We start from the raw sequence: 57,490 nt of genomic DNA, 5'->3' as shown, positions 1-57,490 counted from the left end.
CCACCTTGATGTGCAGGGACGACTTCCGGGCCAGGACGACGGCGACGACGGCCGCTGCGATGGCGGGAACCCCGCCTGCCACCAGGATGGCCAGGTGCGGGCCCAGATGCTCTGCGAGCCAACCCATCATGGGTCCGCCGATGGCCTGACCACCGATGAGTACCACCAGGTACAGGCTCATGACGCGTCCTCGGATGCTCATGTTTGAACTGGTCTGCACCATTTGGTTTGCCGCGGTGAGGAACATCAGGCACCAGAATCCTGCAAGGACCATGGTGGCGCTGAAGAGCACCATGGACGGCATGAGAGACGCCAGGCACAGCATCAGGCCGTACAACCCGGCCGAGAGCACCACCGCCCGCAACCGCAGCTGCCGCCGGCGGGTGGACGCAATGGCGCCGGTCAGTGCACCGAGCGCAACCATGGCGTTCAGCAGGCCGTAGCCTCCGGCACCGGCGTCGTACACGTGGTCCGCAAAAGCGGCCAGCAGCACCGGCAGGCTCATGGCGAAAACCGCCACGAAGCCAGCCATCAGCCAGGGCCAGTAGATGGTGGGCTTGCTGAGCGCGTAGTTGAGGCCTTCGCGCAGCATGCCTTTCTTCCGTGGCGTTGGTTGGCTGAGGTGCAGCTGGTCCTTGCGCAGCACCAGCAACATAGTCACGGTGGAGCAGCAGGCCACGGCGTTCGCGGCGAAAGCCCATCCGGCCCCCACCGCGGTGAGGAGCACACCCGCCAGTGCGGGCCCGATCAAGCCACCCAGTTGGAAGGTAGTGGAGTTCACGCTGATGGCGTTGCGCAGGTATCTGGGTCCGACGAGTTCATTGACAAACACCTGCCGGGCGGGCTGGTCCAGCACAGTCACGAAGCCAAGCACCAGCGCTATGACGTAGACGTGCCAGACCTCGACGCGGTGGCTCAAGGAAAGCACCGCCAGGAGCGCGGCGAGTACCGCTGCGGCCGACTGGCAGATGATGAGGATCTTGCGCTTGGGGAAGCGGTCGGCAATCATGCCGCCCCAGGGGCCAAGGAAAAGGGAGGGCATGAACTGCAGCGCCACGGTAATTCCGACGGCGGTGACCGAGCCGGAGAGCTGGAGCACCATCCAGTCCTGGGCGATGCGTTGCATCCAGATGGCGATGACCGCGATGAAGTGGCCGATCGCGAAGATCCTGAAGTTGGGGACCTTCAAGGAGATGAAGGTATGCCGCCAGGGCAGCTTTTCACTCACGACGGCGAGTGGCTGGGTGACGGTGTCCGGCTGGCTTGGACCAGCGGACAGGGAATCGATGACGGGCTGGCTGACGTTTGCCGCTGAAGGCGGTGGGGGTGCCAAAAGTAGTCCTCGGATGAGAGTGTCGGTGGGATGCGATTAACGCTATGGTTGCCAGCAGCAATTATGGAAGCGTATTGCGCCTATAACTAGCATTGCGGAATGCAATAGTCCCTCTCCATCGGCGCAGTACTCCGGCCCGGCGCTGACCTGCGCTTTAGGAGTTACGTGTTCGAACCTGTCCAGCTCCGCTCTTTCCTGGCCGTCGCGGAAACGCTGAGTTTTACCAAGGCCGCCGAACGCCTGGGGCTTGCCCAGCCGACGGTGAGCCAGCACGTCCGCAAGCTCGAAGCAGCCGCCAAAAGGGTCCTCGTGGCGCGCGACACCCGCGAGGTCAGGCTGACCGACAACGGCGACGCAATGGCCGGCTTTGCCCGCAGCATCCTGGCCGCCCACGATTCCGCCGCCCGGTATTTCTCCGGCTCTGCCATGCGCGGGCGCCTCCGTTTCGGCACTGCGGATGATCTCGCCATCACCGGCCTGCCGAGGATCCTCCGGGAATTCCGGCAGCTGTACCCCCAGATCAACCTCGAACTCACTGTCAGCCAGAGCGACCAGCTCTACAAACGGCTCAACGCGGGGCAGCTGGACCTTGTGTTCGTGAAGTGGGTGGCGGGAGCGAAGGAAGGAACCGTTGTCCGGCACGACAACTTCGCGTGGGTGGGGGTGGAGCAAACCGTCCTGGAGCCAGGCGCCCCGGTCCCCCTCATCGCCTACCCCGCGCCAAGCCTGAGCCGGAAGCTGGCCATCGACGCTTTGGAAGCCGAAGGCCGCACCTGGCGGATCACGTGCAGCACCAAGCAGATCAGCGGCGTGCTCGCCGCAGTCCGGGCGGGCATCGGCGTCGCGGTCATGCCGGCCTCGCTGGTACCCGAGGACCTGAAAGTGATCACCCAACGCTTCGGCCTCCCGCCGGTCGGGGACGTCGATTTCACCCTGATCCGCAACCCGCTGGCCAATGCCGAGGTCATTGACGCCCTGACACAGGCGATCATGGGCCGGACATTGAGTAAGTCGAACTAGCCGGCTTCAGCGTTCCGGCCGCTCGCGCGCCGCCTCTTCCACCACCGCACGGCGCGAAGGTCATCGAGGCTGAAGCGGCCGTCAGGCACCGCGGCACGGATGCGTTCGTCGTCGAAGGGGAGTGCGGGGCGGAGTTCTTCGGGAAGCCAGGGAGCAGCTGGCGAAGGCTCACTGACTCCCTCGTGGAGCATTTGGGCCTGGGCTCTCGCTAGGAGCGGCACCACCATGATCCACTCCGTCAGTTGCGCGAGCACCCGGATCGACCAGACGGGGGCACGAACGTAGAGTGGGTGGCCTCCTGCGACCCCGGCGATCCTGCGGACAGCCGCTCCGAGCTCCAGTTCTTCGGCTCCGACGACGGCGACGGTCGGGTCAGGCACGCGGCCTTCCAAGGCCGCGACGAGGGTATTGACTGCTTCCTCGACCGGGATGGGACGAACCGTACGTTCCCGAAAACCGACCATGGCAAACACGGGAAGTGTACGCACAGCCCGGGTTACATGGTCCACCATGTGATCTCCCGGGCCGTAAATCATGCCCGCCTTGAGGATGGTGTGCTCAATTCCGGAATGGCGCAGGAGCTCTTCGGCGGCCCATTTTGTCTCGTGATAGGCCGAACCACAGTCGGGGCGCGCCCGGAGGAAGCTCAGCATGACTATTCGCTGGACACCCGCTATCCGAGCAGCCTCAATGACGGCGCGGGTGCCGTCCACATGGACCCGCTGGAAGGTCTGCCCGCCGATTTCACGATTGATCCCCGCGCAATGCGCCACGACGTCGCAGCCCTTGAAGGCTGCTGCCAGAGCTTCGACGTCGTCTATGGCAGTGCCTGTCCGCCGCGAAATGATGACGGTATCCGGATCGCCAAGCCTTTCCGCGAGATGGCGCCCTACGAATCCGGTACCGCCCGTAATGGCTACACGCATGATCTTGCTCCTTCGCTTATTAGCAATGAAGCTAAACTGTATATAGCTATTGTGCTATATTGCAAACATGGCAGATGCAGCATCGGACATCTTCGCCGCCCTGGCCCATCCCACCAGGCGGCAGATCCTTCAGGACCTCAAGGACGGCGAGCTGGCGGCAGGCGAGATCGCCGCGCGCTTCAACGCCACAGGACCCACCATTTCCCGGCACTTGAGCGTGCTGCGCCAAGCCGGCTTGGTCACCGAGCGGCGGGATGCCAACCGCATTCTTTACTCCCTGGTGGGTGAACGGCTGGCGCTGTCGGTAGGCGACTTCCTTTCAACCGTCTGCCCGGAACAGATCGTGCTGCGAGAGGTCCGCAAGCTGGCTCCAGCACGCGGAACCCGCTCCACCCGGCCCGACCCCGCGGTATAGCGAACGGGTTCGTGACCTAAAAGCGCCTCCGCCTGTCCCGGTAAGCGCATTCCCGGTATCGTGGACCAAATGACCGATCACCCCATCCTGGCTGACCTGACCCCGGGCATTTGCTCCGTCACCCTGCGCTCCAGCGGGATTGACGAAGTTGTCCGCATCTCGGCTGAAGCAGGACTCGCCGGGATCGAGTGGGGAACCGACGTCCACATCGCCGATGCCGGTTCGGCTACGCACGCCAAGGACGCCACGGAAGCGGCCGGAATGACAGTCCTGTCGCTTGGCTCCTACTACCGTTGCGGCGCCTTCGGGGATTTCGGGGCCGTCCTTGATCTCGCCAGCACTGTGGGTGCTCCCAGGATCCGGGTCTGGGCGGGCGGGCTCGGCTCCGCTGAGGCCGGTCCGGACCATTGGGACTCCCTGGCGGAGGACACCCGGCGGATCGCGGACCTTGCAGCCGGCAGGGGGATGGCCATCGCTTTTGAGTACCACGGCAGCACCCTCACGGACTCCCCTGCCACCACACTCGAACTGCTGGAGCGCGTGAACCGTCCCAACGTCGGCACGTACTGGCAGCCCGCCGTCGGGCTTTCGGACGAACAGGCACTGCACTCCCTCCACGAAGTCCTGCACCACCTGGTGGGCGTGCACTGTTTTTCATGGGGAGCGGAGGCCGAGCGCTTTCCCCTCCGAAAGCGCTCGTCACTCTGGCGGAGCGTCGCAGATGTCCTGCGCGGCAACGGCAAGGAACTGGACATCATGCTCGAGTTCGTTGAGGACGACCTGCCGGACAACGTGCTCAGCGATGCCGCCTTCCTGCACACCATCACGCTGGGCGAGGACTAGGGCTGGATCGCAGGTCCCTTGCCGCATGCCCGAACGCGCACTTCACGCCCAGCAACCGGTGACGGCTTGGCAGGCCACCTGAATAGCTATAGCCTGCAGGGCAAAGTTGCAGTGAACGGACGGCACACTTCCCGACGGCGGATGGTTGATTCATGGCGGAACGGCTACAGGACGGCCGGAACTGGTGGAGCGTAGTCCATAACAAATTTGTGGTGGAAGAACGGTACGTCTCCAGCCGGGAACGGACTGCGCTGTACCGCGCGGCGGTAGTGCTGGTGGTGGTGGGGGTTGCGGTGTTCCTTGCGACCCTCATCGGCGTGCTGCACAGCGACGGAATTGCCAGCGCAGATCAGGCTGCGCAGCACTGGCTGATGGGCACGCACTCCGACACACTGACGGCGGTGATGAGGGCCGTGGCAGTCGGCTTCGGCCCGGTCGGGCTGCCCATCATCGTCCTGGTGGCCACCATCACGTGGGGCTTGCTGGCCAAGCATGCCTGGCGGCCCCTGCTGCTCGCGGCCGCCATGCTGACAGGTGTTGGGCTGGCCCAGATCATCGGCGCGTCCGTTCAACGGCCGCGGCCACCGGTGGACCAGATGCTGTTTGGGCCGGACCACACTTTCTCCTTCCCCTCCGGCCATGTCCTCGGCGCCTCGGATTTCCTCCTGGTGACCTGCTACTTGGTCTTCTCCCGCGTCCGGAAGCCCGCAGCTGCCCGCGTCGGCTTTGCTGTTGCCATCCTCCTGATTGTGCTGGCGGCAGCAAGCCGGCTCTACCTTGGCTACCACTGGGTCAGCGACACGGTAGCTTCCATTTCCCTGTCGCTGGTGGTTTTGGGCGCGGTCATGGCCCTGGATACTTGGCGTACGGTTCGCATTCCCTTGGAGCCGGTGACGGGGGTCGCGCCCGGAACCGGCTAAGGCTTGCCGGAGCCTGGTTGAACGGCTGCCGCCCAGCCCCTGCGCCGCAGCCAGGCCGCGCACAGGGCCGTCCACTGCTCGACGCCCGGCACCCCGCCTGCCAGGCCGAGACCATGAACACCGCTGGGGAAAACGTGAAGTTCCACCGGCACTCCTGCCGTGCTGAGCGCGCCCGCGTAGGCGAGGCTGTGGCTGACCGGGACGGCGTCATCGTCGCCGGTATGCCACAGGAAAGCTGGCGGCGTCCCCGGATTGACGTGCAGTTCCGCCGACAACTCCCGCAGGATCTCCGGGGAAGCACCCGCTCCGGCGAGATTGTCCACGGATCCCTGGTGTACGGAGCTCACAAAGGAGATCACCGGATAGCAGAGAATGCTGAGATCGGGCAGCGCCGCAGGAACATCCAAGGCAGGATCACCCGTCGCGACGCCCACCGACACAGTGGCGGCGAGATGCCCGCCGGCGGAAAAGCCAAGCACTCCCACGCGCGATGGATCAATGTTCAGGCCGTGGCTGCCGCTGCGAATCCACAGCATCGCCGTCTTGGCATCCAGCAGCGGCGCCGGGTGCCGATCCGGCGCTACCCGGTAACGCAGCACGAAAGCATGAATACCCAGCGACGGCGGGAATCACCGTCAGCGCGCGGGGCGCCGCTGCAGGGGAGGTTGTCACAGCTGGGAGTCCACAGGGGTTTCCGTGCTGCGGCGGAGCTTGACCGCGCCGCTCACGGGCGGGGTATCGGGATCACCGGCCGCGAGGCGCCCGATATCTTCCAGCGGCAAGTGCACCGTAGACAGAGCGGGCCTGAAGTCCCGCAGCGTTTCAATATCGTCGAAACCGGCCACTGTGGCATCACGCGGAATCCACACGCCCTCAGGGCGCAGGGCTGCGGTCACACCGATGGCCATGACGTCATTGACGGCAAAGATGCAGAGCCGCTCCTTGGACGTCTTGATGCGTTCGGCAAGCGCCTGACCGGCCTGGAACCCACCTGCACGGTTGAAACCGGTGCGGATGACTTCAGCGGCCGGACGCCCGGCGTCGGACAGGCCGCGCTGGAATCCGCGCACGCGGTCGTCCGAGGTGTACAGCCCCTCAGGTCCGGCGATGATCACGAAGCCGCCGTCGTGGTTGGCAGCAAGTTGCTCCGCCAGGTCCCTGGATAGTTCCTCGTTGGGGACCTCTACTACGTGATACCCCTCCGAAGCACTCGCCCCGACCACCGGGTGGCCTACAACTCCAACATGTCCACCGTTCCGGCAGTACCTGTCCAGCTCTGCGGCAAGTTCTGCGTTGCCCTGTTTGTCTTCTTCCCGCGCAGAACGCGATCCGGCAATCACGATCGAGTCCGCGCGGCGGGCGGCAAAGGCGGCTACCGCTTCCCTTTCATCTGCTGGAGTCCCGGAGGTGCTGGCCAGCAACACCATGCGGTTCTGCTGCCGCGCCGCTTCCTGGACGCCGCGTGCGATGGCCGAAAAATAGGGGTCTGCGATGTCGTGGACCACCAGGCCGATCAGCCCCGAGCTGGATTTCGCGAGCGCCTGGGCTTGGGCGTTGGGAACGTACCCGAGCTTGTCTGCAGCGTCCCGCACGCGCTCCGCGATGTCTTCCGCGGGCTTGCGTGAAGAACCGTTGAGCACCCGGGATGCAGTAGCCAGGGAGACCCCCGCTAGACGGGCAACTTCACTGAGTGTGCTGGCGGCCACGGAGGACTCCTCTTCTTCAAGCGTCGGTGCTGGCGCTAAGGAAATTATGGCAGTTCTTCGGAAGATCCGGGAAAGCGCTTGCCAACCCGGCGCGCCATAGTGCATGATCGTTGCAATGGGAATGCGCTTTCCCACATCTTTCTAGCAAGCACCGGCTTCCGCAAAGCGACCGGCACACAAGGCACTGGAGAAAACATGGGCTTCGAAACAAAGACGATCCGCATAGCCATGAACGGCATCACTGGACGCATGGGCTACCGGCAGCACTTGCTGCGGTCCATCCTCCCCATCCGCGACGCCGGCGGCTTCACCCTGGAAGACGGCACCAAAGTCCAGGTCGAACCGATCCTCGTCGGCCGCAACGAAGCCAAGATCCGCGAGCTTGCCGAACTCCACAAGGTCTCCGAATGGTCCACGGACCTGGATGCCGTCATCGCCGATCCCACGGTGGACATCGTGTTTGACGCCTCGATGACCAGCCTTCGCGCCGCCACGTTGAAGAAGGCCATGCGCGCCGGTAAGCACATCTTCACTGAAAAGCCCACGGCCGAGACCCTTGAGGAAGCCATTGAGCTGGCACAGATCGGCAAGGAATCCGGCGTTACTGCCGGTGTCGTGCACGACAAGCTGTACCTGCCCGGGCTGGTCAAGCTCCGCCGCCTGGTGGACGAAGGCTTCTTCGGCCGCATCCTCTCCATCCGCGGCGAATTCGGCTACTGGGTCTTCGAAGGCGATGTCCAGGCAGCCCAGCGTCCGTCATGGAACTACCGCAAGGAAGACGGCGGCGGAATGACGACGGACATGTTCTGCCACTGGAACTACGTCCTGGAAGGCATCATCGGCAAGGTCAAGAGCGTCAACGCCAAGACCGCCACGCATATCCCCGCACGCTGGGACGAGTCCGGCAAGGAATACAAGGCCACCGCCGACGACGCTTCGTACGGCATCTTCGAGCTCGAAACCCCGGGTGGCGACGACGTCATCGGCCAGATCAACTCCTCGTGGGCAGTTCGCGTCTACCGCGACGAACTGGTTGAGTTCCAGATCGACGGCACGCACGGTTCCGCCGTCGCGGGTTTGAACAAGTGCGTTGCGCAGCAGCGCGCCCACACTCCCAAGCCCGTCTGGAACCCGGACCTGCCCGTCACCGAATCCTTCCGCAGCCAGTGGCAGGAAGTTCCCGCCAACGCTGAGCTGGATAACGGCTTCAAGCTGCAGTGGGAAGAATTCCTCCGCGACGTCGTCGCCGGCCGCGAACACCGCTTCGGCCTGCTCTCCGCTGCCCGCGGCGTGCAGCTGGCCGAGCTTGGCCTGCAGTCCTCGGCCGAGCGCCGCACCATCGACATCCCGGAGATCACGCTCTGATGACGTCACTGATTCTTCCCACCGACGACGGCGGCACTCGCGAGTACCGCCCCCAGGGCGCCACGTCCTGGGCCAAGCCAACAGCGCCCCTGACGACACGCCGGGCTTACGCAGCCGCGCACGTCATCCCTGAGGTCGCCGCGGACAACACTCCCGGCGCCCCGGCCCAGCTCGACTGGGACGCTACCCTGGCATACCGGCATGAGCTCTGGTCCTACGGCTTGGGCGTCGCCGATGCCATGGACACGGCGCAGCGTGGCATGGGCCTGGACTGGGCGGCAACGCAGCAGCTCATCAAGCGCAGCGGCGCCGAGGCCGCATCCGTTGTGGCAACGGGCAACGCAGCCATCGCCGGCAAGTCCGTCCGCGACCTCGTTTCATGCGGTGCAGGCACCGACCAGCTGGACATCGCAGCCCTGCCCGACGGCTCGGCCGGGATCAAGGCCGTCATCGACGCCTACCGCGAGCAGATCGCCGTCGTGAGCGAAGCCGGCCCGAAGGTTATCCTCATGGCATCCCGTGCCCTGGCCAAGGTGGCCACCAGCGCGGACGACTACCTGCACGTCTACTCGACGCTGCTCCAGGAAGTGGACCAACCCGTCATCCTGCACTGGCTGGGAACGATGTTTGACCCCGCCCTGGCCGGCTACTGGGGCTCCGACGACGTCACCGTGGCCACCGAAACGTTCCTCAGCCTGATCCGTGAACACTCGGACAAGGTTGACGGCGTCAAGGTTTCGCTGCTGGACGCTTCGCACGAGGTAGCGCTCCGCGCGGCACTTCCGGAAGGCGTCCGCCTCTACACAGGCGACGACTTCAACTACCCGGAACTGATCGACGGCGACCAGGCGCACCACTCCGACGCCCTGCTGGGCATCTTCGCTGCCATCTACCCCGCCGCTTCGGTTGCGTTGCAGAAGTACGACGCCGGCCAGGGCGCCGAAGGACGCGCCATCCTGGACTCCACCCGTGAGCTCGGAAAGCACATCTTCAGCGCACCGACGTTCTACTACAAGACGGGCATCGCGTTCATGTCCTGGCTCAACGGCAAGCAGCCCGGCTTCCAGATGGTTGGCGGCCTGCACTCGGGCCGTTCGGTCCTGCACCTGGCCAAGACTTTCGAGCTTGCGGACAAGGCAGGATTGCTCAAGGATCCATCACTGGCTGCCTTCCGGATGTCCGACTACCTGCGAATCAACGGGGTGGGTGCATGAGCACGGACTTTTCACGCCTGTCTCTGAACAGTGCCACCACCAAGAAATGGACGCTTGCCGAGGTTGTTGACGGATGCGCACGCGCCGGTATCCCGGCCGTTGGCCCGTGGCGTGACCGCGTGGCCGAAGCAGGCCTCGACAAAGCAGCCAAGCTCATCAAGGACGCCGGACTCCGCGTTTCCTCGTTGTGCCGTGGTGGCTTCCTCACCGCAGCAGACCCTGAGGGGCAGGCTGCCGCACTGGCCGACAACTTCGAGGCCGTGCGCGAAGCCGTTGCCCTGGACACCCAGGAGCTGTTCCTGGTGGTCGGTGGACTCGCCCCCGGCGAGAAGGATGTGGTGGCTGCACGCCAGCGCGTAGCCGACCGCCTTGAGGAACTGGTGCCCTTCGCCTCCGAAAACGGCGTCCGGCTGGTGCTGGAACCCCTGCACCCGATGTACGCGGCGGACCGTGCGCTGATTTCCACCCTGGGCCAGGCCCTGGACCTTGCCGCGCCGTACGACGCAAAGGCGGTCGGCGTCGCCGTCGACACCTTCCACGTCTGGTGGGACCCGGAACTGAAGGCGCAGATTGAACGCGCCGGCCGTGAGAACCGCATCGCCTCCTACCAGGTGTGCGACTTCAACCTGCCGATTGCTGCGGACGCGCTGTTGTCGCGCGGCATGATGGGCGACGGCGTCATCGACTTCGCGACCATCGGCACCTGGGTCAGGGACGCCGGATACACGGGAGACATCGAAGTCGAGATCTTCAACCAGGAAATCTGGGACGCGGATGGCGACACCGTCCTGGAAACGATGAAGCAGCGCTACGCGGAGCTCGTCCTGCCGTACGCGTAACTACGTGGTCCTCCCGCGGATGCCCTAAGCTCCGCGGGAGGTCCGCTCCAAAGCCAGCGGGTCCCTGCCACGGTCACGGCAGGGACCCGCTTCGTCATGGGTCCGCCCCATCAGGATTTCGCGGCAAGCTCCACGCGGGCCTTCGGCAGTCCGATCAAGGTGACCGATCCGCCGTCGCGTCCTTGCAGTTCGAGCTTGATGTTCCGTGAATCAGTCTCGGGCTGCACGGAACTGACCCGGAAAACTTCACCGCTGATCTCTACTTTGTCGCCATTCTTGATGGCTTTGAGCTTGGTGTTCTTTCCGCCGGGCATGCCCACTCCTACTATTTGTCTTTTCCAGCGTTGTCGCGGTGGTTTTCGCGGAGTTCTTCGCCGCGACTGACCAATTCATCTTCCTTTTCCTGCTGCTTGTCGCTGCGCTTGGTGTCCCGCGGAGGCAGCTGGAGGCTCTCTTCAGCTTCAATGCCGCCCTGCAGCTGGCGGCCGCGTTCCATTTCGGCGTCGAACTCGGCACCGAACAGCAGGGACATGTTCAGGATCCACAGCCACAACAACATGATGATGACGCCTGCAAGTGCGCCATAGGTCTTGTTGTAGTTGCTGAAGTTGGCAACGTAGAAACCGAATCCCAGTGAGGCCAGGGCGAAGATGACCAGCGCAATCAGCGAGCCCATGCTCATCCAGCGGAACTTGGGCTGCTTGACGTTGGGTGTGAAGTAGTAGAGGACGGCGATGATGGCGATCACGATCACGATGAGGACCGGCCACTTTGCGATGTTCCACACGGTCACGAACGCTTCGGAGAGGCCAATGACCCCGCCGATGGTCTCTGCCACCGGCCCGCTGAGGACCAGCATGACGGCAACCAGTGCGGCCCCGACCACTGCCACGACGGTGACTGCGAGCATGGTTCCCCGCAGCTTCACGAAACCGCGGCCTTCGTCCACTTCGTAGACACGGTTCATGGCCCGGCTGAAGGCGGTGACGTATCCCGAGGCGGACCAGAGGGCCACCAGGATACCGAAGACCAAGGCGAAGCCTGCGGCGTTGGAGCGGGTCAGCTCCTCGATGGGCTGGCGCATGGCGTCGACGCCGGGGCCCGGCGCGAATTGCTGGACGATATCAAGGATGGCTGACGTGGTCTTGCCGGCGTCGCCGAAGAGCCCCAGGAGGGAAACCAGGGCCAGGAGCGCCGGAAACAGCGACAGGACGGCGTAGTACGTCAACCCGGCTGCTGCGTCCGGGCACTGGTCCTTGCTGAACTCGCGCAGCGTGCGCTTGGCAATGTAGCTCCACGTAGGCTTGACGAGGTCGTTGGGACTGTCCGGCTTACGCGAATCTTCGGGGGAAGGCGCAGTCTGCGCCTTGCGTGTACTGGTGTGGGCTGAGTCTTGTGTAGTCATGAGGCACTCGTCCGTGGGTAGTTTGCGCGAACAGCTGACCCACCAATAGTAAGCATACTGACGATTGCCGCGGAAGGACCCCGGCCCATTTACCCGCGATTCAGGCCAATTTGCTCGCCAAAAGAAACTCGAACGGCGACTCGATGACCGAGCGGATTACCTGCCCGGCGGCCCCAAGGAGCGTGCCGGAATGCTCCAAGCCTGAGACTGTCAGATTCTTCGGATCCAGCAATCCCGGCGCGTAGCGCTCCAAGCTCTCCAGCAACGACGGCTTGAGCCACTCCCCCAGGACGGCAAAGTGCCCACCAAGGACCACCGCTTCAATGTCCATCAACCGCGCAGCGGAGGCGAGCGCGACACCCAGGTAGCGACCGGCGTCGTAAACCGCCTGGGTAGCCTTCGGCTCCTGGGCCGCCAGCGCGGCGAGCAAGGCCTCGGTTCGCTCGCCCAGCGTTCCGCCAGCTATGCCCGCGGCTTCGAAAATGGCTTCCTGGCCCGCAAACGTCTCCAGGCATCCAGCCCCACCGCACGAGCATCGGGGCCCTTCCGGATGCACCACGATATGGCCGAGCTCCCCCGCCGATCCGCCCGGGCCGGTGTACAACTCCGACCCGATGATCACGCCACCACCGACGCCGACTTCACCCGAGACGTACAGGAAATCAGGCACTCCTGCGCCGTACCAAAGCTCGCCGAGGGCTGCGCTGTTGGCCTCGTTGGACAGTTTGACGCCAAGCGGCGCACCCTCAAGGAGGGACTGGGGATGCAGTTGCTCACCCTCCCAGTGGAGGTTCGGGGCAGACAGCACCACGTTGCTCTTCTCGTCGACGAGCCCAGGTACAGCCAGCCCGCCACCAAGGATGGCAATGCCCTCGGCCTCCGCCGCCGCTTTCGCTTCGGCTGCCAGGCCCGCGAGCTGTTCCATCACCTTGGCAGGGGGCATTCCGCGGTTCGGGGACTCGACAGCTGAGTGGAAGCGGAGGTTTCCGGCAAGATCCACCAACCCCACAGCCAGATAATCCACGTTGATCTCCATGCCCACCACGCCCCGGCGGGCGTTCAACTGCAGGCCTTGTCCCGGCCGCCCCCGCTCTCCGTCGCGGTAGAGGCCAACCTCGGAGACCAGGCCGGACTCCACAAGGTCCGCCACGAGACTGGAGACCGCGGCCTTGGTAAGCCCGGTACCGGCGGCGAGCTGGGCGCGGCTTGGCTTGGAATCCACGGTCTTGGCGATCGAGTCCAACACGAGGGAAAGGTTTCGACGGCGGACGTCGCCCACGCGTCCGGGCGCGGTTGGCTCATTCATCAGCAGGGACCTCCTCGCGGATTCAAAAATTCTTGCGGACTTCCATTGACCATGATCCATCATCCCCCATATAGTTCAGATTGAAAACTAATTGGAACGCAGTTTTTCCCCTCTTTCCCGTTGCCTTGCAAAGGAGCAATCATGACCCCGCAGCCCACCCCTGCAGACAAGTTCACTTTCGGCCTCTGGACGGTCGGCTGGACCGGTGCCGACCCCTTCGGCGTTGCCACCCGCGCGGCGTTGGACCCGGTGGAGGCAGTACACAAGCTCAGCGAACTCGGCGCGTACGGCATCACCTTCCATGACAATGACCTGATTCCTTTCGATGCGAGCGCCTCCGAACGCGACCTCATCCTGAAGAACTTCAAGGCAGCCCTGGCCGAGACCGGCCTGAAGACACCCATGGTCACCACCAACCTCTTCAGCCACCCGGTCTTCAAGGACGGCGGATTCACCTCCAACGACCGCTCCATCCGCCGCTTCGCACTGAGCAAGATCCTCCGCAACATCGACCTCGCCGCCGAACTTGGCGCCGAGACCTTCGTGATGTGGGGCGGCCGCGAAGGCAGCGAGTACGACGGTTCCAAGGACCTGTCCGCAGCACTGGACCGCATGAAGGAAGGCGTGGACACCGCCGCCGGGTACATCAAGGAGAAGGGCTACGGCCTGCGGATCGCCCTGGAGCCCAAGCCGAACGAACCCCGCGGCGACATCTTCCTCCCCACAGTGGGCCACGGCCTTGCGTTCATCGCCCAGTTGGAACACGGCGACATCGTGGGCCTCAACCCGGAAACCGGCCACGAGCAGATGGCCGGGTTGAACTTCACCCATGGCATCGCCCAGGCACTGTGGGCGGACAAGCTCTTCCACATCGACCTCAACGGCCAGCGTGGCATCAAGTACGACCAAGACCTCGTCTTTGGCCACGGCGATCTCACCAGCGCCTTCTTCACCGTGGATCTCCTGGAGAACGGCTTCCCCAACGGAGGCCCCAAGTACACCGGCCCCCGCCACTTCGACTACAAGCCGTCCCGTACCGATGGCTACGATGGCGTCTGGGAATCCGCCAAGTCCAACATGTCCATGTACCTGTTGCTGAAGGAACGCGCCCTGGCATTCCGCGCGGATTCCGAGGTCCAGGAAGCCCTGGCAACCTCGGGCGTGTTCGAACTCGGCGAGAGCACACTGGGCGCGGGCGAAACCACTGCGGACCTGCTGGCCGACGCAAGCGCCTTCGATACGTTCGACGCCGACAAGGCAGCCGAACGCTCCTTCGCTTTCATCCGCCTCAACCAGCTGGCCATCGAGCACCTGCTCGGCGCCCGCTAAACACCCAACCCACCGCAACCCCGCCGCCGGGCTTGTCCCAGGACTTCCTGGGCAGGCCCGGCCGCGGTTCGCCAAAGGAACAACGCATGCCTCTCGTAGCCGGGATCGACAGCTCCACCCAGTCCTGCAAAGTGGTCATCCGTGACTCAGTCACCGGCGCCCTGGTCCGGCAGGGCCGGGCCTCCCACCCGGACGGCACCGAGATCCACCCGGATCATTGGTGGACAGCCCTGCAGGAAGCCATCGCGGCAGCAGGCGGGCTGGACGACGTCGAGGCCGTTTCGGTCGGCGGACAACAGCACGGCATGGTGTGCCTGGACGAAACCGGGGAGGTGGTCCGCCCGGCCCTGTTGTGGAACGATACCCGCTCCGCACAGGACGCCGAGGAGCTGATCCTCGACGCCGGAGATGGTGATCCAGCTGCCGGGTCCACGTATTGGGCGAGCAGCACGGGAACAGTTCCGGTGGCTTCCCTGACGGCCACCAAACTGCGCTGGCTCGCACGGAACGAACCGGAGAATGCGCGGCGCACGGCCGCAGTGTGCCTCCCGCATGACTGGCTGTCCTGGCGTTTGGCCGGTCGCGGGCCGGGAAGCGGGCCGGCATCGTTGGAGCTCCTGCGAACCGATCGGTCCGACGCCTCGGGGACCGGGTATTTCTCGGCCACCACCGGAGAATATCTTCCGGATGTTTTGGAAAACACCCTCGGGCATGTGCCCATACTGCCCGGCGTAGTGGGCCCGTTGGAAACGGCCGGCAAAACCGCGACCGGTGCTTTGATTGGCCCGGGCGCAGGCGACAATGCCGCAGCAGGCCTTGGCGTCAGCGCCGCCGTCGGAGATGTAGTCATCTCCATTGGAACCTCCGGGACGGTGTTCGCAGTGTCGGACACTCCGGCCCAAGACTCCAGTGGATTGGTGGCGGGTTTTGCCGACGCCACAGGCAACTACCTCCCCCTGGCCTGCACGCTCAACGCCACGCGTATCTTCGATGCCACAGCGGCCCTGCTCGACGTAAGCCTGAACGAACTCGGCTCCCTGGCACTGTCCGCACCGGAAGGAGCTGGGGGCTTGACACTCGTCCCTTATTTCGAAGGTGAGCGCACCCCCAATCTTCCCGAGGCAACCGGGTCCCTCCACGGCCTTACACTTTCCAACTACACGCCCGCCAACCTCGCACGAGCCGCGATCGAAGGAGTTGTCTGTTCGCTGGCTGACGGGCTGGCCGCGCTTCAGGCGCAAGGGGTGGAAGCCCGGCGCATCATTTTGGTGGGCGGCGGTGCACAATCCGAAGCCGTCCAACAGGTGGCCGCCTCCGCCTTCGGTTTGCCCGTGTTCGTTCCCAAGCCCGGGGAATACGTTGCTGATGGCGCTGCCCGGCAAGCTGCGGGTGTCCTCACGGGGCAGTTGCCCGAATGGTCGTTGGACGGCTTGACCGTGAACAGCACGGAAAGCAAGGGCACGGCGCCATTCCTGGAGAGGTATCGTCATTACGCCGCCAAGGCAGCCATCGGCTGATCCTGGTAGCCAGTGCTCTATCGTGACAGGGTGAGCTCTGAACAATCTGCATCAGCCCGTCCTCCTGTCATGGAGGACGTCGCCCGCGTAGCCGGGGTTTCCCACCAAACCGTCTCCCGGGTGCTGAACAACCACCCCAACGTCAGCTCGAAGACCCGCGAACGCGTGGAACAGGCGATCACTGAACTGGGCTATCGCCGGAACACCGCCGCACGCAGCCTGGTGACCCGGCGCTCCCAAACCATCGGCGTACTGGGCAGTGAAATGGCGCAATACGGCCCATCGCACACGCTTCTAGGAGTGCAGCAGGCGGCAAGGGATGCCGGTTATTTCGTGAGTATTGCAGCCCTGCGGGAAGTCACTCCGGAAACCATCAAGGACGCGATTGCGCACTTCATGGACCAGGGCGTTGACGGCATTGTGGTGACGGTCCCGCATCCGGGCACTTTCGAAGTCCTCAAGGACGTTACTGCCCAGGTGCCCCTGGTAGCGGTGGGATCCATCGGCGATGAGCACCTGACAGGCGCCACGGTTGACCAGCGCCAAGGGGCGCGGCTCGCCGTCGAGCATTTGCTGGAGTTGGGGCACCGACGAATCGGACACCTTTCCGGTCCCTCGGACTGGATCGACGCCGCGGCGCGCATTGACGGCTGGCGCGATGCCCTGGGCGCCGCAGGAATTGAACCGGCATCCTTGATCGAGGGTGACTGGAGCGCTGAATGCGGTTACAGGGAGGGCCTGAAGATCGCAGCCGAACGGGCAGTGACCGCTGTGTTCGTGGCCAATGACCAAATGGCCCTGGGAGTGCTGCGTGCGTTCAACGAAGCCGGCGTCCACGTCCCTGCCGACATCAGCGTGGTCGGCTTTGATGACCAGCCCGAGGCGGCCTACTTCATCCCTCCCCTGACCACCGTGGCCCAGGATTTCGAAGAGCTCGGCCAACGGTGCATCAACCTGCTGCTGGATCGTATTGAGAGCGGAACCATCGGCAAGGCAGCTACCGTCACTCCACGGCTGATGGTCCGATCCACCACGGCAGCCCTGCACAACTGAGCCAGGCCGAGCCCGCATGACGCTCAGCTGAGGCACCCGAAGCGGCGTTCTCCGTCCCTTGTTCGGCCTGCTCTTGACATCAAAGTTGTGAGCGCTAACAATTGCATCAGACCTTCTTCACTTTCCACCCCGACCCCCGGCAATGAGGCCTCGGCCAGCCGGATGGAGACACCCATGAATCCCTCAGAAAACTACCCGCTCGACGAGCAGTTCGTCATCGGTGTGGATTACGGCACCCTGTCCGGCCGCGCCGTAGTGGTGCGCGTATCGGACGGCGCCGAGATCGGCAGCGGAGTATTCGAATACCCGCACGCCGTTGTCTCCGACACCCTCCCCACCAGCGGCCGCCGCCTGCCCGCCGACTGGGCCCTCCAGGTGCCGAACGACTACCGCGACGTCCTGCGCAATGCTGTACCGGCCGCCGTCGCCGATGCCGGCATCAACCCCGATAACGTGGTGGGCATCGCCACCGACTTCACGGCCTGCACCATGGTTCCGACGACGGCGGACGGCACACCGCTGAACGAACTGGAACGCTTCGCGGACCGCCCCCACGCGTTCGTGAAGCTGTGGCGCCACCATGCTGCGCAGCCGCAGGCCGACCGCATCAACCAGCTGGCCGAAGAGCGCGGCGAGTCCTGGCTCCCCCGCTACGGCGGCCTGATCTCTTCCGAGTGGGAGTTCGCCAAGGGCCTGCAGCTTCTTGAAGAAGACCCGGAAGTTTACGGAGCCATGGAGCACTGGGTGGAGGCAGCCGACTGGATCGTCTGGCAACTCTGCGGAAGCTACGTCCGCAACGCCTGCACGGCCGGCTACAAAGGCATCTACCAGGACGGCAAGTACCCGTCGGAGGATTTCCTGGCAGCCCTTAACCCGGATTTCAAGGACTTTGTCAGCAGTAAACTGGAGCACACCATCGGACGCCTGGGTGACGCCGCGGGCTACCTCACGGAAGAGGCCGCGGCGTGGACCGGACTGCCGGCGGGAATCGCTGTGGCCGTGGGCAACGTGGACGCCCACGTCAGCGCGCCGGCTGCGAATGCCGTGGAACCCGGCCAGTTGGTCGCGATCATGGGCACCTCCACCTGCCATGTGATGAACGGCGATGTCCTGCGCGAGGTCCCCGGCATGTGCGGCGTGGTCGACGGCGGCATTGTGGACGGCCTGTGGGGCTACGAAGCAGGCCAGTCCGGTGTTGGCGACATCTTTGGCTGGTTCACCAAGAACGGTGTCCCTCCCGAATACCACCAGGCAGCAGCAGAGAAGGGCCTGGGCATCCATGAATACCTCACGGAACTCGCGGAAAAGCAGGCCATCGGTGAGCACGGCCTGATTGCCCTGGACTGGCACTCGGGCAACCGTTCCGTGCTGGTGGACCACGAGCTTTCCGGCGTAGTAGTGGGACAGACTCTGGCCACCAAGCCCGAGGACATTTACCGGGCCTTGCTGGAAGCCACAGCATTCGGCACCCGGACGATCGTTGACGCGTTCCGCGATTCCGGTGTGCCGGTCAAGGAATTCATCGTGGCCGGCGGACTCTTGAAGAACAAGTTCCTGATGCAGGTCTACGCCGACATCACTGGCCTGCAGCTCTCCACCATCGGTTCCGAGCAGGGCCCGGCGCTGGGATCGGCCATCCACGCCGCCGTTGCTGCCGGGAAGTACGCGGACATCCGGGAAGCCGCCGCGTCCATGGCTGCTGCGCCGGGGGCCGTCTACACGCCCATTCCGGAGAACGTCGCCGCGTACGAGGTCCTCTTCCAGGAGTACCGCACCCTTCACGACTACTTCGGCCGCGGAACCAACAACGTCATGCACCGCCTCAAGGCCATCCAGCGTCAGGCGCAGGGCGGCGGCGGGGTGGCCGAACCGGCGTCGAACTCCTCCTCCGATGCCGCAGAGCGGGTGTCCGCATGAGCGCGCTCCTGGACACCATCGCAAAAGTCCGCAGGGAAGTCTGCGAACTACACGCAGAACTGACCCGCTACCAGCTGGTCGTCTGGACTGCGGGCAACGTCTCCGGCCGCATTCCCGGCCACGACCTGATGGTCATCAAGCCGTCGGGAGTTTCGTACGACGACCTCACTCCGGAGCTCATGGTGGTCACCGACCTCTACGGCACACCGGTCCGGGGCATGAACACCGGCAGCAGCGGCACGGTCGACTGGGGCAACCCGGATCTCTCGCCCTCCTCCGATACCGCCGCGCACGCCTACGTCTACCGGCATATGCCCGAGGTAGGCGGCGTAGTGCACACCCACTCCACCTACGCCACGGCGTGGGCGGCCCGCGGCGAGGAAATTCCCTGCGTGCTCACCATGATGGGCGATGAATTCGGTGGGCCCATCCCGATTGGACCGTTCGCCTTGATCGGGGACGACTCAATCGGCCAGGGGATCGTGGAGACGTTGAAGAACTCCAACTCACCGGCGGTCCTGATGCAGAACCACGGCCCGTTCACCATCGGCAAGTCCGCACGCGACGCCGTCAAGGCCGCAGTGATGTGCGAAGAAGTGGCCAGGACCGTCCATATTTCGCGCCAGCTTGGGGAACCGCTGCCCATCGATCAAGCCAAGATCGAGTCCCTGTACGACCGATACCAGAACGTTTACGGCCGCTGAGCGGACCGTACAACCAGCCAACCGCTTACTCCCAGAGCCTCACCCAGGAGCCACGAAATGCCCAACGCCAACAACACCTCCGCCAACTCCACGTCCTTGGGGCAGTACGAGGTCTGGTTCCTCACCGGCAGCCAGCACCTTTACGGCGAGGACGTCTTGAAGCAGGTCGCCGCACAGTCGCAGGAGATCGCCAACGTCCTGAACGCGGCCACTGATGTGCCGGTGAAGCTCGTGTGGAAGCCCGTCCTCACCGATTCAGATGCCATCCGCCGCACCGCGCTGGAAGCGAATTCGGATGATTCCGTGATCGGGGTGACCGCGTGGATGCACACGTTCAGCCCTGCCAAGATGTGGATCCAGGGGCTGGATGCGCTGCGCAAGCCGTTGCTGCACCTGCACACCCAGGCCAACCGCGACCTCCCGTGGGCCGACATCGATTTCGACTTCATGAACCTCAACCAGGCAGCCCACGGCGACCGCGAATTCGGCTACATCCAGTCGCGCCTCGGAGTGCCGCGGAAGACCGTCGTCGGGCATGTCAGCAACCCGGAGGTCGCCCGCCAGGTGGGCGCCTGGCAGCGTGCCTCGGCAGGTTGGGCAGCGGTCCGCACCCTGAAACTGACCCGTTTTGGTGACAACATGCGCAACGTCGCCGTCACCGAAGGCGACAAGACCGAGGCCGAGCTGCGCTTCGGCGTATCGGTGAACACCTGGTCGGTCAACGAGCTCGCCGACGCCGTACACGGCGCGGAAGAGTCCGACGTCGACGCCCTGGTTGCCGACTACGAGCGCCTCTACGAGGTGGTTCCGGAACTGCAGAAAGACGGCGCCCGCCACGAGTCGCTGCGGTACAGCGCCCGGATCGAGCTGGGGCTGCGCAGCTTCCTGGAAGCCAACGGTTCGGCCGCGTTCACCACGTCCTTTGAGGATCTCGGCGAACTGCGCCAGCTCCCGGGCATGGCTGTCCAGCGGCTCATGGCCGATGGCTACGGCTTCGGCGCCGAGGGTGACTGGAAGACCGCCATCCTGGTCCGCGCCGCAAAGGTGATGGGTTCCGGGCTGCCCGGCGGCGCCTCGCTCATGGAGGACTACACGTATCACCTCGAGCCGGGCTCCGAGAAGATCCTGGGTGCGCACATGCTCGAGGTCTGCCCGTCCCTGACAGCCAGGAAGCCCCGCGTTGAGATCCACCCGCTGGGCATCGGCGGCAAGGAGGACCCGGTCCGCATGGTGTTCGATACCGATGCCGGCCCCGGCGTCGTCGTCGCGCTGTCCGATATGCGCGACAGGTTCCGCCTGGTGGCAAACGCCGTGGACGTCGTCGACCTCGACCAGCCGCTCCCGAACCTGCCGGTAGCGCGTGCCCTCTGGGAGCCCAAGCCAAACTTCGCCACATCGGCAGCGGCGTGGCTCACCGCCGGCGCCGCACACCACACGGTGCTGTCCACGCAGGTGGGCCTGGACGTGTTCGAGGACTTCGCCGAGATCGCCAAGACCGAGCTCCTGACCATCGACGAGGACACCACCATCAAGCAGTTCAAGAAGGAACTCGCCTGGAACGCCGCTTACTACAAGCTGGCCGGCGGCCTGTGAGCACGGAATTCACGCTGAGCGCGGGCGGCTACACGGCTGTTGTGGCTGCCCGCGCCGCCGCACTGCGGGTGCTGCAGTTCGAAGGCCGCGACCTCGTGGTCCCGTTTCCCGAAGGTGGCCCGATCCCGGACTACCGCGGCATCATCGCCGCACCCTGGCCGAACAGGATCGCTGATGGCAGGTACGTGTTCGACGACGTCGAGTACCAGCTTCCCGTGAACGAAACCGAGCGGGAAACGGCGTTGCACGGCCTCGCCTTTCCGCTCGACTGGACCCTGAAAGAGGCCGACGCCGGTTCGCTCACCCTGAGCTGCACGGTGGGTCCCACCGAGGGCTACCCGTTCGTCCTGGAGCTCTCGGCGCAGTATGTGCTGGACGACGCCGGCCTCCACACCACCGTGACCGCACGTAACGCCGCTGATGTCGCGGCGCCCTACGGCGTGTGCCCGCACCCGTACTTGGTGGCCGGTTCGTCTCCGCTGGACCATTGGATCCTGGAAGCCCCGGCCGGGCGGTACCTTGAGGTCACCCCCGACCGGCTCCTGCCCGTTTCGCTGGAGCCGGTGGAAGGCCACGCTTTCGACTTCCGTTCCGCGCGCGCCATCGGGACCACCGAAATCGACCACGCTTTCACGGACATCAGCTTCGACGCCGGGCTGGCGCGACTGTCGCTGCGGGACCCGGCCGGCAGCGGCGTCGGGATGTCCTGGGACGAAAGCTGCCCGTGGCTGCAGATCCATACCGCCGACAAGCCGGAACCGTTGCCCAACCGCCTGGGGCTGGCCGTGGAGCCCATGACCTGCCCGCCCGATGCTTTCAACAGCGGCACGGACCTGGTCCGGCTGGAGCCCGGAACCGAGCACGTGGCGGCCTGGAGCATCTACGCCTTGTAGCTAACTTTCTGCGCCGGCGGTGCTTTGGCGGACCACGAGTTCGGGGGTGAACACGACGGCGCGGTGCTTGGTTCCGTTGCTCTCCTGCTCTTCCGCAAGGAGCTCGACGGCGGTACGCCCCAAGGCTTCGGTGGGCTGGCGGATCGAGGACAAGGGCACGACGGCGGAGATGGCGAAATCGATGTCGTCGTAGCCGATGAGGGCGATGTCGTCGGGAATCCGGACAGTCCGCAGCATGGTCAGCGATTGCATGACACCAAGGGCCAGCAGGTCGTTGGAGCAGAAGACGGCTTGGGGCCGCTCCGCCGGATCCCGTTCCACCAGCGCGTTCCCCACCTGTCGTCCGGCCAGGACCGTTTGCCCTGCCGAGTCGAGAACCTCGATGGTCGCATCCCGGACTTCCGCCACCGCACGCTGCGCGCCCTCAAGTCGGCTGGACACCTGGCGGATGGAGGGGGTGCCAACAAAGGCCAGACGACGGCGGCCCAGGTCCAGCAGGTGCTTGGCGGCCAAATATCCGCCTTCCTTGTCATCCACGGAGACCGAGCTGCAGCGTTCGGTATCGGCGAGTTGATCCACCAGGACGGTGGGGACCCCGCGCTCCCTGAGGGTATCGATCCGGGCCTCCACGTCTCCTACAGGCGAAAGGAGCAGGCCCTGGACCCGTTGTTCCTGGAACAGGTCCATGTAGTGCGCCTCCCGCGAAGCATCCTGGCCGCTGTCCCCCACCAACACCACGCTGCCCAGCGCGGTTGCGGCATCCTCGGCCGCGCGTGCCACCGAGGAGAAGAACGGGTTTCCGACGTCCAGCACAATAAGCCCGATGGTCCGGCTTTGCCCGGCACGGAGTTGTCGGGCGGCGTCATTCCGTACGAACCCGAGTTCGGCGATTGATTTGAGGACGCGTTCCTTGGTCCTTTGGGAAACCCTGTCCGGATAATTCAGCACGTTGGAAACAGTTCCCACGGCTACGTGGGCGTGGTTGGCAACGTCCTTGATGCTGGCTGTCTGGGACATGCTTTCCGTTCTCGCTGGCTGAAAGTCAAGGGAGTGGAAACGCCTTGACACCCTTCGCATTCCGAGGGTAATTTGAATCGTAACAAATGAAACGATTCAAAGACGAGTAACCCGGAGAACCGCATGAGGGTATGTTTCCGCTCTTCCGTCCAGCCGGAGCTGATGGACGAATACAAGCGCCGCCACGCTGCCGTATGGCCGGAAATGTTGCAGGCCCTCAAGGCCTCCGGGTGGAACAACTACTCCCTGTTCCTGGCCCCCGACGGTCAACTTATCGGCTACCTGGAATGCGATGACTACGCAGCGGCACAGGCTCGAATGGCCCTGACGGAAGTCAACGCCCGCTGGCAGGCCGGGATGGCCACCCTGTTTGCTGACAGCGATGTCCCTCCGGACCAAGGCTTCGAAATCGTCGAGGAAGTTTTCAACCTGGAAGACCAACTGGCCACATCCGGCGTCGTCATTAACGACGCCGCGCCAGCACATACAGACAGCACCATCGGACACCAGAAGGAACAATCATGAACACCATAGAATCGGCCCTGGGCCGCCTGGGAGAACTGGCCATCGAAGTGCCGTCCTGGGCCTATGGAAATTCGGGGACCCGGTTCAAGGTCTTCGGCACGCCGGGTACGCCGCGCACCGTGCAGGAAAAGATCGCCGACGCCGCAAAGGTGCACGAGCTGACGGGGCTGGCTCCTACTGTGGCGCTGCACATCCCTTGGGACAAAGTGGATGACTACGCGGCGTTGAAGGAGTACGCCGAAGAGCTGGGCGTGGGCCTGGGGACCATCAACTCCAACACCTTCCAGGACGACGAGTACAAATTTGGCTCCCTGACCTCCTCCACGGAATCGGTGCGCCGCCGCGCCGTCGACCACCACCTCGAGTGCATCCAGATCATGCATGCCACCGGATCAAAGGATTTGAAGATCTGGTTGGCCGATGGCACCAACTACCCAGGCCAGGACGATATGCGTGGCCGCCAGGATCGCCTCGCCGAATCCCTTCAGGAGATCTACGCTGCCCTGGGTGATGAACAGCGCCTGGTTTTGGAGTACAAGTTCTTCGAGCCGGCTTTCTACCACACCGATGTTCCGGACTGGGGCACCTCCTACGCCCAGACCCTGGCGCTGGGCGAGAAGGCCTTTGTCTGCCTGGATACCGGCCATCACGCGCCCGGCACCAACATAGAATTCATCGTGATGCAGCTGCTGCGCCTGGGCAAGCTGGGTTCCTTCGACTTCAACTCCCGTTTCTACGCCGATGACGACCTGATAGTGGGCGCGGCGGACCCGTTCCAGCTCTTCCGCATCATGCACGAGGTCATCCGCGGCGGCGGCTTCGGCAAAGAGTCCGGCGTCGCGCTGATGCTGGACCAGTGCCACAACCTGGAAGAAAAGATCCCGGGCCAGATCCGCTCGGTGCTGAACGTCCAGGAAATGACGGCCCGCGCCCTGCTGGTGGACACGGCCGCTTTGAACGAGGCCCAGCGTGCCGGGGATGTCCTGGCCGCCAACGGCATCTTCAACGATGCCTTCTACACCGACGTCCGCCCGGTCCTGGCCGAATGGCGCGAATCCCGCGGCCTGCCCGCCGATCCGATGGCCGCCTACAAGGCCAGCGGATACCAGAAGAAAATCAACGAGGACCGCGCAGGCGGCCAGCAAGCCGGATGGGGCGCGTAAGAGGCATGAACATGCAGAACACAGCCAACACTGTTGAAGACCTGATTTCCCGTTCCAACCGTCTCGGCGCGGACAAGCGGAACACCAACTTCGCCGGCGGCAACACCTCCGCCAAGGGGATCGAGAAGGACCCCGTCACGGGCCAGGACGTCGAGCTCCTCTGGGTGAAAGGCTCCGGCGGCGACCTCGGCACGCTGAAAGCGGAGAACCTCGCTGTACTCCGGCTGGACCGGCTGCAGGCGCTCAAGTCCGTTTACCCCGGCGTCGAGCGTGAAGACGAAATGGTTGCCGCGTTCGATTACTGCCTCCACGGAAAGGGCGGCGCGGCGCCGTCGATCGACACCGCCATGCACGGCCTGGTGGACGCGGCAAACGTCGACCACCTGCATCCGGACTCGGGCATCGCGATTGCGACGGCGGTGGACGGCGAGGCACTGACGTCCAAGATCTTCGGGGACAAGGTTGTCTGGGTTCCGTGGCGTCGTCCCGGTTTCCAGCTGGGCCTGGACATCGCCGCGATCAAGGAAGCCAACCCGCAGGCGATCGGCACCATCTTGGGTGGCCACGGCATCACGGCGTGGGGCGCCACAAGCGAAGAGGCTGAGGCCAACTCGCTGTGGATCATCGACCAGGCCGAAAAATACATCGCAGAGAACGGCAAAGCCGAGCCCTTCGGCCCCGCACTCCCCGGCTACGCCGCACTCCCGGAAACCGAACGACGCGCCAAAGCAGCAGCCCTGGCACCGGTGATCCGCGGCCTGGCCTCCACGGACAAGCCGCAGCTGGGGCACTTCAGCGATGACGCCGTCGTACTTGAATTCCTTGCCGCAACCGAGCACCCGCGTCTGGCTGCGCTGGGCACCTCCTGCCCGGACCACTTCCTGCGCACCAAGGTCAAGCCGCTGGTCCTGGACCTGCCGGCGGACGCCTCCATTGAAGAGTCCGTGGACCGGCTCAAGGAACTGCACGCCGACTACCGCAAGGACTACCAGTCCTACTACGACCGCCATGCGGACGCCGATTCACCTGCACTGCGCGGCGCGGACCCGGCCATCGTGCTGGTTCCGGGCGTGGGCATGTTCTCCTTCGGCAAGGACAAGCAGACTGCTCGCGTGGCCGGCGAGTTTTACATCAACGCCATCAACGTGATGCGCGGCGCGGAGGCGATCTCCACCTACGCCCCGATCGAGGAATCCGAGAAATTCCGTATCGAGTACTGGGCGCTGGAAGAAGCCAAGCTCGCCCGGATGCCGAAGCCCAAATCCCACGCCACCCGCATCGCGCTGGTGACCGGCGCGGCGTCGGGTATCGGCAAGGCAATCGCAACCCGCTTGGCGTCCGACGGCGCGTGCGTGGTGATTGCCGATCTCAACTTGGAGAACGCCCAAGCCGTCGCCGAGCAACTGGGCGGATCCGACGTCGCAATCGGCGTCCAGACGGACGTGACCGACGAAGCGCAAATCGCCGCTGCCATCCAAGAGGCCGTGCTCGCGTTCGGCGGCCTGGACCTGGTGGTCAACAACGCCGGCCTGTCCATCTCCAAGCCGCTGCTCGAAACCACGGAGAAGGACTGGGACCTCCAGCACAACGTCATGGCCAAGGGCTCGTTCCTGGTGTCCAAGGCCGCGGCGAAAGTCATGATCGATCAGGGCCTGGGCGGAGACATCATCTACATCTCCTCCAAGAACTCCGTCTTCGCCGGCCCCAACAACATCGCGTACTCCGCCACCAAGGCGGACCAGGCACACCAGGTCCGGCTGCTCGCCGCGGAGCTCGGGGACCATGGCATCCGCGTGAACGGCATCAACCCAGACGGCGTGGTCCGTGGCTCCGGCATCTTCGCCGGCGGTTGGGGCGCCAAGCGGGCCGCGGTCTACGGCGTGGACGAGCAGGAGTTGGGCAAGTACTACGCCCAGCGCACGCTCCTCAAGCGCGAAGTCCTGCCCGAACACGTAGCCAACGCGGCGTCCGTGCTCACCAGCAACGAGCTCTCCCACACCACCGGCCTCCATATCCCCGTGGACGCCGGCGTCGCAGCAGCCTTCCTGCGATGACCACCGGATTCCCGGCGAATGCCGTCCCGGCCCACGCCGGGGCGGCGCTTCCCCGCAAGGTGTTCGCCGCCGTCGATATCGGCGCCTCCTCCGGCCGCGTCATGCTCGGCCGGGTCTCGCCCACTTCGGGTGTGGCCCTCGAGACGATCCACCGCTTCCCCAACGGGGTAGTAGAGCTCGACGGCGGCCTCCGCTGGGCCTTCGATGCCCTGTTCGCTGAGGTGCTCAAGGGATTGACCGCTGCGGCTGCTGTGGCAGCATCGAACGGCGAGCGCATTGTGAGCCTCGGTATCGACACCTGGGCTGTGGACTATGGCCTGGTGGATTCCTCGGGGCAGCTTGTTTCGGCGCCGTTCAGCTACCGGGACGAGCGCAGCCGGGCCACTGTTGAGCGCGTGCATGCCGTGATCCCGCCGGAGAAGCTCTATGCCGTCACGGGACTTCAGTTCCTGCAGTTCAACACCTTGTATCAGCTGGCAGCCGAGCCTTCCTTGGCGGGGCTGCAGGCGTTGATGATTCCGGACCTGATCGCGTTCCTGCTCACGGGAGAACGTCGAACCGAGGCCACCAACGCTTCCACCACGGGCTTGTTCGATGCCGTCTCCGGTAGTTGGGCCTTTGACTTCCTGGACGCACTGGGATTGCCCCGGGACATCTTTCCGCCTCTCATCCAGCCCGGCGATCCAGTGGGTGTAGTGCTCCCTGCCATCGCCGAACGTACAGGCCTGCCTGCCGACACCACCGTGGTCGCAGTTGGTTCGCACGACACCGCGTCAGCCGTGGCAGCAGTCCCGGCCCTTCAGGAAGACTTCGCCTACATCTCCTCCGGCACCTGGTCCTTAGTTGGCGTGGAGCTGGACCACCCTGTGCTCACGGAAGCCAGCCGCAAGGCCAACTTCACCAACGAACGCGGCGTTGATGGAACCATCCGGTACCTGCGCAACGTGGGTGGGCTGTGGTTGCTGAGCGAATGCCAGCGTTCCTGGGCGGCTCAAGGATTCAGCCAATCATTGCCCGCTTTACTCGACGCTGCCGCCGCGCTCCCTCCCGGGGGTCCCCAGATCAACGTCGACGACCCCGCCTTCACCGCCCCGGACAACATGCCCGAACGCATCCGCGCAGCCGTGCGGCACAACGGTGAGGTGCTCCCGGACCGGCCCGACGCCGTCGTGCGCTGCATCATGGACAGCCTGGCTGCCGGTTACGCCCGCACCTTGGCCGACGCCGAACGGCTTACCGGCCGCAGCACCAGCGTGGTGCACGTCGTAGGTGGCGGTTCGCAGAACCGGCTCCTGTGCCAGCTGACGGCGGAGGCTACGGGAAAGCCCGTGGTGGCTGGTCCGGTGGAAGCCACTGCGCTGGGCAATGTCCTGGTTCAGGCAAGGGCAGCGGGTGTGGTGAGTGGGGGCTTGGCTGAGCTCCGGGCGTTGGTAAGCGCCGGCACCGAGCTGGTGCGGTACGAACCGGCGTTGGCTGAACGTCTGGTACGTCACAGCGCCGGGTGAGCCTCCCGCGCTAAACTGAACGCACTATGATCCGCACAATGTTCAAGTCCAAGATTCACCGCGCAACGGTGACCCATGCCGATCTTCACTACGTCGGCTCGGTCACTGTCGACCTGGACCTCCTGGACGCGGCCGACATCCTGCCCGGCGAGCTCGTCTCGATCGTGGATGTCACCAACGGCGCCCGGCTGGAGACCTACACCATTGCGGGCGAGCGCGGTTCCGGCGTGATCGGAATCAACGGCGCAGCTGCGCATATGGTCCACGTGGGTGACACGGTCATCCTCATCACGTATGCGGAAATGACCACGGAAGAGGCCCGGGCGTACGAGCCCAGGGTTGTCCACGTGGGCAAGGACAACAAGATTTTGCAGCTCGGCAACGACCCCGCCGAAGGTCACACGCCGGGACTTATGCGCCCGCCGCACGCGCTCAGCAACGCAGCCCACCTGAGCTGACCCAGCCACACACATAACGCTCGACGTCGGCTCCCACCTGGGTCCCGGCGTCGTAGTTTTTGTACAGCTAACGCCCTTAAAAGGGCCGCTTAGGGTCATTAGGTGTACAAAAACTCCATGTCCACATGACGGAACCACGCGCAGAAAACGCTTACTCGCGGGCTGCCAGCCGCTAGGCTGGTTTTCGTGACCCGACGAACCCGCGCCCATACCGCTCCATGATCGGCGTTCTTTCCGGGTTCTTCGTAGTGTGGGCCATCATTCTGGTTGGCATGTTCGTTGGCCGCCGCAACGTTCTTGGGGAGAACGCAAGGTCAGTCCTGAGCTCGCTGACGTTCTTCGTGGCGAGCCCGGCGCTCCTTTTTGAGACGTTGAGCAAGGCTAAACTGCACGACGTCTTCGCCGCGCCCCTCCTGGTTACGGCCGTGGGTGCTGTGATCACGGGCCTGCTGTTCTTCCTGATCGTGAAGTTCTGGTTGAAGCGCACCATGCCCGAAGCCCTCATGTCTTCCATGAGCGCGTCTTTGGCGAACTCCGCCAATCTCGGCATTCCGATCGCCGTGTTCGTTCTGGGAGATGCGAGCTATGTGGCACCGCTGTTGATCTTCCAGCTCGCGTTCTTCACACCGATGTACCTGATGGCCCTGGATGCCAGTACCAGTTCGCACCGGACCACTCCCCTGCGCTTCGTGCTGATGATCGTCAGGAACCCCATGATCGTGGGCTCGGCGCTGGGCCTCTTGGTGGCTGGAACCGGCTTCCAGGTTCCAACGCTCCTTCTAGAGCCCATCCACTTGATCGGCGGAGCCGCGATTCCTGCCATGCTGATGGCCTTCGGCATGAGCCTGAACGGATCCCGGCCCTTGCAGAAATCATCCGGACGCCGGCTGGACACCCTGCTGGCCAGCGGCTTCAAACTCATCGTCCATCCACTGGTCGCCTACCTGTTCGCCCGGTTCGCTTTGGGCTTGGACGGGCACGCACTCTTCGCCGTGGTGGTGACATCAGCGTTGCCCACGGCGCAGAACGTTTTCGTGGCCGCCAACCGTTACCAGGCGGGAATCACGGTAGCGAAGGACACCGTGCTCATCACCATCATCGTGGCGGTCCCGGCCATGATCGCCGTCGCGCTGCTGCTTACCTAAAGCTGGCCCCTCAAATCGGGTTACTCAACGTCCGCGCTGGCCAGGTAATGGTCCAGGAGCTGCGCGCAGCGGATGAAACCCAGGTGCGAGTATGCCTGCGGGTGATTGCCCAGATGTGTTTCCGTGGCGGGATCGTACTCCTCCGGAAGCAAGCCAGTGGGGCCGAACAATGCCACCAGCTGGTTAAACAACTCCAGGGCATCGTCCAACCTGCCCACAGCCAGGTACGCCTCTATCAGCCAAGTGGTGCAGATGTGGAAGCCGCCCTCCAAACCCGGCAGGCCGTCGTCGTACCTGTACCGGAAAACGGTGGGGCCCACCCGCAATTCGCGCTCCACGGCCGTGACCGTATCCAGGAACCGCTGGTCCTGGACGTCCAAGAGGCCCGATAGCCCGATGTGAAGGACTGCAGCGTCAAGGTCGGGGCTGTCATAGGCCACCGTGTATGAGCGCGCCGCCGAGTCCCACCCCTCGCTGAGAACTTCGGCACGGATGGTGGCCGCCTCAGGCGCCCAGTCGGCGTGGGGCGTACGGCCGTGCAGGGCCGCCGTCCGCAAGGCCCGGTCCAGCGTGACCCAGCACATCGTCTTGGTGTAGACGTGGTGCCGGGGCGCGCGGCGGGCCTCCCAGATGCCGTGGTCCGGCTCATGCCAGCGCGCCATGACGGCATGCGCCATTTCCTCCATCAGGAACCAGTGCTCATCGGGCAGGAAGTTCCGCCGCTCGGCCAAGTCACTGATCAACTCGGCGATGGGCCCGAACACGTCCAGCTGTACCTGGTGGTCCGCTGCGTTGCCGATCCGGACCGGCCTGGACCCGGCATAACCGGGCAGGCTCTCCACGATGGCCTCAGTGGAGAGCGGCGCACCCGTGACCGAATACAGGGGGTGCAGCCATTCAGGCCCAGGCGCGTTCTCCAGAATCCGGCCCAGCCACCCCAGGAACCCATCGGCCTCATCGGTGGAACCCAAAGACACCAGCGCGTTGACCGTCATGGACCCATCGCGCAGCCAGCAGTAGCGGTAATCCCAGTTGCGCGTCCCGCCAATTCCTTCCGGCAAGGACGTCGTGGGGGCTGCGAGGACGGCGCCCGTCGGCTCATGGACCAGCGATTTCAGCACCAGGGCGGACCGCCGCACCAATGATGGTTTCATGGTGGGCAGCTGCAGCGCCTTGACCCACTCCCGCATGACAAGCCCGACGGCGGCACGGCGGTGGGGTTCACCGGCCGGGTCCGCGGGCGGCGGCTCAGTATCCCCGCAGCGCATGTTCAGGACCACGGGCCCATCACCGAGGGGGACCACCGCGGTGGCTGTGGCATACCGGCCGTCGCTGCTGATGGTGAAGGCGACGCCCGGAGCGGACAGGATGATGGGATCGGAAGTACCGAGGATATGTACCTCGTCACCGCGAATCTCCATGCTGAACGGCGCGGTGGCGTAGTCGGGCCGCGGAGCGAAGACTACCCGGGCCGAACCTGTGCCGGACAAGACCCGGACCAGGCTGGTGATTCCTTCCGGCGCGGGTTCAAGGTAATCCGTCACGGTGACATCGGCCCAACGGGTCTCCACGATCATGGTGTTGTCCACATAGCGCTGCGCCAACACGGGCGAAGGTTTCACCGGTTCGATGCTGAAGTGCCCAGCGGGGTCCCCACCGAGGATATGGGCAAACAACGACCCCGAATCCGGCAAGGGGTGGCTCATCCAACACACCTTCGCATCCGGGGTGAGCAGGGCCGTCGACGTTCCGTTGCCGATCATCGAGTGCCGCTCCAAACCCACTGCGTCCTCACCGAACAACCACGCCCTGCGCAGCTCGAACAACAAAGCCAGCACGTGCGCAAAGGCTTCCGGGTCCGGGATGGTGTGGGCCGCCGTCGTGCTCCCTGGCCCGACGTGCAGCCCAAGGTCGGGGCCGCGCAGGGTGGCGAGTGCCTTCTCGTCGCTTTCGGCATCGCCGGCGTACAGTGCGGCGCTAACGCCGAGCCGGGCGCGCAACTGCTCCAGCGCCTGGCCCTTGGCCGGCTCCTCCACTGTGAGGTCCAGGACCGATCCGTCCACGATGAAGTACATCCCGAACTCGATGGCGATCTTCTGGGCGACGAACCTCACGCGGTCCACCACCTCCGGCGTCGCGGGCCGGGTATGGACGCCCACCCCTACCGGCTTGCGGACAACACTGATGCCCTTCTCGAAACCGACCGCCTCCGTGAGTGCCGTGGCCACCTGCTGGAGCAGCTGCTCCGTGGCGAGGGAAAGGGTGTAGGCGTAGCCCATGTCGAACTCCACCCCGTGCGAGCCCACCAAGTGAACCTCCGCGGGAAGGCGGGACACGGCCGCCAGGTCACGCAAGGACCGGCCGGAAATGATGGCAGCGTGGGTGTTGGGCAGGGCCGCGAGCGCACGCAGAGCCACCGCAGCACTGTCCAGGGGCAACGTTTCGGTGGACACGCCTTCGGCTGAGCAGAGCGTGCCCCCGTAATTGCACGCAACAAGGAGACCTGGAACCCGCGCCAGGACCCTGAGCTCCGAGAACAGCTCAGGAGTGATGCCATTCTGCGCGTCGGATTGGAGAACCGTCCTCAGCAGGCCAAGCGGAAGCGAGTTCATCAGCAACGCTGAATCGGCGACTGATTGGTTCAGATGCGCAGGCATAGCGGGTCCTTCCGACGCGGATAGCTACAGTTTCCGCCCGGCGGGTTTCGCTTGACTACCTTGCAGATTGCAATCGAGTAAAGCTTTTCCTTGGATTTATGCGGGAGTTTATGCGGCCACTAGGCCCGCCACGTCGGCCAGGAGCTCCACGGACCGCAAACGCTCTTCAGTGCCGATGCTCTGGTGGGCCACGATCAGTTCGTCGGCATCGGCAAAAGCTGCGAACTCGTCGAGGTAGTCGCGTACTACGTCCTTGGTGCCTACCGCGGAGAACTTCATCATCTGGGCGATGTGCTGGCCCTGCGGCGAGTCAAGGACCATGTCCGCTTCGTCATCCGTGAACTCGCGGCCGCCGCCGAAGAACAGGGAAACCCGTGCCCTCTTCACGGCCAGGTGGATGGCTTGTGCCTCAGCGTTGGTGTCTGCGGCGGTGACGTTCACTCCAGCGATGACGTGCGGCTCGGACAACTGCCCGGAAGGCTTGAACTCGCGGCGGTAAATGGCAACAGCGTCCTGCAGCGCGGCCGGGGCAAAGTGTGAAGCGAACGCATAGGGCAGGCCGAGCTGCGCGGCCAACTGGGCACCGAACAGCGAGGAGCCAAGAATGTAAAGCGGGACGTTGGTGCCCTTGCCTGGTGTCGCTTCAACGCCCTGGATTCGGGTGGGGCCGGTGAGGTATCCCTGCAGTTCCAGCACATCCTGGGGGAACCTGTCCGAGGACGTATGGTCGCGCCGCAGCGCACGCATGGTGTTCTGGTCACTGCCGGGGGCGCGTCCCAAACCGAGGTCGATGCGGCCCGGGTGGAGCGTCTCCAGCGTGCCGAACTGCTCTGCGATGGTCAGCGGCGAGTGGTTGGGCAGCATGACGCCGCCCGCTCCCAGCCGGATGGACTTGGTGTGCGCGGCCACGTGGGCGATGAGCACACTGGTTGCCGACGATGCGATGGCGGACATGTTGTGGTGCTCGGCGTACCAGACGCGGCGGTAGCCCAGTTCTTCAGCCTTCTGCGCCATGGCCACGCTGCCCGCGAGGCTTTCCGCCACCGTCTGGCCCTTCCCGATGGTTGCCAGGTCGAGGATGGAAAGAGGAACAGTCACGGGGAAGCCTTTCGGTACGTTTCGCGGTACCCGCTTCTGGTTGCCGGGCACTCTAGCGACAACGACGGCGGCACCCGGCTTATTTCTGTGAGTTGCGTCGCGTGCTGGCTGCGCCCAGGGTCCCGGGCTGTTTTATGACCCTGTTCGACGCCGGATTAACCGCGGTGTCCCTGCGTATCCCTGCGTTTCAAACTCCTTTGACCGGGTTCCGGAGGCTGCCGGATAGTGGCAGCAACAAACCCGCATCAGACTTCCCGCTTCGGCGGAACCAAGGAGAACCCATGGCACGTTTCGCAGCCAAAACCGGCCTGACCGCGGCATTGGCCGCCACTGCCCTTCTGGGCCTGGCCGCATGCTCGGATCCGGGCGCCACCGCCGCAACGGGGGCATCCAACCCGCAGGGGTCGGCAAGTGCGAACGCTTCAACCAGCGCAACCAAGCAGTTCAACCTCACCCCGCAGCAGGACCGCATCAAGGTTTCCGTGGACGCGGCTGCGGCCGCCCTGGTCCCCGACGCCATCAAAGCCGACGGCAAGCTGACCGTGGTGACCACCGGTGGAACCCCTCCGCTGAGCACGTTCGCCACTGACAACAAGACGCTGATCGGCAGCGAAGTGGACATTGCCTATGCCGTCGGTGAGAGCCTGGGGCTGCAGGTGGAGGTGCTGCCGGTAGCGTGGGCCGACTGGCCGCTGGGCGTGGAGTCAGGCAAGTACGAGGCCGTACTGTCCAACGTCACCGTCACCGAGGCCCGCAAGGAGAAGTTCGACTTCGCTACCTACCGCAACGACCTCCTGGGCTTTTACGCCAAGGCCGACTCTGACATCTCTACGGTGAAAGAGCCCAAGGACGTGGCGGGCAAGCGCATCATCGTCGGCTCGGGCACCAACCAGGAAGCAATCCTGGTGCGCTGGGACGAAGAGAACAAGAAGAACGGCCTGAAGCCGGTCGAGTTCCAGTATTACGACGACGACTCCGCATCCCAGCTCGCCCTTCAGTCCGGCCGCGCGGACCTGACGTTCGGGCCCAACGCCTCCGCCGCGTACAAAGCGGCCAAGGACGGCAAGACCAAGCAAGTGGGCACCCTTGAGGGAGGCTGGCCCCTGAAGGCAGAAATCGCCTTCACCACCCAGAAGGGCAACGGCTTGGCAGCTGCGGCGCAGGCTGCCCTCAACACCCTCATCAAGGACGGCAATTACGGAAAGATCCTGGACCGTTGGGGTCTGTCCTCCGAGGCCATTCCCGCGTCAGAACTGAACCCGCCGGGCCTGCCCAAGAAGTAGGACCCAACTGAGTCGCAGTTGAGGCCGTTTTGAGCGTTCAAAACGGCCTCAACTGCGACCTGCTTGGGTGCGTTAGAAGTGCGCGGGGTCCGTATTGGCGCCGCAAAGTACGACGGCGACCGTCTCGCCATCGCGCGGGGTGTAGGCACCCGAGAGCAACGCAGCATAGGCTGCCGCAGCACCGTGTTCCACCACGATCCGGTGCTTCTCCCACAGTGTGCGGCGGGCTTCGACGATGTCCTCGTCGCTGACCAGCACGCTCTCCACGCCCGTACGCCGCGCGATCCCGAAGCCGATCTCCCCGATCCGCCGGGCGCCCAGGGAATCCGCCGCAATGCCGGAAACCGCCACATCCACCGGTTTCCCCTGCGCCAAAGCCGTATGCAGGGTGGGGACCGTCTCCGGTTCAACGCCCACTACGTGCGCCCGCCCCTCGGTGGCTGCGGCAATGCCGCCCATCAGCCCGCCGCCGCCGACAGCAACGAGGATGGTGTCGACGTCGGGCAGTTCATCCAGAAGTTCAAGCCCCACCCCACCGGCGCCTGCCACGATCTCGGGCTGGTCGTAGGCATGGCAGTAGACGGCCCCCTTCTCTTCCGCGAACGTGACGGCAGCAGCATATGCCTCTGCGTACTCGGCACCGCCCTGGATCACCGTGGCCCCGATGGCGTAAAGCTTGTGGACCTTGTTGGCCGGAGCGGACTCGGGAACGAACACGGTTGCCGGAACCCCGAGCTTCGCTGCAGCGTATGCGTTGGCCAGGCCGGCGTTTCCCCCGGAGGCCACCACGATCCCGACTTCAGGATCCAGCTGGCCGTTCTCCTTCGCCGTGAGAAGTCGGTTGAAGGCCCCGCGCGCTTTGAAGGATCCCGTGTGCTGCATGTACTCGCACTTGAACCACAAATGGTAGGTCTCCTGGTTGCCGCTCTCGGCAAGGGGCGTGTGCCGGACCCAGCCCGAAGTCCGGGCGTAGGCAGCTTCTACTTCATCGCGTGTGACCATCGTGGCTGCACCTTTCGTCAGACTCATCCTATGGTTCGGTACGTGCCGGTTCAGCACCGCGCATAAGCTTGGGCCATGCCCGATTTCGTCCTTCGTCCCGCCGTAGCCACTGATGCCGCCTGGATCGCCGAACTCCGTGCAGTGGTCATGCGGCCGGACCTGGAACGCCTTGGGCGCTTTGATCCCGTCCGTGTCCGCGAGCGCTTCCTGAACGCCTTCCAGCCCGAGCACACCTATGTCATCCATTCGGAGGGCGTCGACGCCGGGGTGATCGCGGTCAGACCTGAACCGGACGCACGGTGGATTGAACATTTCTTTGTTGCACCTGCCCACCAGGGCAAGGGCCTCGGCAGCGCTGTGCTGCGGCACGTCATGGCAGCTTCGGTGGACGAACGCCCCTTCCGCTTGGACGTCCTCCAGGGAAGCGCTGCCCGGCGTCTCTACGAACGGCACGGTTTCGTGCTGGAATCCGAGGACCCGCTAGATGTCTTTATGGTGGCCCCGGGCAACAGCTGACCACCCCTGCCCGGAATGCGGTAGCCTCAGCACACCACGCGGCTACGACGCGATACTTTCCGGGGGGAAAAATGGGGATCTTTCGAGCGCGCTCTTTAAGGCACGCAACCACTATTGCAATGGCAGCGGGGCTCCTGGCGTCCGGCCTCCTGGCGGCTTCGCCAGCCAGCGCGGGCAGTCAGTCCACGCCGTATATCGACGGCGTCCCGTACGTCGGCTCCGAGATGCGCCGCCAGTACAACTACGACTATTGGGGCTGCAGGAATCCTGACGGCTCCGGAGACGGTATCTCCCTGGAGTGGCTGCGCGACGGCGAAACACTTCCCGCCGAGCGTCAGGGCGAAACCTTGCGGATACTGCCGGAGGACCAGGGCAGCCGCATCTCATTGAGGGTCCACCCCCTCACTCCCGGCGAGCCTGGCTGCCCTACCGAGACCCAGCTCAGCGCCGAAACCAACCCGATCAAGGCCTCCAACAGGGCAATGGGCTGGACGGGCCGGGGCAACTTCGAACCCCTGGCACGCACCTACGACGGCAGGCTCGTGCTTTACCCGCGGACCTACACGTATTACAAGGGCTCCTGCGAAGGTCCGTGCCCCGCGTACTGGGGATCATGGGATGAACCCCGGCAAGTAGGGGCGGGCTGGAACATGTTCAACATCGTTTTCTCACCCGGAGACTTCGACGGCGACGGATTCAATGATCTCCTTGCCAGGAACGCCGCCGGCCAGCTGTTCCTCTACCCCGGCGACGGCGACGGCGGCTGGCTTCCCACCCGCCAAGCAGGCACTGGATGGAACATCTTCGACTCGATCGTGGGCCCCGGGGATTTCAACGGCGACGGGACCAACGACGTCCTGGCCAGGAACGCTGCCGGCGATCTGTTCCTCTACCCGGGCGACGGCGAAGGCGGGTGGCTTGCCCCCAGCAAGGTGGGCTGGGGCTGGCAGGTCATGAACAAGATCGTCACCGGGGGCGACATGAACGGCGATGGCACAGTGGAGATCTTCGGCCGGGACACCAACGGCGGACTGCAGATCTATCCCACTGACGGCCAAGGCGGCTGGGGCGCGCCTGCCTTCATGGGTGGCGGCTGGAACACTTTCCTGGACGTGTCGGGGCTGGGCAGCTTCAGCCATCAGAAGTACAACAACCTCGTTGCCATCAACCAGAACGGTGATCTTGTCCTGTACTCCACGGGCGCACTCACCACAGCGCTGTATGGACCGTATGGGCCCGTGGGCAACGGCTGGAACGTGTTCCGGGAACTGCTCTAGCCCGCGGCCCAATTAGAGCGGCTGCCCCCACACTGTCAGTTGCAGCACTACCTTCCCGCGTTCCGCGTCCGGGACCGCAGGTGCGAAATTCTGCTGGATCATTGCCATGACCATGCGAAACAGCCCCCGTCTTTCAGGGGTTCCGCTCCGGTGAGCAAGGAATGATCCAGCAGAATTTACCGGCCTCTCCATCAGACCTCGACCGACTCTTCGGACCGCACCGGCGTTTCCAGGCCCAGGTTTTCGCGAAGCGTTGTGCCACGGTACTCCGTGGGGTACACGCCGCGTTCCTGGAGTTCGGGCACCAGGTGGTTCACGATGTCGTCCAAGCCAGTGGGGATGAGCCACGGCGAGATGTTGAACCCATCCACGGCACCCACCCTGGCGTACTCGGCCAGGTGGTCGGCCACGGCAGTGTACGAACCCGTAAACGTGGCATCGATCCGTGCCGTCTTGGACGTCACAAACTGCCGGATGGACAGGCCCTTGTCCTTGGCCTCAGCCCTCCACTGGTCAGCAAGCTGGCGCGCCTTGGCGCCGTGGAAGCCGCTGCCACGCGTCTCGGAGGTCTCCTCGACCACAGGATCGATCTCCGGGAGGGGACCGTCAGGATCGTAGGAGGAGAGCTCGCGGCCCCAGAATTGCTCAAGGTAGGCAACAGCCTGCTGTGGTCCGATCTGAAGGCTGCGGACCCAGGCCTTTTTCTCTTGGGCTTCCTGATCCGTGGCGGCGAGGATGAACTCGCTGGCGGGCATGATCTGCACAGCGTTGGCGCCCCGTCCGGCGGCCACGGAACGGGAAACAATGTCCCTGCGGAACTCCACGGCGTCATCGAACTTGGGGTGGGCCGAGAAGATGACGTCCGCCTGGCGTGCTGCGAAGTCGCGGCCCTCGGGTGAATCACCGGCCTGGAAGAGCACCGGACGGTACTGGGCGCTGCGCGGCAAACGCGGTGTGACATCCACGGTGTAGTGCTGGCCTTCGTGCAGTACCCGGCGCGCGGGACCGGACGGGGTCTCCCACGAATCCCAGATCCGCTTGGCCGTCTCAACAAAAGCTTCCGCGTGCTTGTAGCGATCGGCGTGGTCCAGGTAGCCACCGCGCCGGAAGTTGGCACCGGTCCAGGCGTTGTCCGTGGTCACCACGTTCCATGCCGCCCGGCCACCGGAGATCAGGTCCAGCGAGGACAAGCGGTGGGCGAGATCGGCGGGATCGTTGTAGGTGGTGTTCTGGGTCGCTACCAAGCCGATGTTCTTCGTGACCGAAGCCAACGCAGCCAGCATGGTCTGGGCATCCGGCCGCCCGGCGACATCGAGTGCATGTGGACGTCCGAGGTGTTCGCGCAGCCGGAGCCCTTCCCCGAGGAAGAAGGCGGCAAACTTGCCGCGCTCCGCAGTCTGCACGATGTGGCGGAACGATTCGAAATCCGTCTGGGAACCCGATTCTGCTGCCTTCCAGATGGTGCCCGAGTTGACGCCCTGGAAGAAGATGCCGAACTGGATCTGGCCGCTCGGCTGGAAAATATCGCGTGTCATGGTGGTCCTTACTTTCCTGTTCCGGGAGCGGTGGTTGCGTAGCGGTTCTCCGCCGTTCCAAGGCCGAGCACATCGCGGAAAGTCCCATCCTGGATGGGTCCGCGCAGCGAACCACTGCGTCGCAGCTCCGGAAGGACGAGCCTGGACAGTTCCTCAAGATCCACGTCCACCGCAGCGGGGTGGAGGCGGATTCCGTCGGCTTCCGCCAGCAACGCCTCAAGCAGTTCGACGAGCCCGGCAGCGGATCCTGCGTACCGCGCTTTGTCGCTTTCGGACGAAGCAGCCGCGCGTGAAGCCGCGCTTTGCCCGCGCGCGTCCAGAACGACGTCGAGCTCTGCGATGATCCTGACCGAACCGCCCAGCCGGGCACGGACATCGCGGATCTCCGCGCTCAGCAGTTCGGCCGTCGGCGCGGACACCAGCACCGCGTCAACGGAATCCACCGGTACCCGCCCCTCGCCAACAAGGGACGCCGCAGCCAGCACGGGCAGCTGTCCCTGCAGGGGCCTCGGAATGATGGACGGACCCTTCACCGAGTATGGCGTGCCGGCGAAATCTGCAGGCGTTTCGAAGTCGGCATAGTGCAGTTTGTCGACGTCCAGGTAGCGCCCGGTGGCAACGTCGCGGATCACGGCGTCGTCCTCCCAGGAGTCCCACAACCGGCGGCCGACCTCGATGGACGCGGCGGCCTCCTGCGCGAGTGCCTCACCGGATACAAAAGAACGTCCGACGGCGGCAGCGGCCTCGGGCGACTCGTCCGCTGTCGCGATCCACCCGGCACGGCCTCCGGACACGTAGTCCAAGCTGGCCAGCTGCGTGGAGATGTGGAACGGCTCGGTATATACGGTGTCCACTTCCGGCACCACGGCGATGGTCCGCGTGATCGGTCCGGCGAACGCAGCCCGCTGCAAGGCGTTGGCGCGTCCGGGTTCCGGGGCATCCTTGAAGGTGGCCGCGTGGAAGCCCGCGGATTCGGCGGCGAGGACGGCATCGGCAAGGTGTTCGTAGCCCGCGCCGTCCAATTCGATGGCCAGGAATCCTGGCGTCTTGGGAATGCTCACTTCTGGTCCTGACGTTCGTAGGGAATCTTCTCGCCGGCTTCGATGGCCACCGGCAGCCTGTTCTCCGCGGGCGGCAACGGGCAGGTCGCGAGGTCCGTGTAGGCGCACGGGAGGTTCACGGCGCGATTGAAGTCGAGCTCCACGGAACCGTCAGCGCCGGGCACCACGGACAGTGAGCGGTTGGCTGCGTATGTGGTCTTGCCGGAGGTCTGGTCGGTGAACAGCACGGACAGCGAACCCGGCGCGTGCCCGTTGAACGCGGTCAGCGCCAGCTCCTCCCCAGCGAGCTTGAAGCGGATCTCACCGGGTGCTTCGTAAACATGCTGGATACCTTCGACGGCGGCACCCACCGTGGTGGGGCGGGGCTCCTCGAACGGGACAAAGGTTCCGCGCACGGCAAACGCCGCATTGGGCGCATAGGCCGGCGTCCCTTGGTATTCCTGCAGGAGCGGGTTTTCCGCGTTCCGTGGCCGCACGATGTACTCGCCGCCGCGCTTGGCAACCTCGATCACCGTATCGCCTGAGACAAGGTTGATGCCGCCCCGTTCCTCGATCGGCCCAAGCGCGATGGGGGTTGCCAGCTCCACACCGTCTTGCTGCAGGCTTTCGCCCGGCTCCAGGTCGACACGCACGACGCCGGCGTCCACCCTCCAGCTGCCCGGCGCACCTTCCAGCCGGGCCGGCTTGGCCGTCAGCCAGTGGAGGTGGGTCACGGCGAGGAAGCCGTGCGGGTGGGCGCGGTGGCGTTCGTGGGCGGCATGCCATTCCTGCCATTCGGCGTCGAAGGCCTCCGCTGCGGATGAGGCTTCGAGGCCAGCCGCTGTGTGGGTAGCGCTCTTAGTGTGCAAAGACATGTGCGTTGTCCGTCCTGTTGAAGGCGTGGTCGGCTGTGACTGTTGCTGCTGCGTCGGGTTCGGTGGCACCGGCAAATTCCGGCCGGCCGCCGAAGGGGTCCCCGGTTTCCCACAGGGTGGTGGGGGCCGCGGCCCGGACAGCGGGAATGACTTCCGTGGCGAAGCGTTCCAGGATTTCCAGTTGCTGTTCGAAGGGCAGCGTGGTGGGCAGGGAGATCGACTGGAGATCGTGGCTGTACAGCGAGTGGTAGCTGAGGATCTTGTCGATGACCTGTTCCGGGCTTCCCACCAGGGCAGGGCCCTCGGCCACGGCGTGGTGGATGTCCCGGAAGGGTGAGTTGTTCCCGGGCACGTTGCGGCCAGCGGTCAGGGCTTCATACACGGGACCGTACTGCCGGATGGCTTCCTGCGTGGTGTCCGCGATGAACACTCCTCCTGCGCCGCTTCCGGAGCCGAGGTACTGGTGCCGCGGATCGTGGCCGTGGCGTTCGTATTCTTCCCGGTAGTGGTCGATCAGGACCTTGTAGTTTTCCCGGGGCTGGATGGCGTTGGCCGTAAAGAGCGGATCGCCCCATTTGGCGGCGAGCGCAGCGGACGTCAGGGTTGTAGCCGAGCCGTGCCAAATCCGGGGTGATCCTGCGAAGGGGCGTGGCGTCGTCGTGGTGGGTTCGGTCAGCGCCGGCCTGAAGCGGCCCGACCATGTGACGCTTTCCTTGCGCCACAGTGTACGGAGCAGTGCGTACTTTTCTGCCAACAGGTCCCACTGATCGTCCAGGGACAGGCCGAACAAGGGGTATTGCAGCACCTCGTTGCCTTTGCCGATCACCAATTCCAACCGGCCGCGGCTCAACTGGTCGATGGTGGCATAGTCTTCGGCCACGCGCACGGGATCCAGCACGGAGAGTACGGTGACCCCGGTCTGGAGGCGGATGCGGCTGGTGACGGCCGCGATCGCGGCGAGGACCGTCGTCGGGGATGACGAGACGAACTCACCGGCGTGGCGTTCCCCGACCGAGAAGCTGTCGATTCCCAAAGCTTCGGCCCGGCGGGCCGTCTCCACTACCTGATTGAGCCGGTCGGCGGTGGAGACGATCTCCCCGGTCACCGGGTTCTTCAGGTGCGGAATGATGTCCAGGACCTGGAATTTCACTTTCCGGTTCCAAACGTGGCCTCGGTGACGGTCTTGGATTCCGGCACAGCTTCTTCGGAGAGGCCCCAGCGTTCCAGGACCTTGCCGTAGGAGCCGTCCTTGATGGTGGAGTTCAGGGCGTCGGTGATGGCCGGGGCCAGGCCGTTGCCCTTCAGGGTCGTCGCTGCCACGAGCGTCTCCGACGGCCAGCCCGCGTTGACCTTGCCCACCACTTTGAGGTCGTCGCGGGTGTTCTCGCGGTAGGTCACCGACGGGTACGGAGCGAGGTTCAGGTCCGTCCGGCCGGAGGAGAGCGCCAGGATGGTATCGGCGTCGGAGGAGTAGTACTGGAGCGTGGCGGGTGCCTTGCCCTTGGCCTCGAGCTCCTTGTTCCACGCCAGCAGGATCTTCTCCTGGTTGGTGCCCGAGCCCACGGAGATCTTCAGGCCCGAGATGTCGTCCGAGCCCTTGATGTCGTAGTTGGAGCTCTTCTTCGCCTCGAAACCCATGAACGCGGCACGGTAGGTGGAGAAGTCGAACAGCTTCACGCGCGCGGCGTTGATGCCCACATTGGAAAACACAGCTTCGAAGTCGCCGGACTGGGTCTTGAGCGGCCAGTTCTCCCACGAGGTCACCTGCAGGTCCAGTTCCAGGCCGAGCTTGTCGGCCACCAACTGGGCGATGTCCACTTCAACCCCGATCGGGGTCTTGTCGTCCGTGGCGTGGAAGGAGAGCGGGATGGCGCCGGCCGTGGTGGCCACGGTCAGCTTGCCGTCCTTTGCGATGGCGGCCGGCACGGCGGCAGCGGCGGTGGCGTCTTTTTCCACGCGGATCCGGTTCTGGTCCACGGAGGTGTTGTAGACCACGCCGTTCTTGGCGGCTTCGGATTCCGGTTTGGCTGCCGACGCTCCAGGATCGGAGCACCCGGCCAGCACCGGAAGTACGACGGCGGGAAGTACAGCAAGTGCCAGGAGCTTGCCTTTGAGGGGACGCAGTTTTGTTTCACTTGCGGCGAAGCTGTGGGTGGTGCGAAGCATGGGGATGTCCTAGATGTTGAAAGCCGGTTCGATGACTTTGGAAAAGAAACTGCGGGTGCGTTCCTCGCGGGGGTTGGCGAAGATGTCCTGGGGCTTGCCGGACTCGACGATCAGTCCGTCATCCATGAACACCACGGTGTCCGCAACGTCCCTGGCGAAGCCCATCTCGTGGGTCACCACAATGAGCGTGGTTCCGGATGTGGCGAGTTCCCGGATGACGTCCAGGACCTCGTTGACCAACTCCGGGTCCAGCGCCGACGTCGGTTCGTCGAAGAGCAGGATCTTGGGATCCAGCGCCAAAGCCCGGGCAATCGCGACACGTTGCTGCTGGCCTCCGGAAAGTTGTCGGGGGTAGGCGTCTGCGCGGTCTTTCAAGCCCACCCGGTCCAGGAGTTCGAGCCCGCGTTTCCGGGCTTCGGCCTTGGAACGTTTCTGGGCCACGATCGGCGCCTCGATCACGTTCTCGAGCGCCGTGAGGTGCGGGAAGAGGTTGAAGCTCTGGAACACCATGCCGATGTTGGTGCGCTGCTTGAGGATGTCCTTCTCGCGCAGTTCGTGGAGCTTGTTGCCGCGGACCTCGTAGCCCACCAGTTCGCCGTCGATGGTGATGTAGCCGCCGTCGACTTTTTCAAGGTGGTTGATGGTCCGCAGCAGGGTGGACTTGCCGGACCCGGAGGGGCCCACGATCACCGCGACCCCGCCGGGCGGAACCGACAATGTCACGCCTTTGAGGACCTCCGTGGCGCCGAAGGACTTGCGGACGTTGGTGATGTCCACCTGTCCGCGGGTGGCAGTGGAAGCCGCCCGGGCGGAACCTTCCGAAGCGCCAGCCGAAGCGCCGGCCGAAGCGCCAGCCTGCGGTTCAGCGTGGGCTTCGGCTTCGGACTTTGCGGTGCTCGTGGATACTTTGCGTGCGGCGATGATGCTCATCGGGCGTCCTTCGTAGGAGAGGCAGCAACGTGGGTGGAGAAGAATTTCCGGGCCTTCTGCAGCGGGGTGAGCGGCAGGTTCCGGACAGCACCCTTGGAGAAATGGCGCTCAATGTAGTACTGGAAAACGCTCAATACCGACGTGATCACCACGTACCAGAGCGTGGCAACGAGGAGCAGCGGCAGCACCTGCTGGGTCCGGTTGTAAATGACCTGGACCGTGTAGAAGAGCTCCGAGTAGGCAAGGACGTACACAATCGAGGTGCCCTTGACCAGGCCGATGATCTCGTTGAAGGCGTTGGGCAGGATGGCCCGCATCGCTTGGGGCAGGACGATCCTGGTATTCCGCTGCCAGGCAGGGATGCCCAACGCGGAGGCCGCCTCAAGCTGGCCCTGGTCCACCGAAAGGATGCCGCCACGGATGATCTCCGCGGAGTAGGCCGCCTGGTTCAGGGTCAGCCCCAGGACTGCTGCAGCGAACTGGCTGATCAGCGTGGTGGTCTGGGCCTCGAAGAAGCGGACATCAGTGAAAGGGATACCCAGGCTGATCTTCTCGTAGAGGTAGCCAAGGTTGTACCAGAGCAGGAGCTGGACCAGAAGCGGCGTCGACCTGAAGATCCAGGAGAACGTCCACGAAACCGAAACCAACAGCGGAGACGCCGACAAGCGCATCAAGGCCAGGATGAAACCGAGGACAAAGCCCAGCACGCCGGAGATAGCCGTGAGCTTGAGGGTTTCCACCAGGCCGGTGACCACAGACTGCGCCGTGAACCATTGGGCCACCACGCCCCACTCCCAGCGGGGGTTCGTGACAAGGGACCACGCGATGGCGGCAACGCCGACGGCCACCACCGCAGTGCCTACCCATCGCCAGGGATGCCGGGCAGGCACCAGCTTGTACTCGGAGTAATCCGGGGTGGGCGGTGCAGTGTCCGCCGTGGCAGGCGGTGCGATTGCACTCATGCGCCACCTCATTTCAGATCGGTTGTTGTCTATCGGATGGCTGCCAATCTATGGGCGTGCCAAACCCCGCAGCAAGGCGGGAATTTGCACTTCTTCACTGGACTTCGCAGGGCTTCGCCGGGGTTCTTAAGGCGTCACAATCATCGTCATGGAACGCCATATGAGTCGCGATCTTTCGTTGCTTAACGGCGCGTGACGCGTGGTGAACGGCCGTTACCCGCTCCTCGACCAGCGCACCCCAAGCTCCCTAGATTGGGCATCACCAACCACTGCATTTCAGGAGATCCCATGCCGTCACGAGTTCCCGCCATCGCCTTCATCGGCGGCGGTCCGCGCACGGCCGGTGTGCTGGAACGGCTTGCCGCGAACCGGCCCACCTTGTTCGACGGCCCCCTGGATATCCACGTCATTGAGCCCTACCAGCCTGGCTCCGGGAGGATCTGGCGCTATGACCAGAGCCCGGGCCTGCTGTTGAACTCCACCGCCGCTGACGTCACCATGTTCACCGATGAGTCCGTGACCTGCGACGGGCCCTCGGTTCAAGGACCCGGACTGTCCGCCTGGGCCGCCGGGATCCTGGAAGGCAGTATCCGTGACGTTCCCCCGTTGGAACCGCACCTGCTCGCGCAGCTCCGCGCGCTGACGCCCTCGTCCTTCCCCACCCGGCAACTCCAGAGCAAATACCTTGAATGGTTCTTCGGCCGGGCCGTCAGCGCCCTTGGCCCTGAAGCAACCGTGACCGTTCATCGCGACACGGCCACCGGCGTTTCGCCCGTTTCCGAAGGCGCGCACAGCGTTCGGTTGGCCTCCGGCGGCGAGGTTGTTGCCGACGTCGTGGTGTACGCGCTGGGCCACACGGATTCCCTGGTGGACCCCGAGTCGGCACGACACAGCGAGTTCGCTGCCCGCCACGGCGGCTTCCACGCGCCGCCGTCGTACACCACGGACGTTGACTACTCCGGCATCGGGGCGGGCCAGGACGTGATCGTCTCCGGAATGGGGCTGGCGTTCGTTGATCTGCTGGTGCTCTTGTTCGAAGGCCGCGGCGGCCGCTTCGAAGAACGGCCCGACGGCGGACTCGACTACGTGCCATCCGGCGCCGAACCGCGGATCTGGGCCGGGTCACGACGCGGCGTGCCGTACCACTCCAAGATCTCCTCCACGCTGCGCACTCCGGTGGAGCGGCCGCGGTACTTCACGGCCGCAGCCATCGACGCGCTGCTGGCGTCGCACGTAGAACTCGATTTCCGCACCCAACTGTGGCCGCTGATCGCCAAGGATGCCGGCTACGCCTACTACCGCGAGCTGTTCACGGGCTACCCTGGGCGGGTCGTGGGCTCGTGGGCCGCGTTTGAGGCCCGGTTCGATGCCCTCGATTGGTACAGCCAAGAGCGTGAGGAACTGGTGGCTGTTTCCGTTCCGGATCCTGCCCTGCGCCTCGACTTGGAGAAGCTGGACCACCCGCTGAGCGGCTGCGCGTTCGCCGATCACGACGCCGTGCAGCGCTCCGTAGCCGCCTACATCCAGCGTGACCTCGACCTCCGGACCGGTCCTGACCATTCCGAAACCCTGGCCCTGTTCACTGCGCTTTTGTACGTGTACATGGACCTCGGCCGGCTGGTCCCCCAGGAACGGCTCAACGCCCGCTCCCAGCAGTCCATTCATGGATGGTGGCACGGCTTCTTCAGCTTCGTGGACTCCGGGCCGCCGTCGCACCGCCTCCGGGAGATGCTTGCCCTGCACAGGGCCGGGCTCCTCAAGTTCCTGGGCCCGGGCATGTGGGTACGGGCCGACGAGTCCGTGGGCCGGTTCGTGGCGGGCTCGTTCCAGTCGCCGCTGGTGGTGGACGCTTCGGCCTACATCGAGGCGCGGTTGCCTTCCGCTTCCGTGGAACGCTCCGCGAATCCCGCCCTGGCGGACCTGCACGACGCCGGATGGGGCACCGAACAGCGGCTGCTCACCTCCGAGGGCACGCACTCCACGGGCAAGCTCCTGGTTTCCGGGAATTACGAGATACTGTCCCCTGTTGGTATCCCACAGCAGGGTTTGTTTGCCGTAGGTCCCGGGACCTCAGGCTGGGGTGCGGGAGCTTTTGCACGTCCCAACACCAACGCCGCTCCGTTCCGCGAAAACGACGCCCTGGCCCGCCGGATCCTGGAAACCCTGACCACCGTTGCTGCTGCCGCCCAACTGAGTCGCAGTTAAGGTCGTTATGAGCCCTCAAAACGACGTTAACTGCTACCTGGTTGGGTTCCCACCTACGAAAGGCCTGACATGACCACCACCCCAACCCTGCCGCCGTCGGGCCTTACCGTCCTCAGCCTCCCGATGCGCGACCCCCGGGTTCGTCCACTCCTGGATGAACTGGCCGTCGAGTACAACACCCGCTACGGGGACCTGTTCAGCAGCGAGGGAGCAGCCGAAGAGCTCAACCGCTACCCTGCCGAAGAATTCGCGGCTCCCCATGGCGCGCTCATCATCATCCAGGAAAACGGCGAGTCCGTTGCCGGGGGCGCCTTCCGCCGCTACGACGAGCACACCGCCGAGCTCAAGCGAATCTGGACGCACTCGGCCCATCGCAGGCGCGGGCTGGCACGGCTGGTCCTGCAGGAGCTCGAAAACGAGGCCCGCCGGCGCGGCTACAGGAAGCTGTACCTGACCACCGGGCCCCGCCAGCCCGAGGCAAAACACCTGTACCTCGCCACGGGGTACAAGGCCTTGTTCGACCTCGCCGCCGACCCCGAAGAAATCAAGCATTTGGCCTTCAGCAAGGATCTTGCCAAGCCCAGCTAAGCTATGCGCATGGCCACGAAAACCACTGCTGAAAAACTCGCCACCATCCAACAGGGGTACACGTTGGAGGGGGCCACCATCGAGCTGGGTGCCGCGATCGTGGACGGCGAAGTCCACAAGGAAGCCCAGGTCCGCCTGCCACTGGCGATGATGAACAGGCACGGCCTGGTGGCCGGGGCTACCGGTACCGGCAAGACGGTCACGCTGCACATGATCGCCGAACAACTCTCGACGGCGGGTGTCCCGGTTTTCCTCGCGGACATCAAGGGCGATCTCTCCGGGTTGGCGACACCGGCCACAGGCAGTGAAAAGCTGACGGCTCGTACCTCTGCGCTCGGCCAGGACTGGCACGCCAAGAACTTTCCGGTGGAGTTCCTGTCCCTGGGTGGGGATGGCAACGGCATTCCAGTCCGCGCCACCATCACCTCGTTCGGGCCCATCCTGCTTTCCCGCATCATGGACCTCAACGACACCCAGGAGTCCAGCCTCCAGCTGATCTTCCACTTTGCGGACCAGAAAAACCTTGAACTGGTCGACCTCAAGGACCTCCGCGCCGTCATCCAATTCCTGACCTCGGACGAAGGCAAAGCCGAACTGGCTGAACTGGGCGGCCTGTCAAAGGCCACTGCAGGTGTGATCCTCCGTGAACTCGTCGGTTTGGAAGCCCAGGGCATGGAGAGGTTCTTCGGCGAACCCGAGTTCGATACCGCCGAGCTGCTCCGCACCGCACCCGATGGCCGGGGTGTGGTCAGCTGCCTGGAACTGCCCACGCTGCAAACCAAGCCGCTCCTGTTCTCCACCTTCCTCATGTGGCTCCTGGCCGATCTGTTCGAGGACCTGCCCGAAGCCGGCGACCTCGACAAACCCAAGCTTGTGTTCTTCCTGGACGAAGCCCACCTGCTGTTCAACGACGCGTCCAAGGCCTTCCTCGAAGCCATCACCACCACCGTCCGGCTGATCCGTTCCAAGGGCGTTGGCATCTTCTTCGTCACGCAAACACCCAAGGATGTCCCGGCGGATGTCCTTGGCCAGTTGGCCAACCGTGTCCAGCATGCGTTGCGTGCCTTCACTCCCGAGGACGCCAAGGCGTTGAAGGCCACGGTATCCACATTCCCCGTCAGCGACTACGACCTCGAAGAGACCCTCACCTCCGCCGGCATTGGCGAGGCCGTCATCACGGTCATGAACGAGAAGGGCGCACCCACACCGGTTGCCCTCACCCGACTCCGTGCCCCCGAGTCTGTGATGGGTCCCAGCACGGATGAGCTCATCAAGAGCACAGTTGCCGGGTCCTCCCTCCTGGCCAAGTACGGGACGGCCGTGGACAACGTCTCGGCCTACGAGAAACTAAGTGGTGCCACGCCGGTATCCACAGGCGATGCGGCACCGGGACTGCCTCCCGTCCCATCGTCCGGGCCTTCCCTTGGCGCTTCCCAGGCCGACATCGATGCCGAAGCCCGCCGGATCGAGGAAGAAATCCTGGGCCGGCCAAGTTCGCGGCCGTCCTCGCCTGCGCCCGAATCCTTCCCCGCACCGCCGGCTCCCCTGCCTGTCCCCCAGCAGGCGCCGCAGGACAGCGGCATGTTCGGAGACCTCGCGGGGGCACTCGGCGGAGCGCTGGGTGGCGGCCTCAAGAGCATGGTCCGGTCGATGGGAACACAGCTCGGCCGCGACCTCATGCGGGGAGTTTTTGGCACGTCGTCGCGTCGCCGACGCTAGTTGCGTCCAGCTGGCTGAACCACGACGCCGGGCGGCAGCAACGCCTGCTGCCACCCGGCGTCGGGCTTCTCCAGACGGCGGATAAACGTCCCTGCGGGTACCTCCTGCACGGCTGGGGCCGCTGCGGAAGGTAACGTAAAGGGCGTGCAGTTGAGTCAAGCGTTCGTCAAGACCGCAGCCGGATGGCTGCTCGGTCTGATGCTTGCTGCCGCCGGAGCGATCGTCTGCATCAACCTTGTGAGCTCGTCGGTGGCAAGTCCGCAACAGCCGGTCAAGGAGTACATACAGGCGCTACAGGACGGCAACGGCGAGGAAGCCCTGGGGCTCCTGCGAGCCAAAGTGCCCAACGCCAACGCGGCCATGCTGGACGGAACGGCCCTTCAGACCGCCGCCTCCAAGATGTCCGACGTCAAGGTGGGAAACCCCGAGTCCCGGGGTACAAACCGCGTGGCCGTGCCCGTGGACTACACCTTGGACGGCAGCCGGCTGCACACGGAATTCCTCATGGAGCGGACCGGGACGCAGTGGTTGTTCTTTGCAAAATGGGCGTTCGTTCCCACCACGCTGCCCACCATTGATGTCACCGTAGTGAACGCCAGCGAAGCCACCCTCAACGGCGTGCCCGTCAACATGCCCAACGGCCGCAACACGTTCGCCGTATTCTTCCCGGGCAAGTACGAAGCCAGCTTGAACGGTACCTACTTCGAAGCCCCCGCGACGTCCGCGCTCGTGGCAACACGCGACGGCGGACAAGCACCCTTGAACCTGCAGACCCGCTCCACCAAAGCCATGAACGACGCCGTAGCCGGCAAGGTCCGGGAATTCCTGGACACCTGCGCAGCCCAGGCCACCGAGCAGCAGCGACTCCAGCCCGATTGCCCGTTCTACCACGTCAGCAATGCGCGCGTGGTGGACGGAACCATCAAGTGGAGCATTACTGAATACCCCAAGATCACCATCGAGCCGTTCAGCGGCAAATGGGTAGTTGCACCCTTGAACGGCAAGGCGACCCTGACCGCCAGGGAGGTCAACCTCTTCACCGGGCTCGTTAACGACCTCAACGTGGAGCACGACTTCAGCTTCACCACGCAGTTGGATGTCAGCGGCGACACCGTGACGGTTACGCCTTTACTGACGTTCTAGCCGTTGCCGAACAGCCGCCGACAAAACGGCCCGGTTCGTTCCCTGCTGGGGGAACGAACCGGGCCGTTTTCATGTCGCTTAGTACGTGCGGCTAAGGACGTGCCGCTTAATCCATGCCTCGGAGGTCCAGCACCAGCTCGGACTCGCCATCGGCCTGAAGCACCACCGGAATGCCCCAGTCCTGCTGATAGAGGTGGCATGCAGCGTGGTCAGGGATTTCGCCGTCTTCAGTTTCGGGCCCATCACACGCGGCAGCGCGGGCCGTGATGTGCAGGATGCCCTCTGGCACGTCTGCCGAGAGTTCAAGCGTCCGCAGCAGGCCCACCGACGTCCCGCCACCTGAAACCAGCAGCTCGGGCGGTGTAGAGGAGATCTTCATCTGGGTGGGGTCACCCCACCGGTCGTCCAGTTTCTGGCCCGTGGGGGCCTTGAAGCGCACCGCCAGCTCAAGGGTTCCGGGGGTTACCGGGCTCTTGGGACGGTGCGTTTGCGATGCGCCCTCGTCCACCTGCTGGGCTTCCTTGGGGATCGGAACCAGGACCAGTTGGTGCTTGTTCGACTCCACCACCACCAGCAGCGGATCGCTGCCCTCTACCTGAACCACCACGACGTCGCTCGGCTCAGCGAGGCCCCTGGCCAGCGTGGAGACAGACTTGCTGGCCGGGTCATAGCGGCGGACAGCCCCGTTGTAGGTGTCGGCGATGGCAACGGAGTTATCCGGCAGTACGGTCACACCCAGAGGGTGCTGGAGACGGGCCTCCGAAGCTTCGCCGTCACGGAAACCGAAATCGAACAGGCCCTTGCCCACCGCTGTTTCCACGGTCACGCCGGAATCACTGACCACCAGGCGGCGCAGGGATGACGTCTCCGAGTCAGCTACCCAGATGTTGTCTTCGCCGTCGATGGCCAAGCCGGAGGATTGCGCAAACCAGGCTTCCTCGGCTTTTCCGTCCAGCAAACCTTCAAGACCCGAGCCGGCCAGGATGGAAACGTCCTTGGCCAAGGGGTCGAACGCGAAGATCTGGTGCGTTCCGGCCATCGCAATGACAACCTTCTGCAGCTTTTCGCTCCAGACCACGTCCCACGGCGAGGAAAGGGAAACTTCAGTACCCAGGCCGAGTGCACCGACGTCTACCGCGTCGGCCGCGAAGTCAGCCGGACCGTCCTCGTGGTGTTCGGACCAAGTCCCCGCGCCGGAGTCCGTGACACGGGCGGGACCGGTGTCGAGCAGCCGTTGCACCCCGTTGCCGGCGATCGTCTGGACGTATCCTGAACTGAGCGTCACGCCCCTGAGGCGGTGGTTGACGGTGTCGGCCACTACGGCGTCGTAGCCGAGCTTCCAGGCCAGTTCCGACGGCAGCAGGGTAACGCCCTGGGGCTCGTTGAACTGTGCGAGCTCCGATTGCCCGTCCAGGTAGCCCTTGGTTCCGGAGCCAATGACCCGCTCCACGGTTTCCAGGTCGGGGCGCAACTCCACCAAACGGTGATGCCCGGAGTCCACTACCAGGTAGTTGCCGTTGGGAAGCTGGGTCGCTTTGCCCGGGAAACGCAACGTACCCGACGTCGGCACCGGCGCTACGTACGGACCGTCACCGCGGTGGAGGGTTCCCTTGGCTTCGTGCTCGGCAACGAGTTCTTCGAGCAGGACGGCGAGGCCGTCTGCGTGGCCCTCTCCGGAAAGATGCGCCACGATGTACCCCTCGGGGTCCACAACTACCAGGGTGGGCCAGGCACGGGCTGTGTAGGCCTTCCAGGTGGCAAGTTCCGGGTCATCCAGGACCGGGTGGTGGATCTCGTAGCGCTCGACGGCAGATGCCAAAGCAACCGGATCCGCCTCATGTTCGAACTTGGGCGAGTGCACGCCAACCGTCACCAGGACGTCCGAGTACTTCTCTTCCAAGGGACGCAGCTCGTCCAGCACGTGCAGGCAGTTGATGCAGCAGAAGGTCCAGAAATCGAGCAGCACGATCTTGCCCCGCAGCGACTCGAGGTCCAGGGATTTCCCACCCGTGTTGAGCCAGCCGCGGCCCTCGAGTTCGGAGGCCCGGACCCGGTGTTGGGTACGTACGGTTTCGCTCATCAGCGTCCTTCCAGCTTGGTATTCGGGTCGGTCTGCCCGGCGGTGTCGTTAGTAGGGCGTTCGGCCGGGGCCGTTGTTGTTGCTCTGCCAGTGCGGCCTGCAAGCTTGGCGTCACGCTCGGCCAGCCGGGCAAACATATCGTTGTAAGCACTGAGATCGGCGTCGTTATTCCTGTCCGCCGCACGGTCCACCCTGCGCTTTTCCCGTTCGTCGGACCTGGACCACATCACAGCCACCCCGATGGCCACCAGGAGTGTGGGTATTTCGCCGATGCCCCAGGCCACGGCGCCGCCCAACTGTTGGTCTCCCAAGGCTGTCGGGCCCCAGGCGCGGCCGAGGTTTCCGAAGTAGTCGGCCGCGAGCAGGCCGGTGCCGCCCATGATGGACACTCCAAAGAACGCGTGGAATCCCATGGTGGCAAGGAGAAGCAGCAGCCGCATCGGGTACGGCGCACGACGAGGCAAAGGATCGCTGCCGATCATGCTCAGGACAAAGATGTATCCGGTCAGCAGGAAGTGCAGGTTCATGAGCTCGTGGCCAACGTGCTCGCGCATGGCCAGACCGAAGAGGTCCGAGTAGTAGAACAAGACGATGGATCCCGCAAAGTTTGCCGCAGCGAACAGGGGATGGGTGACTACCTGGGAGAACCTGGAGTGCACGAACAGCAGCAGCCATTCCCGCAAGCCACGGGAACCATGGCTGCCTTCGCCCCTGGCGGGGAGCGCACGCAAGGCCAAGGTGACGGGGGCACCAAGGACCAGGAAGATGGGGGCCACCATGGTGAGGGCCATATGGTCGACCATGTGCGCAGAGAACAGCACGCGGCCGTACACCGCAGGCGGGCCCGAGGTGATGTATGTCAGGACCAACAAGCCGATCATCCAGTTCACGGTCCGGAATACGGACCACTGGTCTCCACGGCGTCGAACCTTGACGATGCCCATGATGTAGGAGACGGCGCCAAACAGGGCCACGCCCACCCACAGCCAGTCAAAGCGCCATTCCGTCAGCCAGCGCGAAGGGGTGAGTTCCGGTGGCAGCTCGTACCCGGAAAGAATGAACGCAGGCGAAGCATCAGGGGCGTAAGTGGTGGGCTGCGGCGGAGCCGAGCGTCCGAGCGCAACGGCAAGTCCCGACGTCGCGCCCATCACCAGCAGCTCAACCAGAACCAGCTGCCACAGCACCCGGCGGGCGGACATGGAACCGTTCTTCCCGAGCTGCGGGATAACCCACTGGCGGTGCATGAAACCGATGCCGCCCAGCACCAGGGTGGCAAGGGCCTTGGCCATAATGAGCTGGCCGTAGGCGGAGCCAAAGAGGTCTGCTGGGTTGGTGACCCGGATGGCAGCATTGATGACACCTGATGCGAACACCAGGACAAAAGCGAAGCCAGCCAAGGACGAGAAGCGACGAAGGGTCTGCTCCGTGATGTCCGGAGTGGCGGTCTTCCGCGAGCCGGTGAGAATTCCGGACAGGACCGCCAGCATGATGATGCCGCCCACCCAAGTGGAAACGCCCACCAAGTGGAGACCCAGGGAATTGATGGCACCTTCGTGGTCGCTCGAACTGGAAGAGTGGCCGATGAGCGCTGTCGGGATCAGCCCAATCAAGGCGAGCACAAGTGTGAAGGCCAGTCCCGTCAAGGACCGGACGCCGAACAGGGCCGTAGTGACAACGGCGGCAATAATCGTGACCGCGAGCCAGGCCTTGCCGGTTTCGATGTCAGTCATGAAGTAGACCAGCGAGCGGGTGAAATCGGCATCCCCGGAGAGGGGTTGTCCGGCAACGTCTGCATAGGTCAGGACGAGGACGGCCACAGCGGACAAGGTCCACGCCGCACCAGCTGCAGCGGCAACGGCCAGGGCTCTTGTAAACGCTGGATGCTCAGGTGCGTCGGCGTCCTTCTCCCGGGACCGGGATCCGCCGAGGTTCTTGGGCAGGATACCCACAGCAAAGATCAAGCCGCCGACGACGGTAGCTACCGAAACATTGTGGATGGCCTTGGCAAAGGGAAGGCCCCACCTGACCAAGGCGCCGGGATCTGAGACCTGGCGGGCCGCCGAGGCCCCGGAGAAGATCAACGCCCCTGCGAGAATGACGAACAGCACCGCCAATCCTGCCAATTGCCAGGGAAGGGAAATCCCCGCGACTGTAGAGCCTCCGCGTGCTCCCGGCTTGGGAGGGGACGAAGGGGCAGTTGCGGAACTTCTTGCTGATGGCACCTATCCATTGTCCGCTACCTGTCGCCGGGCTGCGAATCGAAGAGGCGCTATGTGGATTAACCCAAAAAAGAAGGGGCGGCAACCATCAGGTTCCCGCCCCTTCAAGGCATGCGTCGAAGAAAGTTACTTCTTCTTGGAGACAGCTGCCTTCAGCTTGGAGCCAGCGGTCAGCTTGACGCTGTGGCCGGCTGCGATCTGGATGGTTTCGCCGGTCTGCGGGTTGCGGCCGGTGCGGGCTGCACGGTCGGTGCGCTCAACGGCGAGCCAGCCCGGGATGGTGATCTTCTCGCCGGCGGCGACAGAAGTCTCGAAAACTTCGAACAGTGCATCGAGCACGGAGTTGACTGCTGCCTGGCTGGTGCCAGCCTTGCCTGCTACCTCTGCAACGAGTTCACTACGGTTCTTAGCCATTTACGTCCTCCTGGACTCATACGTTTTTGAGCTTTCAAGCGGAATGCGAGCAAGCCACTGTTCGAAAACTTACCAGCTTGGGCTCTCATGGCCAGCAAATTCCGCGTGTTTCCGCGCCTTTTTGACCAAAATCACCGGATTTTCAGGGTTTTTAGGAGTGCTTTAAGCCCTTGGCGTACCCTAGGGCGCTGGACCTGAAGAAAGGGCGGCCGGGACAGATGCGGTTCCACAGTGGGTCTCGTCCCTGAACGCCCATTGCGCGCGGGCCTTCAAGGGTGGTAATTTTCCGATGATCGTGATCCGTGAACAGGAGGTGAGACCCATGAAAGCAGTATCCATAGTGGGCGCTCCCTGCAGTCCACGATCCCGCGGCTGACCCAGCCGCCCCCGGGAGCGCCTTGTACGCACATCGCGAAAGGCATCTCCAATGAACACACCAACTTCTTCACGGCTTGCTTCAAAGCTGCCCGTTTCGCCTGCACAGGAGCCATCAAGGCCAGTGCAGGACCAGCCAACCATTGACGCCTCATCCCGCATCCCGAAAGGCGAGCGAGCCTTGGTCCTGGGCGGCGGTGGGTCAACGGGCAACGCATGGCTCATCGGCGTCGTTGCAGGACTCTACGACGCCGGGATGGACGTCACAGCCGCCGACCTCACCATTGGCACCTCGGCCGGAGCGACGGCGGCTGCCCAGATCGCCGGCGCCACGCCGCCCGAATTGTTCAACGCCACAGTCGACCCAGCGACCCTGTCGCCGCGGGCCTTTGCGGAGTTGGGATCGAAGGGTTCTGGGGCGGGGCAGGGGTCTGCGGGGCAGTCTGCGGGCCAGCCGGCCGCGGGGCAGCTGGCCCCTCGGGCGCAGGGGGCCAATCACGTGGCCGAACACATGGAACGGACCCGCAAAATCCTGGACGCCGCGCTGGACATGGCCGACATGCGCCGCCGAATGGGCGCAGCAGCACTCGACATGGCCGCAGCCATGGAGGGGGCCAGCGTCCGGTGGCGAACCACTGTGGCGAGCCGGCTGCCGCAACAGGCGTGGCCCGAGGGGTCAATGCTCCTCACGGCAGTAGACGCAAAAACCGGGGAACCGGTGGTCTTCGATCGCTACAGTGGGGTGGACCTGGCGGACGCCGTGGCCGCCAGCTGTGCCAGCGGCTTCGCTTACAGCATCGGCAGCAACCAATACATCGACGGCGGATACCGCACCAACGCGGAAAACGCCGACCTTGCAGCGGGGTACCCGCGAGTGCTGGTGCTTTCACCCTTTGGTGGCCGCACCCGAACGCCACGCGAATGGGGCATGCACCTGGAGGCGCAGGTGGAGGCCCTGCGTGGCAGCGGAAGCCAGGTTCAGACCGTCTATCCGGACACGGCCTCGGAATTCATGTTCGGGGTCAACGCCATGGACCTGTCCCTCCGGCCCCGCGCCGCGAGGACAGGATACGAACAAGGCCAGTCCCTGGCCGGTGAACTGGCGGCCTTTTGGTCGTAGGGCCCTTGGTTCTGGTTTTGGGTGGTGTTGTTTTAAGTGCGAAGAGCCCCGACCGTGTGGTCGGGGCTCTTGCTAATGTGTGTCCGGCGGTGTCCTACTCTCCCACACCCTCCCGGGTGCA

At 64.5% G+C, this 57,490-nt stretch carries 49 protein-coding genes (1 of these 49 cut by a window edge); 28 read left to right on the top strand and 21 right to left on the bottom strand.

The window, feature by feature from the left end:
* Positions 1-1,333, bottom strand: the 5' portion of a protein-coding gene (locus AB0N72_RS17310; protein ID WP_363933396.1) for an MFS transporter. The gene continues 56 nt to the left of window position 1, outside the view; only the first 1,333 of its 1,389 coding nucleotides appear in the window; its start codon is at positions 1,331-1,333; the stop codon falls past the left edge of the window.
* A 165-nt stretch (positions 1,334-1,498) separates the two neighbouring features.
* Between AB0N72_RS17310 and AB0N72_RS17305 the strand changes: the two genes are divergently transcribed.
* Complete coding sequence (locus tag AB0N72_RS17305) at positions 1,499-2,353, top strand: LysR substrate-binding domain-containing protein (protein WP_024818365.1); 855 nt, start codon at positions 1,499-1,501, stop codon at positions 2,351-2,353.
* On the opposite strand, the gene AB0N72_RS17300 is transcribed toward AB0N72_RS17305, so the two are convergent.
* Positions 2,350-3,279: an NAD(P)H-binding protein gene (locus tag AB0N72_RS17300; RefSeq protein WP_363933394.1), complete on the bottom strand. Its 930-nt coding sequence runs from the start codon at positions 3,277-3,279 to the stop codon at positions 2,350-2,352. The genes AB0N72_RS17305 and AB0N72_RS17300 overlap by 4 nt on opposite strands.
* Positions 3,280-3,346: 67 nt before the next feature.
* Between AB0N72_RS17300 and AB0N72_RS17295 the strand changes: the two genes are divergently transcribed.
* From AB0N72_RS17295 to AB0N72_RS17285, 3 genes are all read left to right on the top strand, one after another.
* Positions 3,347-3,694, top strand: coding sequence for a metalloregulator ArsR/SmtB family transcription factor (locus tag AB0N72_RS17295; protein WP_363933392.1), 348 nt, complete (start codon positions 3,347-3,349; stop codon positions 3,692-3,694).
* Positions 3,695-3,763: 69 nt separating this feature from the next.
* Positions 3,764-4,537, top strand: a complete 774-nt coding sequence (locus tag AB0N72_RS17290; protein ID WP_363933390.1) for a sugar phosphate isomerase/epimerase — start codon at positions 3,764-3,766, stop codon at positions 4,535-4,537.
* Between the two features lie 152 nt (positions 4,538-4,689).
* Positions 4,690-5,457: a phosphatase PAP2 family protein gene (locus AB0N72_RS17285; RefSeq protein WP_363933389.1), complete on the top strand. Its 768-nt coding sequence runs from the start codon at positions 4,690-4,692 to the stop codon at positions 5,455-5,457.
* Here the strand turns inward: AB0N72_RS17285 and AB0N72_RS17280 are convergent.
* Both AB0N72_RS17280 and AB0N72_RS17275 read right to left on the bottom strand, forming a co-directional pair.
* The gene (locus AB0N72_RS17280; RefSeq protein ID WP_363933387.1) at positions 5,454-6,056 is read right to left on the bottom strand and encodes an alpha/beta hydrolase; all 603 of its coding nucleotides are present in this window, start codon (positions 6,054-6,056) and stop codon (positions 5,454-5,456) included. The two genes, AB0N72_RS17285 and AB0N72_RS17280, sit on opposite strands and share 4 nt — an antisense overlap.
* A 69-nt stretch (positions 6,057-6,125) precedes the next feature.
* Entirely contained in the window at positions 6,126-7,163 is a 1,038-nt protein-coding gene (locus AB0N72_RS17275) for a LacI family DNA-binding transcriptional regulator (RefSeq protein ID WP_363933386.1), read from the bottom strand.
* A 195-nt stretch (positions 7,164-7,358) separates the two neighbouring features.
* Between AB0N72_RS17275 and AB0N72_RS17270 the strand changes: the two genes are divergently transcribed.
* Genes AB0N72_RS17270 through AB0N72_RS17260 form a run of 3 tightly spaced genes read left to right on the top strand, consistent with a single transcriptional unit; the run spans position 7,359 to position 10,581 of the window.
* Complete coding sequence (locus AB0N72_RS17270; protein WP_363933385.1) at positions 7,359-8,528, top strand: Gfo/Idh/MocA family oxidoreductase; 1,170 nt, start codon at positions 7,359-7,361, stop codon at positions 8,526-8,528.
* A complete protein-coding gene (locus AB0N72_RS17265; RefSeq protein WP_363933383.1) occupies positions 8,528-9,742 on the top strand; it encodes a dihydrodipicolinate synthase family protein in 1,215 nt (404 codons plus the stop codon). The genes AB0N72_RS17270 and AB0N72_RS17265 overlap by 1 nt, the downstream gene beginning before the upstream one ends.
* Entirely contained in the window at positions 9,739-10,581 is an 843-nt protein-coding gene (locus AB0N72_RS17260; protein WP_363933382.1) for a sugar phosphate isomerase/epimerase family protein, read from the top strand. Before AB0N72_RS17265 ends, AB0N72_RS17260 begins: the two co-directional genes overlap by 4 nt.
* A gap of 110 nt (positions 10,582-10,691) precedes the next feature.
* Here the strand turns inward: AB0N72_RS17260 and AB0N72_RS17255 are convergent, their stop codons facing one another.
* The 3 genes from AB0N72_RS17255 to AB0N72_RS17245 form a co-directional block, all read right to left on the bottom strand.
* Positions 10,692-10,895 (bottom strand): hypothetical protein, encoded by a 204-nt coding sequence (locus AB0N72_RS17255; protein WP_363933380.1) that lies wholly within the window; start codon positions 10,893-10,895, stop codon positions 10,692-10,694.
* Between the two features lie 11 nt (positions 10,896-10,906).
* On the bottom strand, positions 10,907-11,986 hold the full coding sequence (locus AB0N72_RS17250; protein WP_363933378.1) for a YihY/virulence factor BrkB family protein: 1,080 nt from the start codon (positions 11,984-11,986) through the stop codon (positions 10,907-10,909).
* Between the two features lie 100 nt (positions 11,987-12,086).
* Positions 12,087-13,292 carry an ROK family transcriptional regulator gene (locus AB0N72_RS17245; protein ID WP_363933376.1) on the bottom strand — a complete coding sequence of 402 codons (1,206 nt, stop codon included), beginning with the start codon at positions 13,290-13,292 and terminating at the stop codon, positions 12,087-12,089.
* A 141-nt stretch (positions 13,293-13,433) separates the two neighbouring features.
* Here AB0N72_RS17245 and xylA point away from each other — a divergent pair, with 141 nt between their 5' ends.
* The 7 genes from xylA to AB0N72_RS17210 all read left to right on the top strand — a co-directional run bounded on the left by xylA (position 13,434) and on the right by AB0N72_RS17210 (position 22,298).
* Positions 13,434-14,621, top strand: a complete 1,188-nt coding sequence (gene xylA / locus AB0N72_RS17240) for a xylose isomerase (RefSeq protein ID WP_363933375.1) — start codon at positions 13,434-13,436, stop codon at positions 14,619-14,621.
* Positions 14,622-14,707: 86 nt separating this feature from the next.
* Positions 14,708-16,138, top strand: a complete 1,431-nt coding sequence (gene xylB / locus AB0N72_RS17235) for a xylulokinase (protein ID WP_363933373.1) — start codon at positions 14,708-14,710, stop codon at positions 16,136-16,138.
* A 69-nt stretch (positions 16,139-16,207) separates the two neighbouring features.
* Positions 16,208-17,191, top strand: a complete 984-nt coding sequence (locus AB0N72_RS17230; RefSeq protein WP_363933847.1) for a LacI family DNA-binding transcriptional regulator — start codon at positions 16,208-16,210, stop codon at positions 17,189-17,191.
* 174 nt (positions 17,192-17,365) lie between these two features.
* Positions 17,366-19,108, top strand: coding sequence for a ribulokinase (gene araB, locus AB0N72_RS17225; protein WP_363933372.1), 1,743 nt, complete (start codon positions 17,366-17,368; stop codon positions 19,106-19,108).
* Entirely contained in the window at positions 19,105-19,812 is a 708-nt protein-coding gene (locus tag AB0N72_RS17220; protein ID WP_363933370.1) for an L-ribulose-5-phosphate 4-epimerase, read from the top strand. Before araB ends, AB0N72_RS17220 begins: the two co-directional genes overlap by 4 nt.
* 57 nt (positions 19,813-19,869) lie before the next feature.
* A complete protein-coding gene (araA, locus tag AB0N72_RS17215) occupies positions 19,870-21,405 on the top strand; it encodes an L-arabinose isomerase (protein ID WP_363933368.1) in 1,536 nt (511 codons plus the stop codon).
* Positions 21,402-22,298, top strand: coding sequence for an aldose 1-epimerase family protein (locus AB0N72_RS17210; protein WP_363933366.1), 897 nt, complete (start codon positions 21,402-21,404; stop codon positions 22,296-22,298). The genes araA and AB0N72_RS17210 overlap by 4 nt, the downstream gene beginning before the upstream one ends.
* Here AB0N72_RS17210 and AB0N72_RS17205 read toward each other — a convergent pair whose 3' ends face one another.
* Positions 22,299-23,315 carry a LacI family DNA-binding transcriptional regulator gene (locus tag AB0N72_RS17205; RefSeq protein ID WP_363933364.1) on the bottom strand — a complete coding sequence of 339 codons (1,017 nt, stop codon included), beginning with the start codon at positions 23,313-23,315 and terminating at the stop codon, positions 22,299-22,301.
* A 123-nt stretch (positions 23,316-23,438) separates the two neighbouring features.
* On the opposite strand from AB0N72_RS17205, the gene AB0N72_RS17200 reads away from it, so the two are divergent.
* From AB0N72_RS17200 to AB0N72_RS17175, 6 genes are all read left to right on the top strand, one after another.
* On the top strand, positions 23,439-23,840 hold the full coding sequence (locus AB0N72_RS17200; RefSeq protein WP_363933363.1) for an L-rhamnose mutarotase: 402 nt from the start codon (positions 23,439-23,441) through the stop codon (positions 23,838-23,840).
* Positions 23,837-25,003, top strand: a complete 1,167-nt coding sequence (gene rhaI / locus AB0N72_RS17195; protein WP_363933361.1) for an L-rhamnose isomerase — start codon at positions 23,837-23,839, stop codon at positions 25,001-25,003. Before AB0N72_RS17200 ends, rhaI begins: the two co-directional genes overlap by 4 nt.
* A gap of 11 nt (positions 25,004-25,014) precedes the next feature.
* Complete coding sequence (locus AB0N72_RS17190; protein WP_363933359.1) at positions 25,015-27,057, top strand: bifunctional aldolase/short-chain dehydrogenase; 2,043 nt, start codon at positions 25,015-25,017, stop codon at positions 27,055-27,057.
* Positions 27,054-28,562: a rhamnulokinase family protein gene (locus AB0N72_RS17185; protein ID WP_363933357.1), complete on the top strand. Its 1,509-nt coding sequence runs from the start codon at positions 27,054-27,056 to the stop codon at positions 28,560-28,562. Before AB0N72_RS17190 ends, AB0N72_RS17185 begins: the two co-directional genes overlap by 4 nt.
* A gap of 26 nt (positions 28,563-28,588) precedes the next feature.
* A complete protein-coding gene (gene panD, locus AB0N72_RS17180) occupies positions 28,589-29,020 on the top strand; it encodes an aspartate 1-decarboxylase (RefSeq protein WP_026267226.1) in 432 nt (143 codons plus the stop codon).
* A gap of 218 nt (positions 29,021-29,238) precedes the next feature.
* Entirely contained in the window at positions 29,239-30,165 is a 927-nt protein-coding gene (locus tag AB0N72_RS17175; RefSeq protein WP_363933354.1) for an AEC family transporter, read from the top strand.
* Between the two features lie 20 nt (positions 30,166-30,185).
* On the opposite strand, the gene AB0N72_RS17170 is transcribed toward AB0N72_RS17175, so the two are convergent.
* Together AB0N72_RS17170 and AB0N72_RS17165 are read right to left on the bottom strand one after the other, a co-directional pair.
* On the bottom strand, positions 30,186-32,822 hold the full coding sequence (locus AB0N72_RS17170; RefSeq protein WP_363933352.1) for a trehalase-like domain-containing protein: 2,637 nt from the start codon (positions 32,820-32,822) through the stop codon (positions 30,186-30,188).
* Positions 32,823-32,930: 108 nt separating this feature from the next.
* Positions 32,931-33,920 (bottom strand): LLM class flavin-dependent oxidoreductase, encoded by a 990-nt coding sequence (locus AB0N72_RS17165; RefSeq protein ID WP_363933350.1) that lies wholly within the window; start codon positions 33,918-33,920, stop codon positions 32,931-32,933.
* A gap of 281 nt (positions 33,921-34,201) precedes the next feature.
* Here AB0N72_RS17165 and AB0N72_RS17160 point away from each other — a divergent pair, with 281 nt between their 5' ends.
* Positions 34,202-35,203, top strand: coding sequence for an ABC transporter substrate-binding protein (locus AB0N72_RS17160; protein WP_363933348.1), 1,002 nt, complete (start codon positions 34,202-34,204; stop codon positions 35,201-35,203).
* A 72-nt stretch (positions 35,204-35,275) separates the two neighbouring features.
* Here the strand turns inward: AB0N72_RS17160 and AB0N72_RS17155 are convergent, their stop codons facing one another.
* Positions 35,276-36,205: a threonine/serine dehydratase gene (locus tag AB0N72_RS17155; RefSeq protein WP_363933346.1), complete on the bottom strand. Its 930-nt coding sequence runs from the start codon at positions 36,203-36,205 to the stop codon at positions 35,276-35,278.
* A 75-nt stretch (positions 36,206-36,280) separates the two neighbouring features.
* On the opposite strand from AB0N72_RS17155, the gene AB0N72_RS17150 reads away from it, so the two are divergent.
* Both AB0N72_RS17150 and AB0N72_RS17145 read left to right on the top strand, forming a co-directional pair.
* Entirely contained in the window at positions 36,281-36,721 is a 441-nt protein-coding gene (locus tag AB0N72_RS17150; protein ID WP_363933344.1) for a GNAT family N-acetyltransferase, read from the top strand.
* 71 nt (positions 36,722-36,792) lie between these two features.
* The gene (locus AB0N72_RS17145; protein WP_363933342.1) at positions 36,793-37,998 is read left to right on the top strand and encodes a VCBS repeat-containing protein; all 1,206 of its coding nucleotides are present in this window, start codon (positions 36,793-36,795) and stop codon (positions 37,996-37,998) included.
* A gap of 191 nt (positions 37,999-38,189) precedes the next feature.
* On the opposite strand, the gene AB0N72_RS17140 is transcribed toward AB0N72_RS17145, so the two are convergent.
* From AB0N72_RS17140 to AB0N72_RS17110, 7 genes are read right to left on the bottom strand one after another with little or no spacing between them, the layout of a single operon-like run.
* Positions 38,190-39,533, bottom strand: coding sequence for an NtaA/DmoA family FMN-dependent monooxygenase (locus tag AB0N72_RS17140; RefSeq protein ID WP_363933341.1), 1,344 nt, complete (start codon positions 39,531-39,533; stop codon positions 38,190-38,192).
* An 8-nt stretch (positions 39,534-39,541) separates the two neighbouring features.
* Positions 39,542-40,594 carry an LLM class flavin-dependent oxidoreductase gene (locus tag AB0N72_RS17135; RefSeq protein ID WP_363933339.1) on the bottom strand — a complete coding sequence of 351 codons (1,053 nt, stop codon included), beginning with the start codon at positions 40,592-40,594 and terminating at the stop codon, positions 39,542-39,544.
* Complete coding sequence (locus tag AB0N72_RS17130) at positions 40,591-41,448, bottom strand: DUF1684 domain-containing protein (protein ID WP_363933338.1); 858 nt, start codon at positions 41,446-41,448, stop codon at positions 40,591-40,593. The genes AB0N72_RS17135 and AB0N72_RS17130 overlap by 4 nt, the downstream gene beginning before the upstream one ends.
* Positions 41,432-42,598, bottom strand: a complete 1,167-nt coding sequence (locus AB0N72_RS17125) for an LLM class flavin-dependent oxidoreductase (RefSeq protein WP_363933336.1) — start codon at positions 42,596-42,598, stop codon at positions 41,432-41,434. Before AB0N72_RS17125 ends, AB0N72_RS17130 begins: the two co-directional genes overlap by 17 nt.
* Positions 42,595-43,614 carry an ABC transporter substrate-binding protein gene (locus tag AB0N72_RS17120; RefSeq protein WP_363933334.1) on the bottom strand — a complete coding sequence of 340 codons (1,020 nt, stop codon included), beginning with the start codon at positions 43,612-43,614 and terminating at the stop codon, positions 42,595-42,597. Before AB0N72_RS17120 ends, AB0N72_RS17125 begins: the two co-directional genes overlap by 4 nt.
* A 9-nt stretch (positions 43,615-43,623) precedes the next feature.
* Positions 43,624-44,544, bottom strand: a complete 921-nt coding sequence (locus AB0N72_RS17115) for an amino acid ABC transporter ATP-binding protein (RefSeq protein WP_363933332.1) — start codon at positions 44,542-44,544, stop codon at positions 43,624-43,626.
* Positions 44,541-45,506, bottom strand: a complete 966-nt coding sequence (locus AB0N72_RS17110; RefSeq protein ID WP_363933331.1) for an amino acid ABC transporter permease — start codon at positions 45,504-45,506, stop codon at positions 44,541-44,543. The genes AB0N72_RS17115 and AB0N72_RS17110 overlap by 4 nt, the downstream gene beginning before the upstream one ends.
* Positions 45,507-45,794: 288 nt before the next feature.
* Here AB0N72_RS17110 and AB0N72_RS17105 point away from each other — a divergent pair, with 288 nt between their 5' ends.
* From AB0N72_RS17105 to AB0N72_RS17090, 4 genes are all read left to right on the top strand, one after another.
* Complete coding sequence (locus tag AB0N72_RS17105) at positions 45,795-47,711, top strand: FAD/NAD(P)-binding protein (RefSeq protein WP_363933330.1); 1,917 nt, start codon at positions 45,795-45,797, stop codon at positions 47,709-47,711.
* Positions 47,712-47,780: 69 nt separating this feature from the next.
* Positions 47,781-48,299, top strand: coding sequence for a GNAT family N-acetyltransferase (locus tag AB0N72_RS17100; protein ID WP_363933329.1), 519 nt, complete (start codon positions 47,781-47,783; stop codon positions 48,297-48,299).
* A gap of 9 nt (positions 48,300-48,308) precedes the next feature.
* The gene (locus AB0N72_RS17095) at positions 48,309-50,018 is read left to right on the top strand and encodes a helicase HerA-like domain-containing protein (RefSeq protein WP_363933327.1); all 1,710 of its coding nucleotides are present in this window, start codon (positions 48,309-48,311) and stop codon (positions 50,016-50,018) included.
* A 150-nt stretch (positions 50,019-50,168) separates the two neighbouring features.
* Positions 50,169-51,161, top strand: a complete 993-nt coding sequence (locus AB0N72_RS17090) for a hypothetical protein (RefSeq protein ID WP_363933845.1) — start codon at positions 50,169-50,171, stop codon at positions 51,159-51,161.
* Between the two features lie 106 nt (positions 51,162-51,267).
* Here the strand turns inward: AB0N72_RS17090 and AB0N72_RS17085 are convergent, their stop codons facing one another.
* The 3 genes from AB0N72_RS17085 to AB0N72_RS17075 form a co-directional block, all read right to left on the bottom strand.
* Positions 51,268-53,241: an NHL domain-containing thioredoxin family protein gene (locus AB0N72_RS17085; protein WP_363933325.1), complete on the bottom strand. Its 1,974-nt coding sequence runs from the start codon at positions 53,239-53,241 to the stop codon at positions 51,268-51,270.
* Positions 53,241-55,349 (bottom strand): cytochrome c oxidase assembly protein, encoded by a 2,109-nt coding sequence (locus AB0N72_RS17080; protein ID WP_363933324.1) that lies wholly within the window; start codon positions 55,347-55,349, stop codon positions 53,241-53,243. Before AB0N72_RS17080 ends, AB0N72_RS17085 begins: the two co-directional genes overlap by 1 nt.
* Before the next feature lie 237 nt (positions 55,350-55,586).
* Positions 55,587-55,874 (bottom strand): HU family DNA-binding protein, encoded by a 288-nt coding sequence (locus AB0N72_RS17075; RefSeq protein ID WP_024367639.1) that lies wholly within the window; start codon positions 55,872-55,874, stop codon positions 55,587-55,589.
* A 427-nt stretch (positions 55,875-56,301) separates the two neighbouring features.
* Here AB0N72_RS17075 and AB0N72_RS17070 point away from each other — a divergent pair, with 427 nt between their 5' ends.
* The gene (locus AB0N72_RS17070) at positions 56,302-57,369 is read left to right on the top strand and encodes a patatin-like phospholipase family protein (RefSeq protein ID WP_363933322.1); all 1,068 of its coding nucleotides are present in this window, start codon (positions 56,302-56,304) and stop codon (positions 57,367-57,369) included.
* Positions 57,370-57,490: the final 121 nt, after the last annotated feature.

Origin of the sequence: Paenarthrobacter sp. NPDC089307, assembly GCF_040685055.1 — a bacterium.
GTDB lineage: Bacteria > Actinomycetota > Actinomycetes > Actinomycetales > Micrococcaceae > Arthrobacter.
Note: the sequence above shows the minus strand (reverse complement) of the source record. Positions and strands in the feature narration are given on the sequence as shown.

What these genes read in the sequence shown, in the direction of transcription:
- AB0N72_RS17265 (WP_363933383.1), top strand. Translation starts at nt 8,528, where the DNA reads ATGACGTCACTGATTCTTCCCACCGACGACGGCGGCACTCGCGAGTAC.
- xylB (WP_363933373.1), top strand. Translation starts at nt 14,708, where the DNA reads ATGCCTCTCGTAGCCGGGATCGACAGCTCCACCCAGTCCTGCAAAGTG.
- AB0N72_RS17290 (WP_363933390.1), top strand. Translation starts at nt 3,764, where the DNA reads ATGACCGATCACCCCATCCTGGCTGACCTGACCCCGGGCATTTGCTCC.
- AB0N72_RS17095 (WP_363933327.1), top strand. Translation starts at nt 48,309, where the DNA reads ATGGCCACGAAAACCACTGCTGAAAAACTCGCCACCATCCAACAGGGG.
- AB0N72_RS17155 (WP_363933346.1), bottom strand. Translation starts at nt 36,205, where the DNA reads ATGGTCACACGCGATGAAGTAGAAGCTGCCTACGCCCGGACTTCGGGC.
- AB0N72_RS17100 (WP_363933329.1), top strand. Translation starts at nt 47,781, where the DNA reads ATGACCACCACCCCAACCCTGCCGCCGTCGGGCCTTACCGTCCTCAGC.
- AB0N72_RS17160 (WP_363933348.1), top strand. Translation starts at nt 34,202, where the DNA reads ATGGCACGTTTCGCAGCCAAAACCGGCCTGACCGCGGCATTGGCCGCC.
- AB0N72_RS17285 (WP_363933389.1), top strand. Translation starts at nt 4,690, where the DNA reads ATGGCGGAACGGCTACAGGACGGCCGGAACTGGTGGAGCGTAGTCCAT.
- panD (WP_026267226.1), top strand. Translation starts at nt 28,589, where the DNA reads ATGATCCGCACAATGTTCAAGTCCAAGATTCACCGCGCAACGGTGACC.
- AB0N72_RS17300 (WP_363933394.1), bottom strand. Translation starts at nt 3,279, where the DNA reads ATGCGTGTAGCCATTACGGGCGGTACCGGATTCGTAGGGCGCCATCTC.
- AB0N72_RS17295 (WP_363933392.1), top strand. Translation starts at nt 3,347, where the DNA reads ATGGCAGATGCAGCATCGGACATCTTCGCCGCCCTGGCCCATCCCACC.
- AB0N72_RS17170 (WP_363933352.1), bottom strand. Translation starts at nt 32,822, where the DNA reads ATGCCTGCGCATCTGAACCAATCAGTCGCCGATTCAGCGTTGCTGATG.
- AB0N72_RS17110 (WP_363933331.1), bottom strand. Translation starts at nt 45,506, where the DNA reads ATGAGTGCAATCGCACCGCCTGCCACGGCGGACACTGCACCGCCCACC.
- AB0N72_RS17260 (WP_363933382.1), top strand. Translation starts at nt 9,739, where the DNA reads ATGAGCACGGACTTTTCACGCCTGTCTCTGAACAGTGCCACCACCAAG.
- AB0N72_RS17140 (WP_363933341.1), bottom strand. Translation starts at nt 39,533, where the DNA reads ATGACACGCGATATTTTCCAGCCGAGCGGCCAGATCCAGTTCGGCATC.
- AB0N72_RS17075 (WP_024367639.1), bottom strand. Translation starts at nt 55,874, where the DNA reads ATGGCTAAGAACCGTAGTGAACTCGTTGCAGAGGTAGCAGGCAAGGCT.
- AB0N72_RS17115 (WP_363933332.1), bottom strand. Translation starts at nt 44,544, where the DNA reads ATGAGCATCATCGCCGCACGCAAAGTATCCACGAGCACCGCAAAGTCC.
- xylA (WP_363933375.1), top strand. Translation starts at nt 13,434, where the DNA reads ATGACCCCGCAGCCCACCCCTGCAGACAAGTTCACTTTCGGCCTCTGG.
- AB0N72_RS17085 (WP_363933325.1), bottom strand. Translation starts at nt 53,241, where the DNA reads ATGAGCGAAACCGTACGTACCCAACACCGGGTCCGGGCCTCCGAACTC.
- AB0N72_RS17200 (WP_363933363.1), top strand. Translation starts at nt 23,439, where the DNA reads ATGAGGGTATGTTTCCGCTCTTCCGTCCAGCCGGAGCTGATGGACGAA.
- AB0N72_RS17145 (WP_363933342.1), top strand. Translation starts at nt 36,793, where the DNA reads ATGGGGATCTTTCGAGCGCGCTCTTTAAGGCACGCAACCACTATTGCA.
- araB (WP_363933372.1), top strand. Translation starts at nt 17,366, where the DNA reads ATGAATCCCTCAGAAAACTACCCGCTCGACGAGCAGTTCGTCATCGGT.
- AB0N72_RS17120 (WP_363933334.1), bottom strand. Translation starts at nt 43,614, where the DNA reads ATGCTTCGCACCACCCACAGCTTCGCCGCAAGTGAAACAAAACTGCGT.
- AB0N72_RS17230 (WP_363933847.1), top strand. Translation starts at nt 16,208, where the DNA reads ATGGAGGACGTCGCCCGCGTAGCCGGGGTTTCCCACCAAACCGTCTCC.
- araA (WP_363933368.1), top strand. Translation starts at nt 19,870, where the DNA reads ATGCCCAACGCCAACAACACCTCCGCCAACTCCACGTCCTTGGGGCAG.
- AB0N72_RS17175 (WP_363933354.1), top strand. Translation starts at nt 29,239, where the DNA reads ATGATCGGCGTTCTTTCCGGGTTCTTCGTAGTGTGGGCCATCATTCTG.
- AB0N72_RS17150 (WP_363933344.1), top strand. Translation starts at nt 36,281, where the DNA reads ATGCCCGATTTCGTCCTTCGTCCCGCCGTAGCCACTGATGCCGCCTGG.
- AB0N72_RS17270 (WP_363933385.1), top strand. Translation starts at nt 7,359, where the DNA reads ATGGGCTTCGAAACAAAGACGATCCGCATAGCCATGAACGGCATCACT.
- AB0N72_RS17250 (WP_363933378.1), bottom strand. Translation starts at nt 11,986, where the DNA reads ATGACTACACAAGACTCAGCCCACACCAGTACACGCAAGGCGCAGACT.
- AB0N72_RS17130 (WP_363933338.1), bottom strand. Translation starts at nt 41,448, where the DNA reads ATGTCTTTGCACACTAAGAGCGCTACCCACACAGCGGCTGGCCTCGAA.
- AB0N72_RS17205 (WP_363933364.1), bottom strand. Translation starts at nt 23,315, where the DNA reads ATGTCCCAGACAGCCAGCATCAAGGACGTTGCCAACCACGCCCACGTA.
- AB0N72_RS17105 (WP_363933330.1), top strand. Translation starts at nt 45,795, where the DNA reads ATGCCGTCACGAGTTCCCGCCATCGCCTTCATCGGCGGCGGTCCGCGC.
- AB0N72_RS17185 (WP_363933357.1), top strand. Translation starts at nt 27,054, where the DNA reads ATGACCACCGGATTCCCGGCGAATGCCGTCCCGGCCCACGCCGGGGCG.
- AB0N72_RS17245 (WP_363933376.1), bottom strand. Translation starts at nt 13,292, where the DNA reads ATGAATGAGCCAACCGCGCCCGGACGCGTGGGCGACGTCCGCCGTCGA.
- AB0N72_RS17070 (WP_363933322.1), top strand. Translation starts at nt 56,302, where the DNA reads ATGAACACACCAACTTCTTCACGGCTTGCTTCAAAGCTGCCCGTTTCG.
- AB0N72_RS17255 (WP_363933380.1), bottom strand. Translation starts at nt 10,895, where the DNA reads ATGCCCGGCGGAAAGAACACCAAGCTCAAAGCCATCAAGAATGGCGAC.
- rhaI (WP_363933361.1), top strand. Translation starts at nt 23,837, where the DNA reads ATGAACACCATAGAATCGGCCCTGGGCCGCCTGGGAGAACTGGCCATC.
- AB0N72_RS17220 (WP_363933370.1), top strand. Translation starts at nt 19,105, where the DNA reads ATGAGCGCGCTCCTGGACACCATCGCAAAAGTCCGCAGGGAAGTCTGC.
- AB0N72_RS17190 (WP_363933359.1), top strand. Translation starts at nt 25,015, where the DNA reads ATGCAGAACACAGCCAACACTGTTGAAGACCTGATTTCCCGTTCCAAC.